General features: G+C 70.8%; 47 protein-coding genes (2 of these 47 running past the window's edge). 18 read left to right on the top strand and 29 right to left on the bottom strand.

Annotation, left to right across the window (positions count from 1 at the left end):
* Nucleotides 1-1045: the 5' portion of a sugar ABC transporter substrate-binding protein gene (locus ABZT93_RS08450; protein ID WP_356100840.1), read on the bottom strand. It extends 29 nt beyond the left edge of the window; 1045 of the gene's 1074 nt are visible here — the first part of the coding sequence; its start codon is at nt 1043-1045; the stop codon falls past the left edge of the window.
* Between the two features lie 203 nt (nt 1046-1248).
* Here ABZT93_RS08450 and ABZT93_RS08455 point away from each other — a divergent pair, with 203 nt between their 5' ends.
* On the top strand, nt 1249-1950 hold the full coding sequence (locus tag ABZT93_RS08455; RefSeq protein ID WP_356100842.1) for a FadR/GntR family transcriptional regulator: 702 nt from the start codon (nt 1249-1251) through the stop codon (nt 1948-1950).
* 128 nt (nt 1951-2078) lie between these two features.
* Here ABZT93_RS08455 and ABZT93_RS08460 read toward each other — a convergent pair whose 3' ends face one another.
* Complete coding sequence (locus ABZT93_RS08460; RefSeq protein WP_356100844.1) at nt 2079-3614, bottom strand: alpha-L-fucosidase; 1536 nt, start codon at nt 3612-3614, stop codon at nt 2079-2081.
* A gap of 10 nt (nt 3615-3624) precedes the next feature.
* Complete coding sequence (locus tag ABZT93_RS08465; protein ID WP_356100846.1) at nt 3625-5445, bottom strand: family 20 glycosylhydrolase; 1821 nt, start codon at nt 5443-5445, stop codon at nt 3625-3627.
* 249 nt (nt 5446-5694) lie between these two features.
* Between ABZT93_RS08465 and ABZT93_RS08470 the strand changes: the two genes are divergently transcribed.
* Complete coding sequence (locus ABZT93_RS08470; RefSeq protein ID WP_356100848.1) at nt 5695-7038, top strand: amidase family protein; 1344 nt, start codon at nt 5695-5697, stop codon at nt 7036-7038.
* 4 nt (nt 7039-7042) lie between these two features.
* Here the strand turns inward: ABZT93_RS08470 and ABZT93_RS08475 are convergent, their stop codons facing one another.
* Nucleotides 7043-7531, bottom strand: coding sequence for a GNAT family N-acetyltransferase (locus ABZT93_RS08475; protein WP_356100851.1), 489 nt, complete (start codon nt 7529-7531; stop codon nt 7043-7045).
* A gap of 51 nt (nt 7532-7582) precedes the next feature.
* Entirely contained in the window at nt 7583-7756 is a 174-nt protein-coding gene (locus tag ABZT93_RS08480) for a hypothetical protein (protein WP_356100854.1), read from the bottom strand.
* Nucleotides 7757-8223: 467 nt separating this feature from the next.
* On the opposite strand from ABZT93_RS08480, the gene ABZT93_RS08485 reads away from it, so the two are divergent.
* A complete protein-coding gene (locus ABZT93_RS08485; RefSeq protein WP_356100857.1) occupies nt 8224-8574 on the top strand; it encodes a hypothetical protein in 351 nt (116 codons plus the stop codon).
* A 25-nt stretch (nt 8575-8599) separates the two neighbouring features.
* On the top strand, nt 8600-9391 hold the full coding sequence (locus ABZT93_RS08490) for an SDR family oxidoreductase (protein ID WP_356100860.1): 792 nt from the start codon (nt 8600-8602) through the stop codon (nt 9389-9391).
* A 5-nt stretch (nt 9392-9396) separates the two neighbouring features.
* Here ABZT93_RS08490 and ABZT93_RS08495 read toward each other — a convergent pair whose 3' ends face one another.
* The 4 genes from ABZT93_RS08495 to ABZT93_RS08510 all read right to left on the bottom strand — a co-directional run bounded on the left by ABZT93_RS08495 (nt 9397) and on the right by ABZT93_RS08510 (nt 15439).
* Nucleotides 9397-9627 carry a hypothetical protein gene (locus ABZT93_RS08495; protein WP_356100862.1) on the bottom strand — a complete coding sequence of 77 codons (231 nt, stop codon included), beginning with the start codon at nt 9625-9627 and terminating at the stop codon, nt 9397-9399.
* A gap of 97 nt (nt 9628-9724) precedes the next feature.
* Nucleotides 9725-11245 (bottom strand): SDR family NAD(P)-dependent oxidoreductase, encoded by a 1521-nt coding sequence (locus ABZT93_RS08500; RefSeq protein WP_356100865.1) that lies wholly within the window; start codon nt 11243-11245, stop codon nt 9725-9727.
* Nucleotides 11246-11348: 103 nt separating this feature from the next.
* Entirely contained in the window at nt 11349-12677 is a 1329-nt protein-coding gene (locus tag ABZT93_RS08505) for a wax ester/triacylglycerol synthase family O-acyltransferase (RefSeq protein WP_356100868.1), read from the bottom strand.
* Nucleotides 12678-12835: 158 nt separating this feature from the next.
* The gene (locus ABZT93_RS08510; protein WP_356100870.1) at nt 12836-15439 is read right to left on the bottom strand and encodes a PA14 domain-containing protein; all 2604 of its coding nucleotides are present in this window, start codon (nt 15437-15439) and stop codon (nt 12836-12838) included.
* Between the two features lie 74 nt (nt 15440-15513).
* On the opposite strand from ABZT93_RS08510, the gene ABZT93_RS08515 reads away from it, so the two are divergent.
* Nucleotides 15514-16026 carry a hypothetical protein gene (locus ABZT93_RS08515; RefSeq protein ID WP_356100872.1) on the top strand — a complete coding sequence of 171 codons (513 nt, stop codon included), beginning with the start codon at nt 15514-15516 and terminating at the stop codon, nt 16024-16026.
* Between the two features lie 24 nt (nt 16027-16050).
* On the opposite strand, the gene glgC is transcribed toward ABZT93_RS08515, so the two are convergent.
* The 3 genes from glgC to ABZT93_RS08530 are packed head-to-tail and all read right to left on the bottom strand — an operon-like array spanning nt 16051 to nt 19264.
* Nucleotides 16051-17271 (bottom strand): glucose-1-phosphate adenylyltransferase, encoded by a 1221-nt coding sequence (gene glgC, locus ABZT93_RS08520; RefSeq protein WP_356018750.1) that lies wholly within the window; start codon nt 17269-17271, stop codon nt 16051-16053.
* A gap of 50 nt (nt 17272-17321) precedes the next feature.
* Nucleotides 17322-18476: a glycogen synthase gene (gene glgA, locus ABZT93_RS08525; RefSeq protein ID WP_356100875.1), complete on the bottom strand. Its 1155-nt coding sequence runs from the start codon at nt 18474-18476 to the stop codon at nt 17322-17324.
* Nucleotides 18477-18520: 44 nt separating this feature from the next.
* Nucleotides 18521-19264 carry a (2Fe-2S)-binding protein gene (locus ABZT93_RS08530; RefSeq protein ID WP_356100878.1) on the bottom strand — a complete coding sequence of 248 codons (744 nt, stop codon included), beginning with the start codon at nt 19262-19264 and terminating at the stop codon, nt 18521-18523.
* 209 nt (nt 19265-19473) lie between these two features.
* On the opposite strand from ABZT93_RS08530, the gene ABZT93_RS08535 reads away from it, so the two are divergent.
* Entirely contained in the window at nt 19474-20604 is a 1131-nt protein-coding gene (locus ABZT93_RS08535; protein WP_356100881.1) for a DMT family transporter, read from the top strand.
* Here the strand turns inward: ABZT93_RS08535 and ABZT93_RS08540 are convergent.
* On the bottom strand, nt 20594-21781 hold the full coding sequence (locus ABZT93_RS08540) for a transglycosylase family protein (protein WP_356100884.1): 1188 nt from the start codon (nt 21779-21781) through the stop codon (nt 20594-20596). The genes ABZT93_RS08535 and ABZT93_RS08540 overlap by 11 nt on opposite strands.
* Nucleotides 21782-22046: 265 nt before the next feature.
* On the opposite strand from ABZT93_RS08540, the gene gndA reads away from it, so the two are divergent.
* Nucleotides 22047-23486: an NADP-dependent phosphogluconate dehydrogenase gene (gene gndA / locus ABZT93_RS08545; RefSeq protein WP_356100886.1), complete on the top strand. Its 1440-nt coding sequence runs from the start codon at nt 22047-22049 to the stop codon at nt 23484-23486.
* Between the two features lie 498 nt (nt 23487-23984).
* Here gndA and ABZT93_RS08550 read toward each other — a convergent pair whose 3' ends face one another.
* The 10 genes from ABZT93_RS08550 to dnaK all read right to left on the bottom strand — a co-directional run bounded on the left by ABZT93_RS08550 (nt 23985) and on the right by dnaK (nt 33993).
* The gene (locus tag ABZT93_RS08550) at nt 23985-24335 is read right to left on the bottom strand and encodes a GNAT family N-acetyltransferase (protein ID WP_356100888.1); all 351 of its coding nucleotides are present in this window, start codon (nt 24333-24335) and stop codon (nt 23985-23987) included.
* A gap of 38 nt (nt 24336-24373) precedes the next feature.
* The gene (panD, locus tag ABZT93_RS08555) at nt 24374-24793 is read right to left on the bottom strand and encodes an aspartate 1-decarboxylase (protein ID WP_266951894.1); all 420 of its coding nucleotides are present in this window, start codon (nt 24791-24793) and stop codon (nt 24374-24376) included.
* 149 nt (nt 24794-24942) lie between these two features.
* Nucleotides 24943-26757, bottom strand: a complete 1815-nt coding sequence (locus ABZT93_RS08560) for an FAD-dependent oxidoreductase (RefSeq protein WP_356100891.1) — start codon at nt 26755-26757, stop codon at nt 24943-24945.
* Nucleotides 26757-27020, bottom strand: a complete 264-nt coding sequence (locus ABZT93_RS08565) for a UBP-type zinc finger domain-containing protein (RefSeq protein WP_356100894.1) — start codon at nt 27018-27020, stop codon at nt 26757-26759. Before ABZT93_RS08565 ends, ABZT93_RS08560 begins: the two co-directional genes overlap by 1 nt.
* Before the next feature lie 5 nt (nt 27021-27025).
* Complete coding sequence (trxA, locus tag ABZT93_RS08570) at nt 27026-27472, bottom strand: thioredoxin (protein ID WP_356100897.1); 447 nt, start codon at nt 27470-27472, stop codon at nt 27026-27028.
* Nucleotides 27469-30108, bottom strand: a complete 2640-nt coding sequence (gene clpB, locus ABZT93_RS08575) for an ATP-dependent chaperone ClpB (RefSeq protein ID WP_356100899.1) — start codon at nt 30106-30108, stop codon at nt 27469-27471. The genes trxA and clpB overlap by 4 nt, the downstream gene beginning before the upstream one ends.
* The gene (locus ABZT93_RS08580; protein WP_356100902.1) at nt 30099-30506 is read right to left on the bottom strand and encodes a chaperone modulator CbpM; all 408 of its coding nucleotides are present in this window, start codon (nt 30504-30506) and stop codon (nt 30099-30101) included. The genes clpB and ABZT93_RS08580 overlap by 10 nt, the downstream gene beginning before the upstream one ends.
* The gene (locus tag ABZT93_RS08585) at nt 30506-31468 is read right to left on the bottom strand and encodes a J domain-containing protein (RefSeq protein WP_356100904.1); all 963 of its coding nucleotides are present in this window, start codon (nt 31466-31468) and stop codon (nt 30506-30508) included. Before ABZT93_RS08585 ends, ABZT93_RS08580 begins: the two co-directional genes overlap by 1 nt.
* Before the next feature lie 6 nt (nt 31469-31474).
* A complete protein-coding gene (locus ABZT93_RS08590; RefSeq protein ID WP_356100907.1) occupies nt 31475-32083 on the bottom strand; it encodes a nucleotide exchange factor GrpE in 609 nt (202 codons plus the stop codon).
* An 8-nt stretch (nt 32084-32091) separates the two neighbouring features.
* Entirely contained in the window at nt 32092-33993 is a 1902-nt protein-coding gene (gene dnaK, locus ABZT93_RS08595; protein ID WP_356100910.1) for a molecular chaperone DnaK, read from the bottom strand.
* A gap of 277 nt (nt 33994-34270) precedes the next feature.
* Between dnaK and ABZT93_RS08600 the strand changes: the two genes are divergently transcribed.
* Nucleotides 34271-36058 carry a helix-turn-helix domain-containing protein gene (locus tag ABZT93_RS08600; RefSeq protein ID WP_356100913.1) on the top strand — a complete coding sequence of 596 codons (1788 nt, stop codon included), beginning with the start codon at nt 34271-34273 and terminating at the stop codon, nt 36056-36058.
* Nucleotides 36059-36166: 108 nt separating this feature from the next.
* Here ABZT93_RS08600 and uvrA read toward each other — a convergent pair whose 3' ends face one another.
* Nucleotides 36167-38635, bottom strand: a complete 2469-nt coding sequence (gene uvrA / locus ABZT93_RS08605; protein ID WP_356100916.1) for an excinuclease ABC subunit UvrA — start codon at nt 38633-38635, stop codon at nt 36167-36169.
* 193 nt (nt 38636-38828) lie between these two features.
* Between uvrA and ABZT93_RS08610 the strand changes: the two genes are divergently transcribed.
* From ABZT93_RS08610 to ABZT93_RS08635, 6 genes are all read left to right on the top strand, one after another.
* Nucleotides 38829-39950 carry a hypothetical protein gene (locus tag ABZT93_RS08610; protein WP_356101449.1) on the top strand — a complete coding sequence of 374 codons (1122 nt, stop codon included), beginning with the start codon at nt 38829-38831 and terminating at the stop codon, nt 39948-39950.
* A gap of 102 nt (nt 39951-40052) precedes the next feature.
* Entirely contained in the window at nt 40053-42227 is a 2175-nt protein-coding gene (locus ABZT93_RS08615; protein WP_356100918.1) for an FUSC family protein, read from the top strand.
* Between the two features lie 362 nt (nt 42228-42589).
* Nucleotides 42590-43162: a hypothetical protein gene (locus tag ABZT93_RS08620; RefSeq protein ID WP_356100921.1), complete on the top strand. Its 573-nt coding sequence runs from the start codon at nt 42590-42592 to the stop codon at nt 43160-43162.
* A gap of 163 nt (nt 43163-43325) precedes the next feature.
* On the top strand, nt 43326-44528 hold the full coding sequence (locus ABZT93_RS08625) for a hypothetical protein (RefSeq protein WP_356100924.1): 1203 nt from the start codon (nt 43326-43328) through the stop codon (nt 44526-44528).
* A gap of 1 nt (nt 44529) precedes the next feature.
* Nucleotides 44530-45096 (top strand): hemerythrin domain-containing protein, encoded by a 567-nt coding sequence (locus tag ABZT93_RS08630; protein WP_356100927.1) that lies wholly within the window; start codon nt 44530-44532, stop codon nt 45094-45096.
* A gap of 130 nt (nt 45097-45226) precedes the next feature.
* Nucleotides 45227-46447 carry a PP2C family protein-serine/threonine phosphatase gene (locus ABZT93_RS08635; RefSeq protein WP_356100930.1) on the top strand — a complete coding sequence of 407 codons (1221 nt, stop codon included), beginning with the start codon at nt 45227-45229 and terminating at the stop codon, nt 46445-46447.
* 33 nt (nt 46448-46480) lie between these two features.
* Here the strand turns inward: ABZT93_RS08635 and ABZT93_RS08640 are convergent, their stop codons facing one another.
* The gene (locus tag ABZT93_RS08640) at nt 46481-48388 is read right to left on the bottom strand and encodes an ABC transporter ATP-binding protein (protein ID WP_356101451.1); all 1908 of its coding nucleotides are present in this window, start codon (nt 48386-48388) and stop codon (nt 46481-46483) included.
* Nucleotides 48389-48538: 150 nt separating this feature from the next.
* On the opposite strand from ABZT93_RS08640, the gene ABZT93_RS08645 reads away from it, so the two are divergent.
* Together ABZT93_RS08645 and ABZT93_RS08650 are read left to right on the top strand one after the other, a co-directional pair.
* Nucleotides 48539-49513, top strand: a complete 975-nt coding sequence (locus ABZT93_RS08645; RefSeq protein ID WP_356100933.1) for a lysylphosphatidylglycerol synthase transmembrane domain-containing protein — start codon at nt 48539-48541, stop codon at nt 49511-49513.
* Between the two features lie 341 nt (nt 49514-49854).
* On the top strand, nt 49855-50940 hold the full coding sequence (locus tag ABZT93_RS08650; protein WP_356101454.1) for a mechanosensitive ion channel family protein: 1086 nt from the start codon (nt 49855-49857) through the stop codon (nt 50938-50940).
* Nucleotides 50941-50945: 5 nt separating this feature from the next.
* Here the strand turns inward: ABZT93_RS08650 and ABZT93_RS08655 are convergent, their stop codons facing one another.
* A complete protein-coding gene (locus ABZT93_RS08655; protein WP_356100936.1) occupies nt 50946-52481 on the bottom strand; it encodes a M1 family metallopeptidase in 1536 nt (511 codons plus the stop codon).
* A gap of 206 nt (nt 52482-52687) precedes the next feature.
* Here ABZT93_RS08655 and ABZT93_RS08660 point away from each other — a divergent pair, with 206 nt between their 5' ends.
* A complete protein-coding gene (locus tag ABZT93_RS08660; RefSeq protein WP_356100938.1) occupies nt 52688-54907 on the top strand; it encodes an NADP-dependent isocitrate dehydrogenase in 2220 nt (739 codons plus the stop codon).
* A 208-nt stretch (nt 54908-55115) separates the two neighbouring features.
* Nucleotides 55116-55913, top strand: coding sequence for an N-formylglutamate amidohydrolase (locus ABZT93_RS08665; protein WP_356100941.1), 798 nt, complete (start codon nt 55116-55118; stop codon nt 55911-55913).
* Between the two features lie 18 nt (nt 55914-55931).
* Here ABZT93_RS08665 and ABZT93_RS08670 read toward each other — a convergent pair whose 3' ends face one another.
* The 3 genes in view from ABZT93_RS08670 to ABZT93_RS08680 are tightly spaced (at most 59 nt apart) and all read right to left on the bottom strand, a layout consistent with a single transcriptional unit that may run on beyond the window.
* On the bottom strand, nt 55932-56426 hold the full coding sequence (locus ABZT93_RS08670) for a hypothetical protein (RefSeq protein ID WP_356101456.1): 495 nt from the start codon (nt 56424-56426) through the stop codon (nt 55932-55934).
* A gap of 5 nt (nt 56427-56431) precedes the next feature.
* Nucleotides 56432-57007 (bottom strand): sigma-70 family RNA polymerase sigma factor, encoded by a 576-nt coding sequence (locus tag ABZT93_RS08675; protein WP_330324192.1) that lies wholly within the window; start codon nt 57005-57007, stop codon nt 56432-56434.
* 59 nt (nt 57008-57066) lie between these two features.
* A protein-coding gene (locus tag ABZT93_RS08680; protein WP_356100945.1) for a S8/S53 family peptidase crosses the window boundary here: on the bottom strand, nt 57067-57145 show its final stretch. The gene runs 1349 nt beyond the window's last position; the window shows 79 of its 1428 coding nt (coding positions 1350-1428); its start codon lies off the right edge, out of view — the gene reads right to left on this strand; it ends in the stop codon at nt 57067-57069.

The raw sequence follows: 57145 nt of genomic DNA on the forward strand, positions 1-57145 counted from the left end.
GGTCGTCGACGTTGTCCTTGGTGACCAGGGGCGCGGGCAGCTGGTCCTCCAGGATGCCGCTCGACAGCTTGACGATCGTGGAGTCGTGGTCGGTCGGGCCGGGCTTGAAGGTCTTCCCCTCCATCGCCGCCTTGATGTAGTACATGCCGTACTTGGCGTACAGGTCGGCGGGCTGGGAGACGGTGGCGTCGATCTCGCCCTTGCGGATGGCGTCGAACTCCTGCGGGATGCCGTCGTTGGAGACGATGCGGATGTGGCCCGCCTGCCCGGCCTTCTTCAGCATGCCCTTGGACTTCAGGGTCTGCAGGGTCGGCGCGAGGTAGACGCCGCCGGCCTGCATGTAGATGCCCTTGATGTCGGGGTTGGCGTTCAGGAGGGTGCTCAGCTGGGAGGCGGCCGTGTCGGACTCCCACTTGGCGGGGATCTCCAGCACCTTGAGCTTCGGGAAGTTCTTCTTCACACAGGCCCGGAAGGCCTCGGAGCGGTCGCGGCCGTTGACGGAGGCCAGGTCGCCCATGATCTGCACCACCTTGCCCGAGGGGATCTGCTCCCCGAGGTACTGGCAGGCCTTCTCGCCGTACGACACGTTGTTCGCCCGTACGACCATGGCGACCTTGCCCTTGTCGGGGGCCACGTCGACGGCGACGACCGGGACGCCCTTGCGTTCGGCCTGGTCGAGGCCGGCCTCGATGGCCGCGCTGTCCAGCGGGGCGACGACCAGGCCCTTGACGCCCTGGTTGAGCTCGTTGTTGATGTCGGTGATCTGCTGGGAGGGGTCGCTGTTGGAGTTGACCGTCTTCAGCGTGTCCACCCCCTCGGACTTGGCCATCTTGGGCACGTAGTCGTTGTACGACTGCCAGAACGGCGAGGTCAGCAGCGGCAGGATCACGCCTACCTTGCCGCTCCCGTCGCCTCCCGCACTTCCGGCGCTGCCGGTGTCCTTGGTACTGCCGCACGCGGCGAGCACGAGCGAGGCGCTCGCGGCCGCGGCCACCGCACCGATGATCCGGATCCTGTTCCGCTTCCCCACTGTTCTACCGGGCATCTGGCGGCTCCTCGTTGAGCGTGATTCGCGTGGTCGAGCATGGGCGTGTTCGAGCAGATGACGGCATACTTATCAGACCACTCACCCTTGGCAATACCCTCTGGCGGCATATTTTCCCGTCTTCCGGCCATAGTGGTCGGACCACATCGACGGTTAGACTGCGGCGCACCCGGTGAGTGGCATCCGGTGAGTGGAGGAGTGGCGTGGACGAGACAGCCCCGCAGAAGGGCACCGTGACGCAGCGCGCCATCGAGCAGATCAAGGCGATGATCGGCGAGGGCCGCCTGGAGCCGGGCCAGCGGCTGCCGACCGAGCGTGATCTGGCGGTGCAGCTGGGCATCTCCCGCAGTTCGATGCGGGAGGCGATCCGCGCGCTGACGGTGCTGGGCGTCCTGGAGGCCCGGCACGGTTCGGGCATCTACGTCACCCAGCTGGAGGCCGGCGACCTGCTGGAGACCTTCGGTGTGGTCGCCGATCTGTCCCGGGGCCCGCAGTTGGTGGAGCTCCTGGAGGTGCGCCGCATCCTGGAGTCGACGGCGAGCGCGCTGGCCGCCGCCCGCATCACGCCCGATCAGCTGGCCGAGGTGGAGAAACACCTCACGGCGATGAACGCCACCGACGACCCGGAGGAGATCCTCGCCCACGACCTGGCCTTCCACCGGGAGATCGCGGTGGCGGCCGGGAACGACACGATGGCGGCGATCCTTGAGGGCCTGTCGTCCCGCACCTTCCGGGCCCGGGTCTGGCGCGGCTACCAGGAGGAGGGCGCGTTCGAACGCACCCGGCGCGAGCATGCCGCGATCCACCGCGCCCTGGTCGCGCACGACCCGGAGGCGGCCCGGGCCGCGGCGGCCGCGCATGTGGGCGAGGTGGAGGAGTGGCTGCGGGCACAGCTCGGGGCGTGACCCGGGGCAAGCCGACCGGCTGATGGCGGGCCGGCCAGGAAGAGGCGCTCGCCCTGTTCGGGCGCGGGCCGACGATCCACGCGTCGGTGGCCACCGGGTCGCCGACAACCCGGTGGCCGTCCGCTCCCTCAGACCTGAGACCTGTACAACCCGAACTCCGCCAGGTGTACGGCGCTTCGGGACCGTGTCACCCGCAGTCGCCACCTCCGGGCCCGCACCGGATCCGGCAGCAGCAGGATGCGGCTGGCGCCGATGGTGCCGGCGCCCGTGATCTGCGTCCAGGCGCCGTCGCGGAACGCCTCGACGACGAAGCCCTCCACCTGCTGACCGTGCCGGATGTCCTCCGCGAGGCGGATGCGGTCGACCTCCGTCTCGCGGCCCAGGTCCAGCGTCACGCGGTCCGGTGCCGTGGTCCTGCGGGCGCCCTGTGCCAGATCCCGGGGCAGCTCGCGGTCGACGCGCTCACGGAACTCACGCAGCCGGACGACGTCCGTGGCGTGCAGCAGGCCGTCGGTGTCCGGCGGGACGTTCAGCAGCAGCACCGCGTTGCGGCCCACCGATCCGAAGAAGATCTCCGTCAGGTAGTCGACGGACTTGGGCTGTTGGTCGGCGTGGTAGAACCAGCCGTCGCGGATGGAGACATCGCACTCGGCGGGCCACCACTGGAGGTAGTCCGTCGCGGGTTGCGCCTTCACCAGGGCGGTGCGACTGCCCTCGTCGGGGGTGTCGTACGACAGCGCCCAGTCGGTGCGGCCGTACTGGTTCTCCTTGACCGGGACGACGCTCCATTCGTCCTCGCGCGCGGTGCCGCTCTCGTTGCCGACCCAGCGCAGGTCGGGACCGGTGACGGCGATCGCCGCGTCCGGGGCGAGGGCCCGCACCAGGGTGTACCAGCTGTCCCAGTCGTAACTCTCCACCTTGTCGGGCGGGATGTGCCCCTGAGCGCCGTCGAACCACACCTCGTCGACGGGCCCGTACTCGGTGAGCACCTCGTACAGGGTGTTGAGCATGTGGGCGCCGTAGTCGGTCGCGGGGAGGGTGAAGAAGCGGTCCGGGTCGCGGTCGTCGCCCTCGACCAGGGTGGGGACGGTGCGCTCGGAGCGGGCGCTGCCGTTGGCGTAGACGCCGTGCAGGTACTGGTTCTCGTCGGCGGGCGAGAGGTAGACGCCGACCCCCAGGCCGTGCCGCCGCATGGAGTCGGCGAAGGAACGCAGCACGTCGCCCCGGCCTCCCCGCCAACTGCTCGATGCCACCGAGTGGTCGGTGTATCGGGAGGGGTAGAGGACGAAGCCGTCGTGGTGCTTGACGGTGAGGATGGCCAGCTTGAAGCCGCCGTCCTTCAGGGCCGCGGCCCACTGGTCGGTGTCGAGCCCGGTCGGCTGGAAGACGTCCGGGTCCTCGTCGCCGGTGCCCCACTCCAGGCCGGTGAAGGTGTTCACGCCGAAGTGCAGGAAGGCGGTCCGCTCCAGGCTCTGCCAGGCGATCTGCCGTGCGGTGGGCCGGACCTGGGAGGCCTTGCGGACGAGGTCGGCCTCGCTGTCGTCCGGCGAGACGGGGATGCGGTAGCGGTGGTCATCGTCCGAGGCCAGGGCCGAAGGACCCGGAATGCCGGTCACGGCAAGACCCGCGGCGGCGGTGACGAAGAGGCGTCTGGAGACGGTCATGGGGTGCTCCTCAACTCAAGTGCCAGACTGCGGGCATGCGTTGGTCGACCGGGTACTGCACGATCCGGTTGTCGTCCGTGACGGTGAGCGCCATCCGGGTGATCGCGTTGACGAGCCGGTAGCCGCCCGCCACGGGTTCCAGCACCCAGCGCTGCAAGGTGCCGGCCGCGTCGCAGGGGTCCCAGGTCGCCTCGACTCCGGGCTGCAGCGGCACGTTCAGGGTGAGCCTGCCTGCGCTGATCGCGAGGCACCCGGCCGTCGAGCGGAGGGTCACATAGCCGTCCGTCGTGCGCTGCACCGAGGCCGTGAAGGACCGTCCGAAGGTGTACGTCCCGTCCGGCACCGGCACCCGGGTCAGATCCCGCCGACCGGGCGCGTGCCCCACCGCCGTACCGCGTGCCACGAACTCGGCGTAGGTCGCGTCGGGATGCGGATCGCCCCAGGTGGCCTGGGCGATGTGCCGCAGTGCGGGCCAGAGCCGTACCGCGACCTCGTTTTCGGTCTCACCGCGACCGTTGTCCGGCCACAGGCTGATCTTCGCGCCCGTGACGCCCTGCGAGGAGGGCAGCTTCTCGCCCTCGAAGCTGCGCGGGTCCCAACTCTGGTCGTACAGCGACTCGGTGTCGCTGTGGAAGCCGCCGCGGATGAGGTAGAGCGAGTAGGCGGAGTTCATCACCGAGTACCCCTGCGCGATGAGCACGCTCGGCTTCACCGCCACGTTCAGCCAGTGCTCGACCGTGGTGTCGGTCTTCACGGGCACGGTGTTGGCGCCGGTCAGCCCGTCGTTCCAGATGCGCAGCCGCACGCCCTTGCGCGCCGCGTAGTCGTGGACGCGGTTGACGAAGTCGACGAAGGCGTCCTGCGGGGTGGCGTCCGAACCGTACTTCTCCTGGGCGTACTTGAGGATCTGCGGGTACTTGGCGAAGTCGGAGCCGAGCATGTACTCGTCGGCGCCCATGTGCCAGGACCTCGACGTGAAGACCTGGGCGTACTCGTCCATCAGGCTCGTGTAGTAGTCGAAGGCGGCCTGCTGGGTGATGTCGAGGCGTGCGGGCTGCTTGACTCCGTCGGAGTCGGTCAGCTGGAGGTCCGGACGGTTCTCGATCCACGGGTCCATGTGGCCGGGCGAGTTGATCTCGGGGATGATCTCGACGTGGTACTTGTCGCCGAGTGCGACGAGCTGCCGTATCTCGTCCTTGGTGTAGTAGCCCCAGGTGTCGGCCTCGGGGTGGGTGTCGCTCTTGACCTTCAGTTCCACGAGCAGCTGGTTGAGCTTGTGGTAGGCCATCTCGCGGACGAGGTTCTCCAGCCAGGGCAGGGAGATGTGGATGTAGCAGGCGCACACGCCGGCGCCCCGCTCCTTGTAGCGCGGCACGTCGACCGTGCGTCCGGCGGGGACGCGGTCGCCCTGGGCGAGGAGCTGGAGCAGGGTCCGGGTGCCGTAGAAGGCTCCGGTTTCGGTCGCCCCGGTGATCGACAGGCTTCTGCCGGCGTGGAGCTCGTAGCCCTCGGCGCCTAGGGAACTCCGGGTCGACTGAACGTCGACAACGATGTCACCAGTGCGGGCTCCGCCCCGTACGACGGGGACCGAGCCGTGTCCTGCCGCCCGCAGATCACCGGCCAGCGTGTCGGCGACCCGGCGTTCGGCGGGGTCGTCCGCGACCAGTCGCGCCCCGGGCCGATAGACGTACGCCCCCGCCTCCGGAGTCCACCGGGTCAGGGCAGGCACCGTGACCGGCGTCCCCTCCGCCGAGCGGGCGAGGGCCGGGACGGGTGCCAGGAGCAACGTCAGCAGCGCCACGACGGCGGCGAATCTCAGCCGTTTCCTCATGAGCGACTCCCTATTCATCGGATGGCTGATAATTGAGGTCACCAGAGGGGCTGTCAACGGGGCTGAACCGGACGAGAGTTGAGCCAGAGATCGGATGACCTGCTGGTCGGCGACCCTCACCCGGTCTCTCCCGTCGCGAAAAGTCCAAGAACACCGGTCCGAATGTCCAAGCGTGAGCGCTCTCGACGTGACGTCCGCCGCCGGGCAGAGTTCTCCCTACGTACTCGCGAGTAGCCCCGAGGAGCGCACGTGACCAGCTGGGTCGGCCGTACCGCCGCCGAGATCGCCGCCGCCGTCCGCGAGAAGCGGGCCACGCCCCGGGAGGTGGTGGCCGAGCACCTCGCCCGGATCGAGAAGCTCGACGGGCGGGTCGGAGCGTTCCGGCTGGTGCGGGCCGAGGCGGCGCTGGCGGAGGCCGACGAGGTGGGCTCCCGGGGCGACCTCGGTGAACTGCCCCTGGCCGGTGTGCCCGTGGCCGTCAAGGACAACCTCGCCGTGCGCGGCGAGACCAACCGTGTCGGCTCCACCGCGACCCCGGACACGCCCGCCGAGGCCGACCACGAGGTCGTGGCCCGGCTGCGGGCCGCGGGCGCGGTGGTCGTGGGGCTGACGAACGTGCCGGAGCTGTGCGTCTTCGGCACCACGGAGGGCGTGCACGGCACCTCCCGCAACCCATGGGACACCTCGCGCACGGCGGGCGGCTCGTCCGGGGGCAGCGCGGCCGCGGTCGCCGCGGGCCTGGTCCCTATCGCCCTCGGCAACGACGGTATGGGCTCCCTGCGCATCCCCGCCGCCAACTGCGGCCTCGTCACACTGAAGCCCGGGCCGGGGGTGGTGCCGGCCGGCATCAGCGACGGCGACTGGTTCGGCATGTCCGAGAACGGCCCTCTCGCGACCACGGTCGAGGACACCCGCCTGCTGCTTTCGGTCATCGCCGGCACCGGGTTCGCACGACGGGACGCGCCCGCCACACTCGACGTCGCGGTGTCCCTGCGCAGCCCTCTCGCCGGGGTCACGATCAGCGCGCCGTATACGAAAGCGGTCCGCGAGGCGGCCGGACTGCTGATCAAGGCGGGGCATCAGGTGCGGCGCGCCGACCCGCCGTACCCGCTGTCGTTGAGCGTCACTTCGCTGGCCACCTGGACGGCGGGCACCTCGGTCGACGCACAGGGGCTGGACCCGCGGCTGCTGGCCCGGCGCACCCGGGTGCACGCGGCGATCGGCCGACGCTTCGTCAAGGGGGTGCGGAAGGGGAAGGCCCGGCAGGAACTGCGCGAGCGCCTGGAGCCGTTCTTCGCCGAGCACGACGTCCTGTTGCTTCCGGCACTGGCCCGCCGCTCCCCCAAGGCCGAGGCCTGGCACGAGCGAGGCTGGCTGCGCAACGTCCTCGTCAACACCAACTACTCGCCCCTTACTCCGCCGTGGAACCTCACCGGCTGGCCGGCCATGTCGGTCCCGCTCGGCACCCTGCCCTCGGGCGCCCCCACCGCCGTACAACTGGTGGCCCGGCCGGGGTCGGAGACGGTGCTGCTGGAGGTCGCGGAGGAGCTGGAGCGGCGGCAGCCGTGGCGGCGGACGGCACCGCTCGACTGAGCTCCTAACCCTGGAGTGCCTTGTACATGATGTGCAGGCCGACCGGCCCGTGCCGGGGGTGTTCGAAGGCGTCCGGCACGGTGCCGAGGATGGTGAAGCCGAGCGAGGTCCACAGCCGCACGGCCGGGTTGGTCTCCACGACGGCGTTGAACACCATGCCCCGGTAGCCGTCCGCCGCGGCGGTGGCCAGGATGCGCTCGGCCAGGGCACGGCCGTAACCGCGGCCGCCCTGGTCGGGGTCGACCATGAAGCCGGCGTTGGCGATCCGGGCGGCCGGGCCGCCGTAGTTGGGGGTGACATAGGCCGAGGCGACGAGGGCGCCGGTCTCGTCCTCGACGACGTGGACGCGCTTGGCCGGGTGCATCCACAGGGCGCGCGCTGCTTCTTCGGAGGTGTCGGGGTCCCAGGCGTAGGTCTCGCCCGCGGCCACGATCCGGTGCCAGAACGGCCAGATCCGTGGCCAGTCGTCGGCCACGGCTTCTCTGATCAGCATGGGCGTGAGTCTCGCACGCCCATGCCGTCGGCGATCGCGAAGGTCCTGCGGTCAGTCCACGCTGGGCAGGATGTGGGGCTCGGCGAGGTCGTCCTCGTAGCCGGCGAGACGGATGGGGGCGGAGCGCGCCCACACGTCGAGGCTGCCGATGTCTCCGGGCCGTCGGCCCCCGCGCTCCGGGCGTTCCTTGGGGCGCTGTTCGCGATTCGTCTTCTCCGGTGTCACCGCGCACTCCTTATGTGTCGGGCTCACCCTCGGGACGTACCTGTCCAACCTACGGTCGGTGCCTGGACGTCCGCTCGGGTCTGGGTCGAGATCGGTTCGGACGCGGTGGCGCCGTGCAACTCAGGTGAGAGCAGGCCGTGGTGACCGGCTTGTCCCGGGACGGACCATGGGTGTGGGTGGGACCCCGTACTGCCGTCCGTCGGCTACAGATTAACCAGATGAGCAGGGGTCCGCTCGATAGGGGCTGAAAACAAGGTGTAACCATTGCAATTCACCTTGGCTTTTCTGGCTTCATTTCACCTGATTTGTCAGTTTATGCGCCTTTTCGAAGTCACTCGTTCGGCCTACGGCTCGCCCGGCCCTCCGAGCCGTCGAGGTCGCGCAGTTCAAGTCCCGTTGGCCGATTCGCAAGGCACCCATGATGTGCTGACCCACGACAACGGCCGGCCCGGCGGGAGGTCTGACGTATGGAACTGCGCAGTGTCGACGAGCTGATGGATCTGCTGCACGCCTGCGGCAGCGAACACGCCCTGCGGACCGCCGCACTGCTGCGCCGCAGCCGGCCCGCCGACAAGGAACTCCAGGTGGCGGGCCTGATGCTGGGTACCGGACAGGCGCCCGAGGTCTTCCGCACCCTGCTCGGCGAACGGGTCTACCGACTGGTGCGCCACCACGGCCCCGCCACCGACGGCGATCTGTTGCTCCTGGCGGGCGAGGAGAGTCTTTCGGCCCGGTTCGACGCCGGTGTCCTGGAGGACTGGCGTGCCGTCCTGGAACTGGTGGCGGCGCGCAACTCTCGCCTGGAGACTGTTGACTGACGGTCCGTCATGAGACGGTACGGCGATGACGTCGTCGTACGGACTGCACGGCAGGGCCGCCCTCGTGACCGGCGGCACCCGTGGGATCGGGCGCGAGGTCGCCCGGCAACTGGCCGACGCCGGCGCACTGGTGTGCGTCACGGCCAGGGACCGGGAGGACGTCAGGCGGGCCGCCGCCGAGCTCGGCGGCATCGGAATCGCGGGCAGCGTCGCCGACCCCGCCCATCCACCCGCCCTCGTGGAGCTCGCCCTGCGTGAGTTCGGCCGCCTCGACGTCGTGGTCAACAACGCGGCGACGAATCAGCCGTACGGCCCCCTCATGGAGGTCGATCCCGACGCGTGGCGCGAGGCCTTCACCGTCAATGTCGAGGCGCCGCTGCGACTCGTCCAGGCGGCATGGCGCGGGTGGATGCGGGAGCACGGCGGGTCGGTGATCAACGTCTGCACGGAGGGCGCCGGGCACGTGGGGCCGAACGTCGGCGCGTACGGCACCAGCAAGGCGGCGCTGCTTCACCTCACCCGGCAGCTGGCGGGCGAGCTGGCGCCCCGGGTGCGGGTGAACTCCGTCTCTCCCGGGCTCGTACGGACGGAGATGGCGCGGTTCGTGTGGGAGAAGGGGCCCGTCGAGCTGCCGTTGGGCCGGATCGGCGAGCCCGGGGACATCGCGCGGGCGGTGGTGTGGCTCGCGTCCGACGCGGCCGAGTGGATCACCGGGGCGGATCTGCTGGTGGACGGGGGCACGCGGGTGCGGGCGGCGCACCCGGGCGGGTACGCCGTGCACGACCGGCTGCGGTCGTACGCTCCGCCGCCCTCATGACGACGTCACGGGAACAGGGCGATGCCCATGAGGACGATCAGGCAGGCGAAGACGACGAGCGCGAGCATGCCCCAGCTCCAGGGGTGCCTGATCGGGTCGGATGCACCGCCCCGGGGCCGGTCCTCGGCGAGCTCGCGGACGACCGGCCGGTCGCTGGCGTAGAACTCCTCGTCGGTCGGGTAGTGGTTGCGCGGATCGTTGAAGGCGCGCGGATCGATGCTGTGTGGACGTGCCATGACAACTCCTCGCGGGGAACTCGCCCGGACCCCGGGTTCCCCGTCGGCGGCGGCCCACACGCCGGGCCGCCGGCCGGAGGTCAGGTCGTCCGCGGGCTCACCACTTGCCGGGCGCGTAGTCCTTCAGGAAGACCCCGTAGACGTCCTCGCCGTCCTCGCCCCGCACGATCGGGTCGTAGACGCGGGCCGCGCCGTCCACCAGGTCGAGCGGGGCGTGGAAGCCCTCCTCGGCGAGGCGGAGCTTGTCGAAGTGGGGGCGCTCGTCGGTGATCCAGCCGGTGTCGACGGAGGTCATGAGGATGCCGTCGGTCTGGAACATCTCCTGGGCGCTGGTCCGCGTGACCATGTTCATGGCGGCCTTGGCGGCGTTGGTGTTGGGGTGACCGGCGCCCTTGTAACCGCGGCCGAAGACACCCTCCATCGCCGAGACGTTCACCACGTAGGAGCGGCCGCTCCTGGCCTTCTTCGCGGCGTCGGCCATGGCCGGGCGCAGCGCGCTGATGAGGATGAAGGGTGCCGTGTAGTTGCACAGCTGGGTCTCGAGGAGCTCCACCGGGGAGATCTGCTCGATGGTCTGGACCCAGGTGTTGCTGTCGACGACGTCGGGGACGAGGCCGCCCGCGTCGATGGCGGTGCCGTCGAGGTGCCGGGCCACGCTGGCGTTGCCCGCGACCAGGGCGAGGTCGGCGACCTGCTGCGCGTCGAGGCCGGAGATCCCGGCCGGCAGGGAGGCGAGTCCGTCGACCGCGCCGGAGCCGAAGGCACCGATGACGTGGTGGGCGGGGAGCTCACCGGCGGGCAGCGGGGCGCTCTCGCCGTCGACCAGGGCGGCGTAGGCGGAGGGCAGCCGTCGTACGGTCTGCGTCGCGTTGTTGACGAGGATGTCGAGCGGGCCCGCCTCGGTGACCTGCTCGGCGAGGGCCACGGCCTGCGCCGGGTCCCGCAGGTCGATGCCGACGACCTCCAGGCGGTGGATCCAGTCCGCCGAGTCGTCCATGGCCTTGAAACGGCGGATGGCGTCCTTCGGGAAGCGCGTGGTGATCGTGGTGTGGGCGCCGTCGCGCAGCAGCCTCAGCGCGATGTACATGCCGATCTTGGCGCGGCCGCCGGTGAGCAGGGCGCGCTTGCCGCTGAGGTCGGCGCGGACGTCGCGCTTGGCGCGGTTCAGGGCGGCGCAGTCCGGACAGAGCTGGTGGTAGAAGTAGTCGACCTCGACGTACCGGGTCTTGCAGGTGTAGCAGGAGCGCGGGCGCTGGAGTATCCCCGCGACCCTGCCCTCCTCGGTGACCGACGACGGCAGGATGCCCTCGGTCTCGTCGTCGATGCGCTGGGCGGAGCCGGTCGCCGTGGCCTCCGTGACCGCCTTGTCGTGGGCGGTCTTGGCGGCCCGGCGCTCCTGCCTGCGGCGCTGCTTCACGGTGCGGTAGATCCCGGCGGTGGCCCGGCGCACGGCGATCGCGTCGGGGTGGTCGACGTCCAGCTTGTCGAGCTCGTCGAGCACGCTGAGGCAGACGGCCAGCCGCTCCGGGTCGATGCCGGGGCCGTGCACGACCTCGTCACCGGGCGCGCGCACGACCTCGTCCATGGTCGTCGCCGAGCCGTCCTCTGTCACCGTCATCGCGCTGCCGTTTCCCTGGTCACCCGTGCGGCCCTGGCCGCGTCCGCTGGTCGAACGCGGAATTTTACTTCAGTGCCGGGCCCGGCCCGCAATCCGGAAACGATCAAGAGCCGCAGGCGGTCAGCAGCTCCTTCACCTCCTCGGTCAGCGCCCGGGCGAACCTGTCCAGGTCAGGCACCGCTTCCGCGTCGGCGACGAGGCCGTAGTGGACCTGCCCCCGGTATGTCGAGATGGCGACCGCGAGGGACTGGCCGCGGGCCAGCGGGGCGAAGGGGTACACCTCGGTCACCGGGTTGCCGCCGAGCTTCAGGCCGATGCTGGGCAGCGGCACGCTGGTGACGAGGATGTCGAACCAGAACCGGGCGCCCTGACCGGCCAGGGGCCCGCCGAGACGGTGGCCCAGGGCCGGGACGTGGTCGGCGAGCAGGGCGACGGCGCCCGCGCCGCGGTGGGGACCGGCGTCCTTCTTGCGGTCCATGGCCGACCGGACCGTGTCCAGGCGGCCCAGCGGGTCGGGATCGTCGACCGGGAGCCGCACCAGGTATCCGGAGAGCCGGTTGCCCTGAGGGTGCGCGGTGCGCGGACGGCGCCTGGAGACCGGGATCAGGGCGCGGGGCGCCACGCCCTCGCTGCCGTCGCCGCGCTCGTCCAGCCAGCGGCGCAGGGCGCCCGCGACGACCGCGATCAGGACGTCGTTGACGGTGCCGCCCCGGCTCTTGCGGACCCGGTGCACATCGTCGAGGTCGACGACGACTCCGGCGGTGCGCCGGGTACCGCTCGGCTCGGAGGTCAGGGCGGCGGAGGAGCGCACGCCCACGGAGGACAGCGCGACGGAGGCACCGATGTCGAGGGCGCGGCCCAGGTCGGAGACGGCACCCCGCAGCAGATCGGGCAGTCTGCGCACATCGGGGAGCAGGCTCTTCGCGGGCTCCTCGGGGCGTGGCTTACGGGTGGGCAGGTCCATCGGGTCCAGTACGGCGGCGGCGAGCGTCAGGGCCCGCAGTCCGTCGGCCAGGGCGTGGTGGAACTTGAAGAGCACGGCGAAGGAGACGCCGTCCTCCCCCGGCAGCACATGCGCCTCCCACGGCGGCCGCTCACGGTCCAGCGGCCGCTGCATGAGCCGGCCGGCCTCGGTGTGGAAGTCCGCGGTCGGGGCGTGCAGCAGGACGTGCCGCAGCGGGTCGAAGTCGGGGTCCGGGACGCGGGCGGCGCCTCCGAAGGCGTACGGGAAGCCGAGCGGCCACACGTCCCGGATCCGCATCCGCAGCCCGGGTACGGCGGCGGCGCGGCCCGCGAGCAGGTCGGCCGCGTGGGCACCGGCGGTGGGTGAGTGCGCCGTGAAGACGCCGAGCGCTCCCAGATGCATCGGGTGCTCGGCGGATTCCATGTTCCAGAACGCCAGGTCGAGAGGGGCCAGCAGGTCAGAAGTCAATGGCTTGCCTCGCGTCGACAACGGGTGGGCCAGCAGTCAATCGCTACTCAGCGATTACGGTCAAGTACGATCAAGCTACGCTCAGTTAACAGCAGATTAAGTCCCGCCCCCGGAGAAAGGGGCGGGACACATGGTGCGGATGGGGCATCCGTGGGTGATCAACACCCTGCCGGGGTCGCCCGGGACGCATCCCGGACGATGGCCTGGTGTGCGGCCCTGACCCGCTCGACGTCCGGTTTCAGGACCCGCCGGTCATAGGTGAGCAGCCCGTTCAGCTCACCCTCGACGTCCGAGATCTGGGTGTAGACGGCCGCGTTGCCGCCCCGGCAGGCAAGGGCCCGCACCTCGTCGAGCTTGACCAGATAGTCGTCGGTGTAGGTCGCCGGGTCGACGTCGACGTAGGACTGCTGTACCGACCAGGCGTGTCCGGGGACCGCCAGGCCGAGGCCGCCGTACTCCCCGCTGACCAGGGCACGTCTGCCGTCCGGGTGGGGCGGCAGGGCGGGGCTGGGATAGCCGTGCTCGTCCATGATGTCGCCGGCGTCGCCGTCGGCGCCGAGGTTGAGGCCCGACTGGTTGTTCACCAGGCGGGTCGGGTCCCAGGCCTTGGCCTGCTCGGCGATCCGGCCGACGTCGTACTGTCCCCAGCCCTCGTTGAAGGTCACCCACATGACGACCGACGGACTGCTGATGTGTTCGTCGATCATCTGTTTCATCTCGCGCTCGTACTCCGCGCGGGCGGCGGGGCTCGGATTCACCCCCGCGGTCATCGCGGGCATGTCCTGCCACACCATCAGCCCCAGCCGGTCGGCCCAGTAGAACCAGCGGTCGGGCTCGACCTTGATGTGCTTGCGTACGGCGTTGAAGCCGAGCTGCTTGTGCACCTTCAGGTCGTACGCGAGGGCCTCGTCGGTCGGTGCGGTGTGCAGGCCGTCGGGCCAGAAGCCCTGGTCGAGGGTGGCCATCATGAAGACGGGCTCACCGTTGAGGACCGTGCGCGGGGTGCCGTTCACGTTCTCGACGGCGATGGAGCGCATCCCGAAGTAGCTGCCCACATGGTCGGCTCCCACGGTCACCTTCAGGCCGTACAGGTACGGGTCGTCCGGCGACCACAGGCGCGGCTCGTCGATGGTCAGGGTGAGCGGCCCACCGGTCCGGCCGTGGGCCGTGGCGACCTTACGCTTTCCGGCGTACGCCGTCGCCGTGACCGGTAGGCCGTCGCGGACGCCCTGTGCCTCGACCGTCAGCCGGCCTGCGGAGACGTCGGGGGTCAGCTTGAGGGAGTCGACGTGGTCACGGGCGACCGGCTCCATCCAGACGGTCTGCCAGATGCCGGAGGACGGGGTGTACCAGATGCCGCTCGGGTCGAGGCGCTGCTTGCCGAGGGGCGGGTTCTCCCCGTCGGCCGCGTCGGTGGGGTCGTACACGCCGACGATCAGTTCCTGGGTGCGGCCGGGTTTCAGGGCGTCGGTGATGTCGGCGCTGAACTTGTCGTAGCCGCCGGTGTGTTCGGCCACCCTGGTCCCGTTGACGTACACCTCGGACCGCCAGTCGACCGCCCCGAAGTTGAGCCGCAGGCGCTTGCCGGAGCCGATGTGCCAGTCGGCCGGGACGGTGAAGGTGCGGCGGTACCACATGCGGTCCTCGTGCCGTTCCAGGCCGGAGAGCTGGGACTCCACGGGGTAGGGGACGAGGATGCGCTCGGCCAGGTTCCTGCCGACCGGCGGCTGTTCGCCCGGCCCGGCGGCGGCGAACTGCCAGCGCCCGTTGAGGTTCTGCCACGCGTCACGGGTCAACTGCGGGCGCGGGTACTCGGGATGGGCGTTGCCGGGGCCCACCTCGTCGGCCCATTTGGTGCGCAGCTCGTACGTCGAGTGGTTGGGGCCGCTGCTCCAGAAGGCGTTGACAACGTTGCCGTCCGCGCTGGTGAGCCCGCCTTCGCCGTCGTAGCGGAGGTCGGCGGTGCCGCGCGCGGTGCCGGTCCTCTTGCCCACGACGGGTTCCGCGAGGGCGACGAGAAGCGCTCGGGGGTCCCGCGGGTCCTGTTTCGCCGCGCCCAGGGGCCACTTGGCGCCGCCGATCACCGCCTGGAGGTGGCCGGTGAGGCCGGCCGGGGGTGCGGCGAGCGGCTGGGCGAAGTCGAGCCTCAGGGTGCGGCCGGTGCCGAGGACGGTGGTCGCGATCGGTCCGTCGTAGTCGTAGCCCTCGGGGAGCCGGAACGCCGTCTGCGGGACCGCTTCCTTGCCGCCACCGGGCCGGACCCAGCGCAGGTGGAGGTTGGAGCCGCCGTAGTGCTCGAAGTACTCGACCTTGATGTCATAGGACTGTCCGGCGGTCAACTCGACGGGCTGCGCGCTCTGTTCACGGTCCCAGTCGTCGACCCAGTGGTCGATGAGGAGCTGCCCGCCGATCCACAGGCGGAAGCCGTTGTCTCCGGTGACGGAGAAGGTGTGGGGGCCGGACGCCGTCGGGACGAGCCTGCCGGTCCAGCGGACGCTGACGTCGTCCGAGCGGCCGGTCGCGGCGGCGAGCCGGGGTTCCAGGTTGTCGAAGTCGAGGTTCGGGTCGAAGGTGGTGGCCTTGAGCTCGTGGAAGTCGAAGGCGCCGGGGGCGGACTGGGTCCAGTACTCGCCCTTGAGTCCGCGGGCCTCGACGGGGTCGTCGGCCAGGGCGGGTGTCGCGGTCAGACCGGCGAGCCCGAGCAGGGCGGCGAACAGTAACGCCAGTCGGCCTCTGAGGCGGGTGAGGTGCCTGCTGTGCATGGAAGCCTCCATAACAACGTTGTCATGGGCAGGAGTTGGCATGACAACACGGATTCCGGCTTCCGTCCAGGGACATGACAACCCGGTCGGCGGTTGCCGTCGACGCGCCGCACGCGGACGTCGACGTGCCGCACGCGGACAAGGGGCAGCCGCGGGCGGACAATGGGAACAAGACCCTCCCCTGCCGGAAGAAGGCGACGGAGATGCCGAAGGTTTCCCGCGACACGACCACCCAGGGCGGCGACTACGGGGCCGTCGTCGACCGCTCCGAGGAGTTCGGCGACTACACGGTCGACTTCCTGACCTTCCGCGAGGACGTCGACCACCGGCCCCTGCTCAAGGGGCTGCCTGACGACCGCTGCCAGTGCCCGCACTGGGGCTACGTCTTCAGGGGCGAACTCACCTTCCACTACGCGGACCACGACGAGGTGTACCACCAGGGCGACGCGTTCTACGCCCCCGCGGGACATGTACCGGTCCACACCGAGCCGGGCAGCGAATACCTCCAGATCAGCCCCTCCGACGAGCTGCGCCGGACCAGCGAGGTGATCATGAAGAACTACCAGTCCCTGCGCGAACAGGGCTGAACCGACCCCAGGTCAAGGATCGGGCTAGGACACCAGCTGCCCCTTCCCGAGCGCGATCACTCCGCCCTTGGACACGGTGTAGAGCTCCGCGTCCCGCTCCGGGTTCACGCCGATCGTGGCGCCCGGCGGGACCTCGACGTTCTTGTCGAGGACGGCGCCGCGGACCACCGCGCCCCGCCCGATCTTGACGTTGTCGTGCAGCACCGAGCCCTGGACCACGGCCCCCGGGTCGACCAGGACACCGGGTGAGAGCACGGACCGGGTGACCTGGCCCCGGATCAGGCAGCCCGCGCTGATGATGGACTCGCTGGCGATGCCGCCCGCGTTGAAACGGGCCGGCGAGAGCTGGCCGGAGTGGGTGTAGATGGGCCACTGCCGGTTGTACAGGTTGAAGGCGGGGCGCTCGGCGATCAGGTCCATGTGGGCGTCGTAATAGGCGTCCAGGGTGCCCACGTCCCGCCAGTAGCCGCGGTCGCGGGTGGTCTCGCCGGGGACGTGGTTGGCGCTGAAGTCGTACAGCTGGGCCTCGCCGCGGTCGGTGAGCTGCGGAAGGATCGAACCGCCCATGTCGTGCACGGAGTGCTCGTCCTCGGAGTCCCGCTGGAGTGCCTCGATCAGCGCCTTGGTGGTGAAGATGTAGTTGCCCATCGAGGCGAACACGCACTCCGGGTCGTCCGCGAGCCCGGGGGGGTCGGCGGGCTTCTCCAGGAAGCGCTCCACCGTGAGGCCGTCCGAGCCCGGGGAGATCACCCCGAACGACGGGGACTCCGAGCGCGGCACGCGGATGCCGGCCACCGTGACACCCGCGCCGGACTCGATGTGCTGCGCGAGCATCTGGCGCGGGTCCATGCGGTACACGTGGTCGGCGCCGAACACCGCGACGTACTCGGGGCGCTCGTCGTACAGCAGGTTCAGGGACTGCAGGATCGCGTCCGCGCTGCCCAGGTACCAGCGCGGCCCGAGGCGCTGCTGGGCGGGCACCGGCGTGACGTAGTTGCCGAGCAGGCTCGACATCCGCCAGGTCGTCGTGATGTGCCGGTCCAGCGAGTGCGACTTGTACTGCGTGAGCACACAGATGCGCAGGATGTCGGCGTTGACGAGGTTGGACAGGACGAAGTCGACCAGTCGGTACGTCCCTCCGAAGGTGACCGCTGGTTTGGCGCGGTCCGCGGTCAGGGGCATCAGGCGTTTGCCTTCCCCGCCCGCGAGTACGATGCCGAGCACCGAAGGTCCGCCACGACGCATGGCCGCTCCCCTCACCCTGGTTTCACCCATTCACTGCCCTTGCGAGGGGCTTAGTACGCCTGTTTGACGATCTCCTCGTAGAGCCGGACCGTGCGCCGTGCGACCGCGTCCCAGCCGAACTCGCTCACCGCGCGCTCCCGTCCTGCCTCGCCCATCCGACGTGCCGTCGCCGGATCGCCGATCACGGAGTCGAGTGCCCCCGCGAGGGCCGTCTCGAACGCGTCGTCCACGGTCACCAGCAGTCCGGTCCGCCCGTCGTCCACGACCTCCGGGATACCGCCGACCCGCGAGGCCACCACGGGAGTGCCGCAGGCCATCGCCTCCAGGTTGACGATGCCGAGGGGTTCGTACACCGAGGGGCAGACGAACACGGCCGCGTGGGTCAGCAGCTGGATCACCTCGGGGCGCGGCAGCATCTGCGGGATCCAGTGCACGCCCTCGCGGACCCGGCTCAGCTCCTCGAAGAGCTCGCGGAACTCTTGGTCGATCTCGGGCGTGTCCGGCGCGCCCGCGCACAGCACGACCTGTGCGGCCGGGTCGATGTCCCGCACCGCGCGCATCAGATGGGGCACGCCCTTCTGACGGGTGATGCGGCCGACGAACAGCACGAAAGGGCGATCGCGGTCCAGGCCGATGCGGTCCAGTACGTCGGTGCCGTGGTCGGGCCGGTACAGGGCGGTGTCGATGCCGTTGTGCACGATGTGGACCTTGGCCGGATCGAGCGCCGGGTAGCAGCCGAGGATGTCCTCGCGCATGGCTCCCGACACGGCGATCACCGCGTCCGCGGTCTCGATCGCGGTGCGCTCGGCCCAGCTGGACAGGGCGTATCCGCCGCCGAGCTGCTCGGCCTTCCAGGGGCGCAGGGGCTCCAGGGAGTGTGCGGTCATCACGTGCGGGATGCCGTGCAGCAGCTTGCCGAGGTGGCCGGCGAGATTGGCGTACCAGGTGTGGGAGTGGACCAGTTCCCTGCCTTCGAGGCCCGCGGCCATGGACAGGTCCACGGAGAACGTGCGCAGCGCGTCGTTGGCGGTGTCCAGCGCGGACCAGGGCCGGTGCCGGACCACGCCGTCCGCGCGGCCCTCGCCCCAGCAGTGCACATCCAGGTCGACCAGGGACCTCAGCTCCCGGGCGAGGAATTCGACATGGACTCCCGCGCCGCCGTACACGTCCGGCGGGTACTCCCGGGTCAACAGGCCCACACGCACCCAGAACCCCCTGTCTCAGCGGCTGATCGGTATCACTTTCATGGTCACCCAGATGTGCCGCGCGGGGAAGAGCGCGGGGCTCGTGTGAAGCAACAGTCACCGCACACGCCACCTTCCGGCAACCGGTAGTACAGACAGCAGCTGCGGCGGCGGAGCGTGGTGCTCTCCAGGGTGCCTGCGAGCAACGGATGGGCGAGGAGCTCGGCCGAGAGGGCGCGGGCGCGGGCCGAGAGCTCGGGGCGGTGACCCAGCTGACGGGCGGCGCCCGCGAGGGCCGAGGCGGCGTTGCCCCACAGCAGTCCGGTGGCGAGCCGGTACTCGGCGTGCAGCGCCGCGGTGAGCGGTTCGAGGTGGCCGTGCAGGACGATGTCGGCGATCGTCCCGGCGTCTCCCGGCAGCGGCTCCACGACGTCCAGCCACAGGTCGTCGGGGGCGCTCGCGTCGGGGTCCCAGCGCAGCCGCCGCGGCGAGAGGTCCGGGATGCGGCCGCCAAGGACCGCACAGCCGAGCGCGACCGACCACAGCCGGGCCGCGAGGCCCTGGTGGGCGATGGAGGCCGCGATCCGGGCCTCGGGGGCACGCAGGGCGTCGGCGACTTTCCGGACCCGGAAAGTCAGGGTATTTCCATAAACATCCGACGCATGGTTCTCGTAGACTTGTGCGAGGGTCGGCAGCGCCGGGCGTGCTGTCCCGGGAGTGCCGCCGATCGTCCGCAGTACGAAGAAGGCGCCGAGCGGTCGCAGCGCCGCGAGATCAGGGTCGAGGTCCACGACCAGCAGTAGTACCAAGGCCCGTAGGGGTACCCCGCAGGGGGCCTCCACCCGTGTCACCCGCCTTGGGGAGGACACGGACTCTTCTGTACTCCATCGGCAGTAGGACCCATTGCCTGCTCAGGGACGACGACGGGAAGAACTTTTCCGGGCATCGTGTTGGTCATGGAAGACGACCGTTCGTCGCGCCGGGCAGCCAGCCCCCGCCTCACGCAGAGGAGCAGCTCATGAGTGCCCTCGCGTTGTCCGTGCTCCTCTCGCTCGTCTCCGCCGTCGCCTACGCGGGCGGGGCGATCGTGCAGGAGCAGGTCGCCGTGTCGCACCCCGACGAGCACTACGCACCCCTGCGCCGGCCGAGCTGGTGGGCGGCGGTCGCGCTGAACGGTCTGGGCGGACTGCTGCACGTGGTGGCGCTCGCCTACGGTCCCCTCAGCCTGGTCCAGCCGCTGGGCGCCCTGACGATCGTGTTCGCGCTGCCGATGGCCGCGCTGTTCGTCGGCCGCAGGGCCGGGGCCACCGCCTGGCGGGGCGCGATCATGGCGACCGTGGGTCTGGCCGGTCTGCTCTCCCTGGTGGGAGCCTCCGACGCGCACTCGCTGAGCGCGACCCAGCGGGTGTTCGCCGGGCTGGTGACGGCCGCAGCGGTGGTCGCGCTGATGATCGCGGGCAGGGCCGCGCACCGGCACCCGGTGGTGCGCAGCGTGCTGCTCGCGACCGCGTCCGGCATAGCGTTCGGCATGTCCTCGGTGTTCACCAAGACGGTCGCCGTCGACTGGAGCGGCGGCGTGTCGGCGGCGGACCTGCCCTCGCTGGCCGCGATCGGAGTCCTCGCCACCGCCGGACTGATGCTGTCGCAGGCCTCTTACCGAGGCGCCGGTCTCGCGGCCCCGCTGGCCACTCTGACGGTCGTCAACCCGGTGGTGGCGGCAGCGGTCGGCATCACGATGTTCGGCGAAACCTTCCGCTACGGCACCACGGGCACCGCGCTCGCCCTGAGCTGCGGTGTGGTGGCGGCGGGCGGCCTGATCCTGCTGACGACGGAACGGATCCAGCGCACCCACGCCGAGCCGTCGGCGGCCGCGGTCCCCGAGGGCGGGGAGGTGTTCGTCCCGGCGCCCGCCGAGGAACCGGCCGATGCTCTCGTGCGCGAGGGCGTGCTCGTCGACCAGGTCGCGGCCCTGCGCGAGGAGCTGCTCCTGCCCACGTCCGCCTCGCCCGAGGCGGCGGCGGACGACGACCCGTCCGACCTGCTCCCGAGCCCGGGAGACGAACCCCCGGCGTACTACGGCCCCTTCTACGGCGCCGCGTACATCCCGATGCCGGTCCTGGACCGGCATCGGACGCGCGTCAAATCCTGATGCCGCCGGCCCGGAGATACGCCAACGGGTCGATGTCGGAACCGAACCCGGGCCCCGTCCGCACCTCGAAGTGCAGATGCGGGCCCGAGCTGTTGCCGGTGGAGCCGGAGCGGCCGATGCGCTGCCCGGCGCCCACCGACTGCCCTGCCTTCACGGAGATCGCGGACAGGTGGGCGTACTGCGTGTAGCGGCCGTCGGCGTGCCGGATCACCACCTGGTAGCCGAAGGAGCCGCCCCACCCCGAGGTGACGACCTTCCCGGCCGCGACCGCCTTCACGGACGTCCCGGTGGGCACCGGGAAGTCGACGCCGGTGTGGTAGCCCTTCGACCAGGCGGAGCCCGCCTTGCGGTACGGGGTGCCGAGGGAGGCGTTGACGGGCGCGACCAGACCCGTGTCCGCGGCTTTCTCGGGCCTTTCGCTCTTCTTGGTCTTCCTGGCCCTCTCCTGGGTGCCGGAAGAGGTCTTCTTCGCCGGGGTGTGGTCGGTGGTGGTGCTCGCGCCGACGGTTCCGCGCAGCTTCAGCCGCTGTCCGGGCAGGATCAGGTCGGGATCGGCTCCGACGGTCTTCCGGTTGGCGGCGTACAGCCCCCGCCAGCCGCCCCGGACCCGCTGCGCGTCGGCGATCCCGGAGAGCGAGTCGCCCCGTACCACCGTGTACATCTCGGCGGACCCGGCCCGCGACTGCGGGGTGGTCTGCGGCTGCACGTCCCGCACGGAGGTCGTCTTCTTCGTGTGCTGCCGGGAGTCCCGCGGCGGGGCCGTGCTCTCCGTGAGCGGCTGAATGCCGGGGTCCGAGCCCCCGCGGGTCAGCCCGGCCCGCACCGAGCACGCCGGCCAGGCGCCCGGTCCCTGTCCGTCCAGCACCTTCTCGGCCACGGCGATCTGCTGGTCCCGGGTGGCCAGATCCGCGCGCGCCGCGTACCGGGTGCCGCCGTACGCCTCCCAGGTGGACCGGGTGAACTGGAGTCCGCCGTAATAGCCGTTGCCGGAGTTGATGCTCCAGTTGCTGCTGGACTCGCACGCGGCGACCTTGTTCCAGATGTCCACGTCGGCGGCGTGGGCGGTACCGGTGCCGATGAGCGGGACCGCGATGCCGACGCCGCCCGCCGTGACGGTGAGTGAGGCGCGGTTGATCCTGTTCGGCTGATACCGGCGGTGCCGGCCCCGTACGGCCATGGTGGCCTCCCCCTAGACATGCGTCATGCGCCAGGAGGGGCAAAAGTAAGCGCCGCGAACAGGCCATGACAAGACGGCAACCAGCCGCGTGGGGGCGCGTATCGGACCGGCGTCCCGGCTGAACGCAACGAGGCGCCCGAACCGTATCCCTGGTGTGCGGCCGGTCCTCCGACAAGCCAGGATGGCCGGTGGACGATACTGACAAGCACGTCCGGCAGCGACAGACGACCTACGCGATCCACAGGATCTTTTGGGAGCAGGCGGTATGAGCACAACAGCGCAGATCGGCGTCACGGGCCTCGCGGTCATGGGCCGCAACCTGGCCCGCAACTTCGCCCGCAACGGCTACACGGTCGCCCTGCACAACCGGACGGCGTCACGCACGCACGCCCTGGTCGAGGAGTTCGGCTCCGAGGGCGACTTCATCGCGGCCGAGACCGCCAAGGAGTTCGTGGCGGCCCTGGAGCGCCCGCGCCGGCTGGTCATCATGGTGAAGGCCGGTGAGCCGACCGACGCGGTGATCCAGGAGTTCGCGCCGCTGCTGGAGCCCGGCGACATGATCATCGACGGCGGAAACGCGCACTTCGCGGACACCCGGCGCCGGGAGCGCGAACTGCGCGAGCAGGGCATCCACTTCGTCGGCATGGGCGTCTCCGGCGGCGAGGAGGGCGCGCTCAACGGCCCGAGCATCATGCCGGGCGGCCCGAAGGAGTCGTACGACTCGCTCGGCCCGATGCTGGAGAAGATCTCCGCGAAGGCGGCGGACGGGGCGCCCTGTGTCACGCACGTCGGTCCCGACGGGGCCGGGCACTTCGTGAAGATGGTCCACAACGGCATCGAGTACGCCGACATGCAACTGATCGGCGAGGCGTACCAGTTGCTGCGCGATGTGGCCGGTTACTCCCCTGCCCAGATCGCCGACATCTTCCGCACCTGGAACACCGGCCGGCTGGACTCGTACCTGATCGAGATCACGGCCGAGGTGCTCTCCCACGTGGACGCGGCGACGGGCAAGCCGTTCGTGGACGTCGTGGTGGACCAGGCCGAGCAGAAGGGCACCGGCCGCTGGACCGTGCAGATCGCCCTCGACCTGGGCGTGCCGGTGTCGGGCATCGCGGAGGCCGTCTTCGCGCGGTCGCTGTCGGGCCACGCGGAGCTGCGGGAGGCGTCGCGCGGTCTCGCCGGGCCGAAGGCGTCCCCGTTGTCGGAGTCGGAGGCCGGGGCCTTCGCGGACCGGGTCGAGCAGGCGCTGTACGCCTCGAAGATCGTGTCGTACACGCAGGGCTTCCACGAGATCGCGGCCGCCCGTGAGGAGTACGACTGGGACATCGACCTGGGTGCCGTCTCGGCGATCTGGCGCGGCGGCTGCATCATCCGCGCGGCCTTCCTGGACCGCATCCGCTCCGCCTACGACACCCGAGCGGACCTGCCCAGCCTGCTCTCCGACGCCACCTTCGCCCAGGAGATCGCCGACGCCCAGGACGACTGGCGTGACGTGATCATCGCGGCGACGCGGCAGGGGGTGCCGGTGCCCGGGTTCTCGGCGGCGCTGGCGTACTACGACGCACTGCGCGCCGAGCGTCTGCCGGCCGCGCTCACGCAGGGGCAGCGGGACTTCTTCGGTGCGCACACGTACCGGCGCACGGACCGCGACGGCTCGTTCCACACGCTGTGGGGCGGTGACCGGTCCGAGGTGACGAGCTGAGCGTCGCCCGGTGACATGGAGGAGGGCCACCGTTCGGTGGCCCTCCTCCACTGTGTTCACGGGGTCGTCGTCAGCTGAGCGGTGGCCCCGGCTCCGGGTTCGGTACCGGCTCGGGACCCGGCGGTACCGGCGACGGGTCGGGGGTCGGCACGGGGCCCGGGGCCGGGGGTGACGGGGGCTCCGGGGCCGGGTCCGGGGGTGACGGAGGCACCGGGGTCGGACCCGGCGTGGGTACCGGCCCGGGGCCGGGAGTGGGGCTCGGCGGGACGGGGTCGGGGTACGGGTTGGTCATCAGGTCCTCCAGCCAGTCGGTGGACGTCGGCTCTGGACTACTCCCCCGCGTACCCGTGAGCCCTGCGGCCAGTCACCCCCGCGCGTGACGAGCGGGGCCCGCGTGGGTGCGTTCGGGGTGCGGGCGGCGGCTTGACGTGGCTCACCGGGGCTGGTGGTGCGCGGCTCGCCAGGTCCACCTGACCGCAGGCTCACGGACCTGCCCGCTCAGAAACCCTCGGGGTTCGCCGCCAGCCACTGCTTCGCCGCGCGGAGCAGTTCCGGGTTCGCCGCAGGGGCCTCGTCGGGGTGGCGTTCGGCCCACTTGACGACGTACGGGCAGAGCGGGGCGACGGGGACGCCCTCGCGAGCCGCGATGGTGTAGAGCTCGCGGGCCAGGGAGCCCGCGATGCCCTGGCCCTCGTGGGCCGGTTCCACGATGGTGTGGACCGGGACCAGGGCGCGCTCGGGCGAATCGAGGACGAAGTACTGGATGTGGCCGACGACTTCGCCTCCCCCGGGACCGAAGGCCTCCAGGCGGCCGGCCTGTCGGTCGTCGCGGATCTCTATGTCGCTCATGGGCACGCTCCTGGTCCGAAGGTCGTCGGGCGGCAGCGTCAGGCCGGTACCGCCTGCGGGCTGCGCTCCTGGTCGGAACCCGGCACCGGCTCGGACGGGTCGGCCCCCAGGGCGACGATGCGGTTGTCGCGGTCCACGTGCACGACCCGGGGTTCGAGCGCCCGCGCCTCGGCGTCGGTCACCTGAGCGTAACTGATGATGATCACCAGATCTCCGGGGTGGACGAGATGGGCGGCGGCACCGTTGATACCGATCACCCCCGAACCGCGCTCGCCCTCGATGACGTACGTCTCCAGCCGGGCGCCGTTGGTGATGTCGACGATGTGCACGAGCTCACCGGGCAGCAGGTCGGCGGCGTCGAGGAGATCCGCGTCGATGGTCACCGATCCCACGTAGTGCAGGTCGGCCTGGGTGACGGTGGCCCGGTGGATCTTGGACTTGAACATGGTACGGAACATGGGGAATCTCCCGGTTTGTCGGCTCCCTGCCCGCTCTTGCAGGTCAAGGGCGATTCCGGAGATTACATCGTTCCGCGTGTTCGGTCAGCTGTCGCCGGACGTTCGAGGAGTCACACCGACCCGTCGATGACCTCGTCGGCCGCCGTTCGTCATGCGAGCCACGCGGACTCCTTGTGGCGTGGGCGTGGGGAGACGTCCGAGCCACCCGCGGCAGCGGACGTGCCCGCAGTGCCGGGCACGGCCGAGTGCTCCAGGTGCCGGTGCACGAAGTGGATGGCCATCGCGCCCTCACCGGCCGCCGAGGCCACCCGCTTCACCGAGCCGCTACGGACGTCCCCTACCGCGAAGACCCCGGGCAGGCTGGTCTCCAGGGTCATGCACGAGCGCCCGCGGCCGTGCCACCCCTCGGGGTGGGAGCAGGCTTCCTGGGCTTCCGGCCCGGTGAGGACGAAGCCGCGGGAGTCGAGGGCGACGGTGCCGGCGAGCCACTCGGTGTGGGGGTCGGCGCCGGTGAAGACGAACAGGCTTCGTACCGCGAGTCGGCGGTGCCCGCCCGTGCGGTTGTCGACCACGTCGAGCTCCTCCAGCACCTCCTGGCCGATGACCTCGGTGACCTCGGTGTGCAGCATGACCTCCACTCGCGGATGGCGCTCGACCTGTTCGATCAGGTAGCGGGACATGTGGGCCTGGAGGCTGGGTCCCCGGACCAGCAGTCGCACCTTCGGCGCGTACCCGGCGAGGAACAGCACCGCCTGGCCCGCCGAGTTGCCTCCGCCGACGACTGCCACCGGGTCGGTGCGGCACTGCTGGGCCTCGTAGACGGTCGCCGAGTAGTGCACGCTCGTTCCCTCCAGGCGTTCGATGCCGGGCACCTGGAGCCGGCGGTAGCGGGCACCCATGGCCAGGACGACGGCGCGGGCTGCGATCTCGCTGCCGTCGGCGAACGCCACCACGTAGTGGTCCTCGTCCTTGGGATGGAGGCCGGTCGCCTCCAGCGGAAGGCTGATCCCGGCGCCGAACTTGTCGGCCTGGAGCACGGCGCGTTCGGTGAGTTCGGCGCCGGAGATGCCGGAGGGGAAGCCGAGCAGGTTCTCGATGCGGGACGACGTGCCGGCCTGGCCGCCGGTGGCCATCGCCTCCGCCACCGTGGTGCTCAGGCCCTCGGAGGCGGCGTACACGGCGGCGGCGAGACCGGCGGGTCCGGAGCCTACGATGAGGACGTCGCCGTGGCGGTGTCCGGCGGGCAGTGACGGCAGGCCGATGAGCCGGGCCAGTTCCGCGTTGCTGGGGTTGCGCAACAGGGTGGTGTCCCGCCAGATGACGAGTGGTGTCTCCGCCGGGCCGACGCCGAAGCGGCGCAGCAGCTCCTCCGCCTCCTCGTCGGTCTCCAGGTCGATCCAGCGGTGCGGCAGCCGGTTGCGGACGGCGAACTCGCGCAGCCGTCTGGTGTCGGGCGAGTAGCGCGAGCCGATGATGCGGAAGCCGGCGCCCTGTCCGACGAGCAGCGCACGACGGCCCAGACAGGCGCGCAGCACGACGTCCCCGATGGTGGAGTCCTGGGACACCAGGTGGCGCAACTCGTCCAGGGAGACGACGAGGACCTCGCCCGGCTCCCTGGTGACCGCGGTGTAGAAGGCCACCTGTCCGTGCAGCAGGCCGAGTTCGCCGATGAAGCGACCGGGGCCGTGCACGCGCAGCACGTGCTCCTCGGGAGTGCCGTAGTCCTCGACGACGGCGACGCTGCCGCTGAGGACGACGAAGAACGTCTCGCAGCGCTCCCCCTCCCGGATCAGCACCTCGTTCGCAGCCGTGCTCCGGCGTTGACCGTGCTCCGCCAGACGTGCTGTCTGGTCCTCCGTGAGGCGCGGATACGCGCCGTAGATGTCCGGGGTCTCCCAGAAGACGGCCTCGTCCGCTTCCTGTGGCACCGGTTCTCCGCCCGGCAGCGACTGGTCGCCGGACATCAGACGAACGCCTCGTGGACGTAGCACCAGCACCAGTCCTCGCCGGGCTGGAACGACCGCACGATCGGATGGGCGTCGGCAGCCGCGTGCTTACGCGCGTGCTTGTTCGGCGAGGAGTCGCAGCAGCCGACGTGCCCACAGGTCAGACAGAGCCTCAGATGGACCCACGGGGAGCCGAGCTGGAGACACTCCTGACACCCTTGTGGGGTCAGCGGCTGGACCGGCCGGACGAGCGCGAGGTGGGGGTCTGCGTGCAGGGTCATCCGGATCACCCTTCCCGGGCTTTGATCGACTGTTCCACCCACCGGCGCAGAGCGGGGGCGGGCGCCGCCCCCGCCTGCCGGGCGACCGGCTCGCCCTGGTCGAGGACGAGCAGGGTCGGTACCGCCTGAACCTCGAAACGCTGTGCCAGCCGCGGGTTCTCGTCGACGTCGACCTTGACGAGTTTGATACGGCCGGCGAGATCGGTGGCGACCTTCTCCAGCGCGGGGCTGACCATGCGGCAGGGACCGCACCAGGTGGCCCACAGGTCGACCACGACGGGGACGTCGGCCCGCTCGGCGACCTCGGTGAAGTCGTCGTCGCCCGCGTCCACCATCCACGGCAGGGGCTGCTTGCAGTGGCCGCACCTGGGGCGGCCCTCCGCGGCCACGGGCACCCGGTTGGTACGCCCGCAGTTCGGACAACTGACGGTCGTCGCCTGCATCGTGCTCATGCCGCCCGCTCTCCCCTCACGTCCTCGGGCCGGTCGTAGGTGACCACCAGCTCTCCGTGTTCGGCGTCGACGCGGACCGTCGCGCCGTCCTGGACGTCGCCGCGCAGCAGGGCGCGTCCGACCAGTGTCTCGACCTCGTGGGAGATGTAGCGGCGCAGCGGCCGGGCCCCGTACACCGGGTCGTAGCCCTGGTGGGCAATCAACTCCCGGGCCGCTTCGGTGAGTTCCACCGTGATGCGGCGTTCGGCGAGGCGGCGGCGCAGTTCGTCGAACTGCAGCTCCACGATCCGCTCGATCTGCCGCTCGCCGAGCGGTTTGAACAGCACGATGTCGTCGACGCGGTTGAGGAACTCCGGCCGGAAGTGCCCGCGCAGCTCGCCCATCACCAGGGCGCGGGCGTCGGGCTTGATCTCACCTTCGGCGGTGGCGCCGTCGAGGAGGTGCTCGGAGCCGATGTTGGACGTCATGATGATCACGGTGTTGCGGAAGTCGACGGTGCGGCCCTGCGCATCGGTGATGCGGCCGTCGTCGAGGATCTGCAGCAGGGTGTTGAAGACGTCGGTGTGCGCCTTCTCGACCTCGTCGAACAGCACAACCGAGTACGGCTTGCGGCGTACGGCCTCGGTGAGCTGGCCGCCTTCCTCGTAGCCGACGTATCCGGGCGGTGCGCCCATGAGCCGGCTGACGGTGTGCCGTTCCTGGTACTCACTCATGTCGAGGCGGACGATGCTCTCCTCGGAGTCGAACAGGGCCCGCGCGAGAGTCTTGGCCAGCTCGGTCTTCCCGACGCCGGTGGGGCCGAGGAAGATGAACGAGCCGATGGGGCGGCGAGGGTCGCGGATGCCCGAGCGGGCACGGATGACGGCGTCGGCGACGAGCTTGACGGCCTCGTCCTGGCCGATGACGCGCTCGCGCAGGATCTCGTCGAGGCGCAGCAGTTTCTCGCGTTCGCCCTCCTGGAGGCGGGCGACCGGGACGCCGGTCCAGGCGGCGACGATCTCGGCGATCTCCTCCTCGGTGACGACCTCACGCAGCAGCCGGTTCTGTCCCTGTTTGGCGGCCAGTTGCTCCTCCTCCGCGGCGAGTCGGCGCTCCAGGTCCTGGAGGCGGCCGTAGCGGAGTTCGGCGGCGCGGTTGAGGTCGTAGGCGCGTTCTGCCTCCTCCGCCTCGTGGCGGACCTGCTCCAGTTCCTGCCGCAGTTCCTGCACGCGGCGGATGGCCTGCCGTTCGGCCTCCCACTGGGCGTGTTTGGCGTCGGCCTCGCCGCGCAGATCGGCCAGTTCCTTGCGCAGTTCCTCCAGGCGGGTCCTGCTGGCGGCGTCGGTCTCCTTGGACAGGGCCGCCTCCTCGATCTCCAGGCGGGTGACGCGGCGGGTGATCTCGTCGAGTTCGGCGGGCATCGAGTCGATCTCGGTACGCAGCCGGGCGCACGCCTCGTCGACGAGGTCGATGGCCTTGTCGGGCAGGAACCGGTCGGTGATGTAGCGGTGGCTGAGGGTGGCCGCGGAGACCAGCGCGGTGTCCTGGATCTTCACGCCGTGGAAGACCTCCAGGCGTTCGCGCAGTCCGCGCAGGATGGAGATGGTGTCCTCCACGCTCGGCTCGTCGACCAGGACCTGCTGGAAGCGGCGTTCGAGGGCGGCGTCCTTCTCGATGTGCTTGCGGTACTCGTCGAGGGTGGTGGCGCCGATCATGTGAAGTTCGCCGCGGGCGAGCATCGGCTTGAGCATGTTGCCCGCGTCCATGGCCCCTTCGGCGGCGCCCGCGCCGACGACGGTGTGGAGTTCGTCGACGAAGAGCAGGATGCGCCCCTGGGCGGCCTTCACCTCGGACAGCACGGCCTTGAGGCGTTCCTCGAACTCGCCGCGGTACTTGGCGCCGGCCACCAGGGAGCCCATGTCGAGAGCGAACACCGTCTTGTCGCGCAGGCCCTCGGGGACGTCACCGCGAACGATGCGCTGGGCCAGGCCCTCGACGATGGCGGTCTTGCCGACGCCGGGATCGCCGATGAGGACGGGGTTGTTCTTGGTCTTGCGGCTGAGGATCTGGGTGACGCGGCGGATCTCCGCGTCACGGCCGATGACCGGGTCGAGCCGCCCGGACCGAGCCTCCAGAACCAGGTCGCGGCCGTACTTCTCCAGAGCCTCGTAGGCCACTTCGGGGTTCGCGGAGGTGACACGCTGGTTGCCTCGGACCTGAGTGAGCGCGCTCAGGAACGAGTCCCTGGTGATGCCCGCCTGGTTGAGCAGTCGCCCGGCGGCGGTCGAAGAGCCCTCCTCGGCCAGGGCGAGCAGGAGGTGCTCCACGGACACGTACTCGTCCTTGAGGCGTTTGGCCTCCCGCTCGGCGGCATCGAGCAGTCGGGCGAGGCGCTGAGTGACGAAGACCTGGCCGGGTGCCGCGCCGGGGCCGGTGACCTTCGGACGGCGGGAGAGTTCCTCGCGCACGGCCGCGCGCAGTTCCTTCGGCTCGGTGCCGGCCTGTTGCAGCAACCGTGGGATCAGACCGTCCTCCTGGTCGAGAAGTGAGAGCAGCAGGTGTTCCCCGTCGACCTCGGTGTGCCCCATGCCGACGGCCGCGGTCTGGGCCTCCTGGAGGGCTTCCTGGGACTTCTGGGTGAGACGGTTCATGTCCATGGGGGTGTTTCACTCCTCGTGCCGCGGCCGCGCAGGGCGGCCTCGAGCAGGCTGATGCGGTCGAGCAGGTCGAGCACCAGGCCGATGGATGCGTAGTTGAGGCAGAGTCCGGTGCGCAGCCGCTGGATGCGGGCGAGAACCGCCGGGGCCGTGGGGTCGAACATCAGGCGCCCCGCGGCGTCACGTTCGGCGTCGACGAGGCCGAGGGCGACGAACCGGCGGATCAGATCGGGGTGGAGGCCCGAACGGCGGGCCACGGTGGCCAGGGAGAGCCTGGGGACGGGCACGAGCGCGTACCGGACAGCCGTCGAGGCGGTGATGTCGGCGCCCGTTCGTACCGGACGGGCGCCGACGCCGGCCCGGCCGATGCCTCCCGCTCCCGCGGATCGGTCGTTCATCACGTCCTCCTGGGGTCGAACGAGGAAGTGGCGGCGAGCTCCTCGAACAGTTCGCGCTCCCGGTCGCCGAGGTCCGGAGGCACCATGACGCGGAGTTCGGCGTACAGGTCGCCGTTGGCGCCGCGCGGGTTCGGCATGCCCTCGCCGCGCAGCCGCAGCCGCCGGCCGCTGGACGAGCCCGCGGGCACCGTGACCTTGGCCGTGCCGCCGCCGGGGGTGGGCACCGGCACGGTCGCACCCAGGGCCGCCTCCCAGGGGGTGACCGGGACCTGGACGTGCACGTCGCGGCCGTCCAGCCGGAACCGGGGGTGGGGCTGGATACGCACCCGCAGGTAGAGGTCGCCCGCGGCGGCGTCACCCCTGCCCTGGCCGCCCTCGCCCGCCAGCCGGATGCGCTGCCCGTCGGTGACGCCCGGCGGCACGTCGACCTCGTACCGCCGCGGCTGCCCGGTGGGACCGGCGAGCGTGACGGTGCGACGGCCGCCTCGGTACGCCTCCTCGACGGTGAGCGGCAGTTCGGCCTCCTGGTCCGCTCCGGGGACGCCGCCTCGGGCGGTGCCGGCTCCGAACATGGAGCCGAACAGGTCCTCGATGTCGATGCCCTCCGCGCCGAAGTCGTCGCCGAAGCCGTCGCCGAAGCCGGTGGCGTACCGGACCCGAGGACCGCCCCCGCCTGCGGTCGACCGCCCGCGGAAGCCGCCACCCGCTCCCGCCGCGACCCGTTCGTCGAAGTCCTCCGGGATCTTGCGGAAATCCTCGCCGAAGCGGTCGTAGCGGGCTCGGGTCTTGGGATCGGACAGGACGCTGTACGCCTCGTTGAGGTCCTTGAACCGCTCCTCCGCCCCGGGGTCCTTGTTGACGTCGGGGTGGTGCCTGCGGGCGAGTTTGCGATACGCCTGCTGGATCTCGTCCTGGCTCGCGGTCCGTGACACGCCGAGCACCTCGTAGAAGTCCCGCGCCATGACCGGTCACTCCCGCTTCGCGACAGTCACGGCGGCAGGCCTGAGCTGCCGCTCGCCGTCCCCGTATCCGGGGCGCAGCACGTCGACGACCGTGCCCGGTGGGGCGTCGGGGTCCTGGACCACGCCGACCACCTCGTGCCGGGCCGGGTCGAAGGCGACGCCGGTCTCCGCGTGCCGCGGGTAGCCGAGCAGTTCGAGGACGTTCACCGCCTGGTCGCGTACGGCCCGGATGCCCTCCACGATCGCGCCCGGATCGGCGCCGGCGTGGGTCAGGGCGAGTTCGAGGTTGTCGAGGACGGGTAGGAAGGCGGCCGCCGTGCGGGACCGCTCGAGGGCCCGTTCGCGCTCCAGTTCCCTGGCGTGCCGCTTGCGAAGGTTGTCGAGGTCGGCGAGTGCGCGCCGCCAGCGGTCCTCCAGTTCCTGGATCGCGGTCGTGTACTCGTTCTCGGCGGACGCGGGGCCGGCGGCATCGGGTCCCGGTTCGCTGTTCGCGGCTTGGGGCGGGGGCGGGCCCGGTTGCGGCAGATCGCCGCGCGGAGGGCGTCCGGCGCCTTCCGGGACCGGTACGACCGGATCCGACGCGGCCCGCTCGGGTTCCTGGGGGTGGGTGGGCATGGCGCGCCTCAGCCCTTGTCGAACTCGGCGTCGATGACATCATCGTCACCGCCACCGCCACTCGTGGGACCGCCGGTGGCGGCGTCCTGGCCGGGACCGCCGCCCGTGGCGGCGGCGCCCGGATGGGCCGCCAGCCCGGCGAACACCTGCTGGAGTTCGGAGGTCAGAGGCCGCACGCGCTCCACGCCCGCCTCTTCCTTGACCGCCGCCCGGGCATCCGACACGAGCATCTCGGCGCGTGCCTTCTCGTGCGCGGGCGCCGCGTCGCCCAGTTCGGCGAGACGCTTCTCGACCTGGTACGCGACGGCGTCGAGTTCGTTGCGGGCGTCGACGGCCTCGCGCAGGGCATGGTCCTGGCCCTGGTTGCGCTCGGCCTCCTGGACCATGCGTTCGACCTCACTGCGGTCCAGGTTGGAGCTCTCGCTGATGGTGATGCCCTGTTCCTTGCCGGTGTCCCGGTCGCGGGCCTTGACGTTGAGGATGCCGTTGGCGTCGATGTCGAAGGTGACCTCGATCTGTGGTTCGCCCCGCGGCGCCGGCCGGATGTCGGTGAGCTGGAAGCGGCCCAGCACCCGGTTGTCGGCGGCCCGCTCGCGCTCACCCTGGAGGACCACCACATCGACGGCCGGCTGGTTGTCCTCGGCGGTGGAGAAGGTCTCGCTGCGGCGCACCGGGATGGTGGTGTTCCGCTCGATGATCTTCGTCATCACTCCGCCGCGCGTCTCCAGACCCAGCGACAAGGGTGTGACGTCGAGCAGCAGGACATCCTTGACCTCGCCCTTGAGCACCCCGGCCTGGATCGCGGCGCCCAGGGCCACTACCTCGTCCGGGTTGACGCTCATGTTGGGGTCCTTGCCGCCGGTCAGCCGTCGGACCAGGGACTGGACAGCGGGGATACGGGTGGAGCCGCCGACGAGGATGACCTCGTCGATGTCGCTCTCGCCGACCTTGGCGTCGGCCATCGCCTGCTGGACCGGACCCAGGCAGCGTTCCACCAGGTCACCGGTGATCTGATCGAAAGTGGACCGCATGACGGAGTCGGTGAGGTGCTTGGGGCCCGAGGCGTCGGCGGTGATGAACGGCAGACTGACCTGCGTCTGCGTCACCGAACTGAGCTCGGTCTTGGCCTTCTCCGCCGCCTCGAACAGTCGTTGCAGCGCCTGCGGGTCCTTGCGCAGGTCGATGCCGTTCTCCTTCTGGAAGTCGTCCGCGAGGTGGTCCACCAGACGCCGGTCGAAGTCGTCGCCGCCCAGGTGACTGTCACCGGCGGTGGAGCGCACCTCCACCACGCCGTCGCCGACGTCGAGGATGCTCACGTCGAAGGTGCCGCCGCCCAGGTCGAAGACGAGGACGGTCTCGTGCTCCTTCTTGTCCATGCCGTACGCGAGGGCGGCCGCGGTCGGCTCGTTGATGATCCGCAGCACCTCCAGTCCGGCGATCCGTCCGGCGTCCTTGGTGGCGGTGCGCTGAGCGTCGTTGAAGTAGGCGGGCACCGTGATGACCGCCTCCGTGACCCGCTCCCCCAGCTGCTTGGACGCGTCGTCGGCGAGTTTGCGCAGTACCTGTGCGCTGATCTCCTCAGGCGCGTACAGCTTGTCGCGCACCTTGAAGCGGGCCGCCCCGCCGTCCCCCTCGACGACGTCGTACGCCACGGCCCTGGCCTCGTCGGAGATCTCGTCGAAGTGCCGGCCGATGAACCTCTTGGCCGAGTAGATGGTGCCCTTGGGGTTGAGGATCGCCTGGCGCCGGGCCAGCTGGCCCACCAGACGTTCCCCGGTGTCGGTGAAGGCCACCACGGACGGTGTCGTGCGGTTGCCCTCGCTGTTGGGCACGACGGACGGCTCGCCGCCCTCCCACACAGCGATCACCGAATTGGTGGTGCCCAGGTCGATGCCCACTGCCTTGGCCATGAGGAACTCCTCCCGGTACGGCGCCTGCGTCGCCCCTCCGGATCACGTTCGTTCAGGTAGCGGTGGGACTCCACCGGTTTCCCACCGGTGTGCACGGAGGGTCTCGAGCACTCCCCAGGGTGACGAAACGGGTGGCTCCACGCCTGCGCCTGGCAAGTCAGGAACGCACGGGTCCGGTCGCCCCGGGAGTACGAGAGAAGGACCCCACATGTCCCGGGTAGCCGGCCCGGGAGCGGGTACGCGAAAGCCGCTCGCCTCCGAGGAACGGAGTGATCCCATGGTCGGCAGTCGGGCGTACAGCCGGTACCACCGCTACTCCGACCGGAAGAGCAGCCTTCCGCGGGGCAGCGCCGGGCGGCATCCCACGGCAGCGCGCAGAGCGCGCCGCCTGTCCGCCCGCACCCCAGCCGAAGCCGACCATGCCCTGCGGGAACTGGCCGCACTCTCCCGCACCCTGTTCGACACTCCGGACGAAGGCGAGATCCTGCGCCTGGCCATGGAGCACATAGTCGCCGCGGGGCCGTACTGCGCGGCGGCCGGATACCTCAAGGTGGGCGGCGACCTGGTCCCCAGCCCGAGGAACGGGCGGACGCATGCCCTGGCCGTGGGCCGGAGGGTTCGGGAGCTGGCCGGGCGGGACGGCAACGTGACCCTGGCCGGCAGGCCCTGGGGCTGGGCCCTCGGGCTACGCGGACCTGGGGGGCTCCACGGCTACCTCGTGGTGATGTCCCGCTCCCGGCCCACCAAGGCCGAGCGATCCCTGCTCGCCATGCTCGTCCGGCACACCGCTGCCGCACTGTCGGTCGCCTTCGCACACCGCCGCCGACGCGAGGACGCGGTGGAGCTGCACCGGTTGAGGGACGAACGCACAGCCCTCCAGCGGCAGCTGATCTCCGTCGTGGCCGAGCTGGGCTACCAGCGAGCCGTTCACGCGCTCATGGCGGAGGTCGCCGCCTCGAGCGGCGGCGAGGAAGCCGTCACTCGCGCACTGCACAGGCTCACCGGACTTCCCGCGCTGGTCGAGGACCGCTTCGGTCGGCTGAGGTCCTGGACCGGCCCCGGCCGCCCCGACCCCTATCCCGAACCGGATCCCGTGCGCCAGGACGAAATGCTGCACGCCCTCGCCAAAGAGGTCGGGCCGGTGCGGATGAAGGACCGGCTGATCACCCTGGTCCGCCCGCACGGCGAGATCCTGGGCGTGCTGGCCCTGGTCGATGCCCGGGACAAGGCCGACGAGCACACCGTACTCGCGCTTGGACACGCCACCACGTCGCTCGCGCTGGAGCTGGCGCACTCGCGCAGTCTGGCCGAAGTGGAGGTGAGGCTGCACCGCGAGTTGGCCGACGACCTCCTGGCAGGGACGGACGAGGCGAGCGCCTACGCCCGGTCCGAGGCAGTCGGACACGACCTGCACCGCAGCCACTACATCGTCGCGGTGCAGTGGTCGAACCGGACTGCGGACGATTCCTTCGCGCAGACCGTGGGCCGGGCGTCCTCTGCCGTGGGCATGCGCTCGCTGCTGACCCGCCGCTCCGACCACGTCGTCCTCATCGCCGACGACCGGCCGCACGCCCGCGCGTTGTACGAGGCGCTCGCCCGGGAGACCGGGACACGGTCCGGGACGATCGGGGTGAGCGCCCCTTGCGACTCCCTGAACGAGATCCCCCACCACTACCAGGAGGCCCGGCGCGCCCTGGATGTGCGCCGCCACTCCCGCGAGAGCTACGGCACGACCTTCTTCGACGAGCTCGGCCTCTACCGCATCCTGGGGCCCGGCAGCGATCACCGGGAACTGGAGACGTTCGTCCACGAGTGGCTCGGGCAGCTCATCGACTACGACTCCCGGCACCGCACGGCCATGGTGGAGACCCTGTCCCGGTACTTCGACTGCGGCGGCAACTACGACGAGACCGCAGAATCCCTCGCGATCCACCGCAGCACGCTGCGCTATCGGCTCCAGCGCATCCGCGACATCAGCGGCAACGACCTCGCGAACGTCGAGGACCGGCTGAACCTCCAGGTGGCGACCCGAGTGTGGAAGATCGTGCTGGGTGGACCCGGTTGATCCTTCGCCAGGACTTTTCCAGCGCCACGAGCCGGAACGCAGCATGGCGACGTGCGCGGCCCTGCGCCCCGAACCCGGCTGACCGGTGCTCAGCCCCTCTCGCCGCCGTCAGGAGCGCGCGAGCCGGGCCGCGAGATAGCGTGCGGTGGCGCTACGGCGGGCCTTTGCCACCTTGGCCGGCGGGCCCGTCGCGACCACCCGTCCGCCCGCGTCGCCGCCGCCCGGGCCGAGGTCGATGACCCAGTCGGCGGTGGCGATCGTGTCCAGGTCGTGCTCGACCAGGACGACCGTGTTGCCGGCGTCGACGAGCCGGTGCAGCTGTCGCAGCAGCAGCGCGATGTCCGAGGGGTGCAGCCCCGCCGTCGGCTCGTCGAGGAGGTAGAGCGCGTGCCCGCGGCGGGCTCGCTGGAGTTCGGTGGCGAGTTTGATGCGCTGCGCCTCACCGCCGCTGAGTTCCGTCGCGGGCTGGCCCAGCCGCAGATACCCCAGTCCCACCTCGCGCAACGTCTCCAGACTGCGGGAGGCTGTCGGGACGGCGGACAGGAACTCGGCGGCGGCGTCGACGGACAGCGCCAGCACGTCGGCGATGTTCTTGCCGCGGTAGGTGACTTCCAGCGTTTCGGCGTTGTACCGGGCCCCCTCGCAGGTCGGGCACGGCGCGTAGGTGCCGGGGAGGAACAGCAGTTCCACCGCGACGAATCCTTCGCCCTGGCAGGTCTCGCAGCGTCCTTCGGGCACGTTGAAGGAGAACCGCCCGGCCGAGTAGCCGCGCGCCCTGGCCTCGTCCGTCGCCGCGTACAGCTTGCGCACCGCGTCGAACATCCCCGTGTACGTGGCCAGGTTGGACCGGGGAGTTCGGCCGATGGGCCGTTGGTCGACCCGGACCAGCCGGTCGAACGACTCGACCCCCGACGCGTCCTGGACGTCGACCTTCAGCTGCGCCTCGTCGGGTTCCTCGGGTACGAGTCCGAGGTGGCCGCGGACGACCTCGGCGAGCACCTGCGTCACCAGCGTCGACTTTCCGGAACCGGACACGCCCGTCACCGCCGTCAGTACGCAGAGCGGTACGTCGACGGACACGTCGCGCAGATTGTGGCGGGAGACGCCGCTCAGGTGCAGCCGGCCGTGCGGTGTGCGCGGGCGGTGATCGAGCGGCTGGGCGCGCCCGAACAGGTACTGGCTCGTGGCCGACTCCCCGACCCGCTCGAGACCGGCGACCGGGCCGCTGTACAGCACACGTCCGCCGCCCTCGCCCGCGCCGGGGCCGATGTCGACCACCCAGTCCGCCCGCCGTACGACGTCCATGTCGTGCTCCACGACGAACAGCGAGTTGCCCGCCGCCTTGAGGCGGTCCAGCACCTCCAGCAGCGGTTCCGCGTCAGCCGGGTGCAGGCCCGCGGAGGGTTCGTCGAGGACGTAGACGACGCCGAACAGCCCCGAGCGCAGCTGGGTGGCGATCCGCAGGCGCTGCGCCTCGCCGGGCGACAGGGTCGTCGAGCGCCGGCCGGGGCTGAGATATCCGAGGCCCAGGTCGAGCAGTACGTCGACCCGCGCGACCAGATCGCCGCAGATCCGGACCGCGACCTCGGTCGTCTCCCCGGATCGGGCGGTCGACGTGGTGGCGTCGGCCTCGGACCGCCCCGCGACGGGCCGCAGCAGCGCCACGACCTCGCTGAGCGGCATCGCGTTGACCTCGGCGATGGAACGTCCGGCGAAGGTCACGGCGAGCGCCTCGGGCCGCAGCCCGCTGCCGTGGCACTCGGGGCAGGGCACACTCCTGACGAACCTCAGCGCCCGTTCGCGCATCTTCTCGCTCTTGGAGTCGGCGAGGACGTGCATGACGTGCTTGCGGGCGCTCCAGAACTTGCCCTGGTAGCCGTAGTCGACGCGGTCCTCCTCCGGCTCGATGTACACGGAGGGCTGCTCGTCCGTGTACAACAGCCAGTCCCGGTCCTTCTTCCTGAGCCTTCGCCACGGTCGGTCGATGTCGATCCCCAGGCCGCTCACGACACTGCGCAGGTTGGCGCCCTGCCAGGCGCCCGGCCAGGCGGCGATCGCCCCCTCGCGGATACTCAGCGCGGGGTCCGGGACGAGCAGGTCCTCGGCGACGTCGTGCACGACTCCCAGTCCGTGGCACTCCGGGCAGGCGCCCGCCGCGGTGTTGGGGGAGAACGACTCGGCTTCCAGCCGTGCGGCCCCGGGCGGATAGGTGCCGGCGCGGGAGTACAGCATGCGCAGCAGATTGGACAGCGTCGTGATGGTGCCGACCGTCGAGCGCGAGCTGGGCGACCCGCGTCGCTGCTGCAGGGCCACGGCGGGTGGCAGTCCGGTGATTTCCTGCACGTGCGGTGCGCCGACCTGTTGCAACAGCCTTCGGGCGTACGGTGCCACGGACTCGAAGTAGCGTCGCTGGGCCTCCGCGTAGAGCGTGCCGAACGCGAGCGAGGACTTGCCCGAACCGGAGACCCCGGTGAAGGCGACCATCGCGTCCCGCGGAACGTCGACATCGATGTTCCGCAGGTTGTTCTCGCCGGCGCCCCGGACATGCACGAAGGGGTCCGTCGCGTCCTTGTTCACCGTTCCTGGTTACCTGATCACGCCGGGAACCGCGCGGCAGGCGCCGTCACCGGGCCGGACGGAGGGAGGACGAGGAGATCCGACCGTACCGCCTGCACCTGCCGACAGGCGTAGCGTGTCACGCGGCGTCTCGTTGCCTCGGGGGCATCCTGTGGGAACGTGCGACCGCGAGGGCAGCCGACGAGAAGGAGTCATGCGGGTGTCGTCCCAGGACGTTACGGTCGTGGTTCTTCTGGCGGATCCGGATACGCCGACGGAGATCGCGCAGCGCATGGCCCGGATACTTCCTGAGCGGCTCGCCGGCAAGTCGGGCCAGGGACGACGGTTCGACGTCGAGGTGGTCAGTGAGCCGTTCACCGCAGGGACCGAGGACCCGTCCACCTTGATGCACCGGATCATGGACCGCGGAAGTGAGGGGAATTGGGACATCGTCGTGGCCCTCACCGACCTTCCGCTGCACTCACACGGGCGCAAGCTCGTGGTGGACCTGAGTCACGGACACGGCTTGGCGCTGCTGTCCCTTCCCCCGCTGGGAGGCTTCCGGCTGCAGACAAGGGCCCGGCAGGCCGTGGAAGAAGCCGTGCTCAGTTTGATGGGCCCGCAGGCCACTGAGGCTGAGGGGACTCCCGGGAGCCGGACGCTGCGAGGGCCCTTCACCGGTCGCCTCGCGCCTGTCCATCCGGGCCAGGTGGGTGAGGAGGAGATCGCCGATCTTCGGTACATCGTCAGCGGGCCGCACGGTTACCTGAGGGTGCTCCTCGGTATGGTCCGCGCCAACCAGCCGTGGCGCTTGGTGCCGGGCTTGTCGAAAGCCCTGGCGGCCGCACTCGCCACGGGGGCGGTCGCCACGGTGAACTCCACCATCTGGAGCCTGGCCGTGTCCCTGAGCACGCCGCGCCTGGTGATCGCCACGGTCGGGTCTGTCGCTCTCATGATCGGCTGGTTGATCGTGGACGCGAACCTGTGGCATCGAAGGGATGAGGCTTCGCCGGAGGCGAGGAAGAGGGCGGCTCTCTACAACGCCTCGACGGTCGTGACCGTGGGTATCGGGGTGCTCGTCTGCTACGTGGGTCTGGTGGTGATCAACCTGGTGTGGGCGCTGTTCATCCTCAACGACCAAGTGTTCGCTGCCATGACACGGACCCCGCTCCACGGGACGGAGTACTGGACGTTGTCCTGGTTCGTCGCTTCGGTCGCCACGGTGGGCGGCGCGCTGGGATCGGGCTTGGAGAGCGACGAGGCCATCCGGGCAGCCGCCTACTCCAAGCGCGAACAGGAGCGTCGCAGCGTGCTGCTGGACGACCGCGGGGACTAGCTGTACGGTCCTGCATCCCGACGGACATGGAAACGGCGACGGCTGCCGCACCTCGACCGGGCCGACGCGACCCGGCAGGGTGTTCCGGCTAGGCTCACGTCCGTGACGTGGCTGCGGGCCTTCGGGGAGGTCGTGCGATCCGGGCTCGCGATCGAGGAGACGCGGCTGGAGCCCCTGCTCGCGCTGCGCACGGCCGCCGGGGTGGCGCTCGTCATCGGACCGGCGCTGTGGCTGGTCTCCCCTGCGTATGCCGCGTCGGCCGCCCTCGGTGCCTACTCCGCGGGTGGGGCCACCTTCCAGCGCACCTGGCGACCACGCAAGGTGATCGCGCTCGGCGCCGGCGCGGGTCTGGCGCTCAGCACCTTCGTGGGCTACCTGGCGGCCGGGCGACTCCTGACGTTTCTCCCCCTGCTGGCCGTATGGGCCTTTGTCGCGGGAATGGCGTGGGCCGTCGGATCGACCGCCGGGATCGTCGCAGCGACGACCGTGGGCAGCATGCTGGTGACCATCACCCTGCCCACGAGCCTCCGGGGAGGCTTTGAGCACGCCGGGGTCATCGCACTCGGGGGCGTGACGCAAGCCGTGCTGATCCTGCTGTTCCCGATCCGGCGTTGGGGAGCTCATCGTGACGCGCTCGCCGACGCCCTGGCCGCCGTGGCGGACTACGCCCGCCGACTGCGGCACGACCCGACCGCCCCGTTCGACACGGAGCCGTTGATGACAGCCCGGGACGCAGCTGCCGTGACGCCCTCACAGGCCCGCACCCGGCCCTCCGTCCTCCACGGCCCCCGGGGACTCGCCGAGCGCATTCGGCCGGTCGTCGCCGCGCTCGCCGACCCGGACGTCGGCGCCCCGGCGGAGGGACCCGGGCGGGACCGCGCGCGCGAGTTGCTCAACGCGGCCGCCGAGGTCCTGGACGCGGCCGCCCGTTCGGTTCGACTCGGCGCTCCCGTCGGCGTGCCCCCCGGGAGCGCGGACGTCCTGCGCGTGGACGAGGAGCACGAGGTGTTGGAGGGGCCCGCCCGGCAGGCCGCCGAGCGGCTCGTGGAACTGCTCGGCGAGGCGTTGGAGATCGCCGGGAGCGGCAGCGTCTCAGCGAGGACACCCCCGCCGCCCGGCCCCGCGAGCGCCCAGTTCCTGATGCGCCCGACAATGGTCCGGCTGCTCCCGGTCGTCGTCCGGGCGGTGCGCCGTGAGCTCCGCCGGGACTCGCCCGTGTTCCGGCACGCCGTCCGCCTGGCGGCGGTGGCCACGGTCGGCTATCTGATCGCCGCCCGGCTCCCGCTGGGCCACGGCTACTGGGCGCCCATCGCCTCGGTGATGGTGATGCGGCCGGACTTCCACCGGACGTACGCGCGTGCGGTGGCCCGCTTCGCCGGCACCCTGGCGGGGGTCGCGCTCGCCACCGGGATGGTGCGGGCCCTGGGCCCGGACGCCCAGGTGTCCGGCGCGCTGGCGGTGGTCTCGGCGGGCCTGTCGTACACGCTGATCCGTACCGGCTACGCCTACTCCCAGTGCTTCACTGCCGCGTACGTCGTCTTCCTGCTCGGCATGGGCGGTCAGGCGTGGCAGCAGACGGTCCCGGAGCGGGTGGTGCTCACCCTGCTCGGCGGAGGCCTGGCGATGTTGGCCTACGTGGTGTTCCCCGCGTGGGAGACTCCCAGGCTGTCGGGCCGGCTTGCGGACTGGCTCGCCGCCAACGGCCGCTACGCGGCCGCGGTGCTCCGCGGCTACGCGGAACCGTCCCGGGAGCGTAGCGCCGACATGCGCAGGGCCCTGCTGGCGAGCAGGGAGGCACGTGCCGCCTGGCAGGAGGCCTACGACCGTGCCAGGCAGGAACCGGTCCGCCCCAGAGGTCTGACCTCGCGCGAGGCCCAGGACGCCCAGGAGGCGCTGAAGCGGTTCGGCCGGGCGGCGATGCTCATGGAGAGCCACGTCCCGCAGGCCGACAGCCGTTTCGTCCCCGAGGCGGAGCGGTTCGCCGAGGCCTTGGAAACGGCCACCGAGAAGGCAGCAGTCGACGTGCGCGAACACCGGAATCCGGACTGGGAACGCGTGGAGGAGGCACTCCACGCATGGGAGGACGCCGCCGGCAACCGGAGCCCGGTCGTGCGGCGCGAGGCGGAACTGCAGAAGCGGGCCCTGGAAGACCTCGCGACGGCCGTGAGCCGCACACCCCTGGAACGGGACGTCGGCTCCGCTCGCGAGGAGCAGCGGGTTCGGGCCGCCGTGGCGGCGGAAGGCGACGGATCAGGCAACGCGCACCGGGGTGGGTGACGAAGTCGGCCACGAGGAGCGCCGCGCGCCGGAGAGGCACGTACTCTCCGGCCGCGTCGGGCGCCGCCGCACCTGGCCGCTGCCGCCATCACGAGTATCCAGCTCAACCGGGTCCTGCGGCGGTCATGCCGTTTCAGCGGTGGGGCGAGCGGTTGTCGGCGGCGGTTCCTCCCCCGCCGAGCGGACGAGGCACCGCAGTCCGGCCGTCGTGACTGCCCCGCACGACCGCCTCGCAGGCGGATGGCCAGGACACGGAGGACGAGGGCGGTCCGTCGGTGCCGGGGTTTTCCGGACAAAGCGGTGGACCGGCCCAGCCGGGGCACTCGGAGGCCATCACAGGACTCCGGCAGCCGGAGGGGACCATGAACACGACGGCACGGACCTCGCTCGACGGTCCGACCCGGCGGAAACGGCTGGCGATCTATCTCAACGATCACCTGGCCGGCGCGACGGCGGGGGTCGAACTAGCCCGCCGAATGGCGCAGGAGCACCACGGCTCGCCCTATGGCGAGACCCTGGAGAGCCTGCGCAAGGAGATCTCCCAGGACCGGCAGGCCCTGGTCCGTCTCCTCGCCGACCTCGACGTCCCCGCCAGGCGCTACAAGATGTACGGAGCGTGGCTCGGCGAGAAAGCCGCGCGGATGAAGCCCAACGGCCGTCTGCTGCGCCGCTCCGGGCTCGCCCTGCTGGTCGAGATCGAGGCGCTGCGGCTGGGAGCGCAGGGCAAGGCCTCGCTGTGGCGCGGGCTGCTCGCCGCATCGGCGCAGGACTCGCGACTGGACGCCGACCGGCTGGAGGAACTGCTGCGCAGGGCGGTGCGGCAGATCAAGACCTTGGACACCCTGCACGCCAGGGTCGCCACGGCATTGCTGTTTCCCGCGGCGCTGCCGGAACCGGCGTCGGCGCCCACGACCGGGACGAACTCCTCGGCCTGACCGCGTCGGTCTCCGCCGGTACGGACGGGGTGCGACAGGCGGTGAAGGCGGTCCTCGTCCGTCTGGCCGATTCCGTCCCACCACATTCTTCACCATTCGGTTACACCCCGCAGGCAGGGGTACCCGCGCGGCTCCGCTCCGGCCCACTGCCGAGGAGAACCCCATGGGCTTCAACCCACTGGACCATCAAGGCATCCCCTTGGACCGCCAGTTGCGCAACTGGCGTGAGCTCGACGTCGAGCCCGTCGACCCCGACCACGGCGACCCGTACACCAAGTGCCGCATCATCGCGATGAACGGCATCGAGGTCGAGGCGATCCTCTTCAGCCACCAGTTCGCCCGCCACTGTCCCGACCCGGACGTCAAGCGGCAGCTGGCGGAAGTCCGTTACATCGAGCAACAGCAGCAGAAGGTGGTCAACTGGCTGCTGCCCGGCCTCGCCTCGGTCCTGGAGACGACCATCTCCTACGAGCAGGTCGCGGTCGACCTCACCGGGTGGATCGCCCGGCACGAACCCGACCCGTATCTGAGGCAGGCGTACGAGTTCGGCGTCCTGGAGGACTTCGACCATCTGTACCGCTACGCCAACCTCTACGAGATGATCGAGCACCGCAAGGCGGAGTCGATCGTCGAGGGGCTCACGGAGGTGATGCCGGGGCGGCCGACCAAGTTCCACCACCGGCACCCGGCCGACAACGTGCGCGAGCCCTACGACCGTATGACGGTCGACCCGCTCTCCCGGCTGCACGCGCTGACGATCATGTCGGCGGAGCAGCAGACCATGAACTTCTACATGAACGTCGGCCCCCAGTACATGGAGCCGATCGCCCGTCAGCTCTATCAGGAGATCGGGCTGATCGAGGAGGAGCATGTCACCCACTACGAGTCCCTGGTCGACCCGGGTGAGACGTGGTGGGAGCAGCTCGTCACCCACGAGTACAACGAGTGCTACCTCTACCACTCCTTCATGGAGCAGGAGCCCGACCCCAAGGTGAAGGCGGTCTGGGAGCTCCACCTGAACATGGAGCTGGAACACCTGCGGATCGCCTGCGATCTGATGCGCCGTCACGACGGCCGTGAGCCGCAGGAGATCCTCGCCCCGGAGCTCCCGAACGTGCTGACCTTCGAGGAGAACAAGCAGTTCGTACGCGGTCTGCTCGACACCCAGATGGACCTGACCACCCTGGGCACCGGCTACGTCCGGGACGCCCACGAGCGGTTCGAGAGGATGCAGGACCAGATCCACGGTGGCGAGGAGCCGCCCAGCGAGCGGGTGATGGCCCAGCACCGGGAGATGTTCGGCCGCGAGTACCGCATCGAGTCGGAGGGCGAGCACCCCGACGTCGCCTCACGGGAGAGGAGCTGACATGGCCGGGATCGCGAGCGACGCCGATGTCGTGGCCCTGCTGATGCGTCAGCACGGTGACATCCGCAACCTCTTCGACGAGGTGGAGCGGACCGCCGGGGACGAACGCCGGGCGGCGTTCCGGAACCTGGTGCGACTTCTCGCCGTGCACGAGACGGCCGAGGAGGAGGTCGTCCGTCCGTTCACCCGCACCTCCATGCCGGACGGCGCGAAGGTGGCGGACGAGCGGTTGGCCGAGGAGCGGGAGGCGAAGGAGCTCCTGTCGCGGCTCGACGGGATGGACACCGACGACCCCAAGTTCCTGTCCGAGCTCCGGACGCTGCGCCTGGACGTGATGAAGCACGCCCGCGCCGAGGAGCGGTACGAGTTCAACCACATCCGCCGCCACGCGGACCGGGCACGGCTGTCCTCCATGGCCACCGCCCTGCAGGCGGCCGAGGCCGTGGCCCCGACCCACCCCCACCCCGGGACGGAGTCGGCGGCCAAGAACATGGTCCTGGGTCCGGTCGCCGCCCTGGTCGACCGCACCCGGGACGCCGTACGCAAGGCCATGGGCAAGGACGGCTGACCGGCCGCGCCTCCTTGTCCGGCACGAACGTCCTGGGCTGTGGCTTCGGCAGTGACGGCCGCGGCTCAGGAGTCAGGTGCCCGGTCCCGGGTACGCGGGGGGTGTCCGATCCTGTGACCAGGGTGGTGGCATGGTGAACACCAGTGACACCGGGTGGATGCTGCGGCGGCTGCTACAGGCCGCGCACATGGTGACGCTGGAGCAGTTGCCCGGTCTCCTCGCCGATCATGCGGGCGCCGCCGGGCTGTACGACGTGGCCGTCTATGCCGTCGACCTCCGCGAGACGCTGCTGCGGCAGATCACCGGCCGCGGTCTCGACGCGGCGGCGGGCGGGGAGGAGCTGCGGATCGACGGCACCCTGCCCGGGCGCGCCTACCAGCGGGTCGCGCTCCTCGCCGAGACACCGCACGACGCACGGTCTCGGCGGCGGTGGTGGGTGCCGGTGACGGACGGCGTCGAGCGCATCGGGATGCTGCGCGCGGACACGGAGGACGGCGACGATCAGGCCGTACGACAGGATCTGCGCGACCTCGCCTCACTGGTGGCCCTGGTCCTGCTCAGCAAGAGGTCCCTCAGTGACTCCTTCGCCCGGTTGGTGCGCACGGAACCGATGAACGTGGCGGCGGAGATGCAGTGGAAGCTGATGCCGCCGCCTGCCTTCGCCGCCCACGACGTGACCGTGGGTGCCGCGAGCGAGCCCGCCTACGAGATGGGCGGCGACGCCTTCGACTACGCCGTCAGCGGCAGCACCCTGCATCTGTCCGTGCTGGACGCCATGGGCCATGACACCACCGCGGGGATCACCGCGAACGTGGCGGTGGCCGCCTGCCGCAACGCCCGCCGTCAGGGGGCCACGCTCGCCGAGACGAGCCGGGCCGTCGAGGACGTGCTCGTGGCCCACTTCGGGACCAGCCGCTACGTCACCGGCGTCCTCGCCCAACTCGATCTCGACACGGGCCACCTGACCTGGATCAACCGCGGTCACCCGCTGCCGATCGTCGTCCGCGACAACCGCTGGACGCTCGAGCTGCCGTGTCCGCCGGGCGGGCCGATGGGTGCGGGCCTGGGGCTGCCGATCGTCGTCAGCCGTCATCAGCTGGAGCCCGGCGACCGGCTGCTGCTGTACACCGACGGCATCGTCGAAGCCCGGGACGCCGAGGGGCGGCGGTTCGGCCATGAGCGGTTCACCGACTTCATCGTCCGCCACCACTCCGGCCACCAGACGCTGCACGAGACCCTGCGCCGGCTGATGCACGCGGTCCTCGACCACCACTGCGGCCGTCTGGACGACGACGCCACCGTCCTGCTGACCGAATGGCGCGCCGGCCACCAGCACCGACTCACGCCCTGACCCGCCGTGACGGCCGTCTGCGCATGCCCCCGCCTATGCCTGTGCCACGGTCTCCCCCGCCGCCGCGATCGCCGACATCCCGCCGTCCGGTGCGGTGAACTGGGTCCGGTAGAGCTCCGCGTACCGGCCGTCGAGGGCGAGCAGTTCCTCGTGCGTACCCCGCTCCACGATCCGCCCGTCCTCGACCACCAGGATCTGATCGGCCGTGCGGATCGTCGAGAGGCGGTGGGCGATCACGATGGCCGTCCTGCCCTCCAGCGCCTCGCCGAGCGCCTCCTGGACGGCGGCCTCCGAGGTGTTGTCCAGGTGGGCGGTGGCCTCGTCGAGGATGACGACACGCTGGCGGGCCAGCAGCAGCCGGGCGATGGTCATGCGCTGGCGTTCACCGCCGGAGAGCCGGTAGCCGCGCTCGCCGACGACGGTGTCGAGGCCGTCGGGCAGGGACCGTACGAGAGTGTCGAGGCGGGACCGGCGCAGGGCGTCCCACAGCTCGGTCTCGCTCGCCTCGGGGCGGGCCAGCAGCAGGTTCGCGCGGACGGTGTCGTGGAAGAGGTGACCGTCCTGGGTGACCATGCCGAGGGTGGCCCGCAGGGAGCCGGCGCTCAGGTCACGGACATCGACGCCGCCGATCCGGACGGCGCCCTCGTCGACGTCGTAGAGCCGCGGCAGCAGTTGCGCGACGGTCGACTTGCCGGCGCCGGACGAGCCGACGAGGGCGATCGTCTGGCCGGGTTCGGCGCGGAAGGAGACGCCGTGCAGGACCTCGGCGCCACCGCGGGTGTCGAGGGAGGCGACCTCCTCCAGGGAGGCCAGGGACACCTTGTCGGCGGAGGGGTAGCCGAAGCGGACGTCCGAGAACTCGACGGCCACCGGTCCCTCGGGAACCTCACGGGCGTCCGGCTTGTCCTCGATCAGCGGCTTCAGGTCCAGTACCTCGAAGACCCGCTCGAAGCTGACCAGCGCGCTCATCACCTCGACGCGGGCACCGGCCAGGGCGGTGAGCGGGGCGTACATGCGGGTCAGGAGCAGGGCGAGGGAGACGACGGCGCCCGGTTCCAGGCTGCCGCGCAGGGCGAACCAGCCGCCGAGGCCGTAGACCAGGGCGAGTGCCAGGGCAGAGACCAGGGTCAGGGCGGTGATGAACACCGACTGGGCGGTGGCGGTCCGCACGCCGATGTCGGCCACGCGGCGGGCCCGGGCCGCGAACTCCACGGACTCCTGCTCGGGGCGGCCGAACAGCTTGACCAGGGTGGCACCGGGCGCGGAGAAGCGCTCGGTCATCCTGGTGCCCATGGCCGCGTTGAGGGTGGCCGCCTCCCGCTGCATCCGGGCCATCCTGCTGCCCATGCGCCGGGCCGGGATCACGAACACCGGGAGCAGCGCGAGCGCGAGCAGGGTGATCTGCCAGGACAGGGTGAGCATCACCACAAGGGTCAGCAGCAGGGTGACCAGATTGCTGACCACGCCTGACAGGGTGTTGCTGAAGGCGCGCTGCGCGCCGATGACGTCGTTGTTGAGACGGGAGACGAGCGCTCCCGTACGAGTGCGTGTGAAGAACGCGACCGGCATGCGCTGCACATGATCGAACACAGCCGTGCGCAGATCGAGGATGAGTCCCTCCCCGAGCGTGGCCGACAGGCGTCGGGCGAGGATGCCGAGCGCGGCCTCGGCGACCGCGATGAGGGCAATCAGCAGGGCCAGGCGTACGACCTTGCCCTCGTCGTCGCCCGACACGATCGCGTCGACGACGTTGCCGGCCAGCACGGGCGTGGCCACGGCGAGCAGCGCGCTTCCCACCCCGAGCACGACGAAGCGGGCGATACGGGTACGGTGCGGGCGGGCGAACGTGCCGATACGGCGCAGCGTGGCGCGGGCGAACGGGCGGCGCTCCTGCTCGGCGTTCATGACACTGTGCAGCTGTGTCCAGGCTGTGGTCTCCATGCTCATGGGAGAGAACTTAGAACCTCAAGCGTTATCGAGGTCAACGCCCGAACTCCGACCGCCCTTCCGAAGGACTCGATGACCGTACGTAAGACCCTGGCCCCGCTTCCGCAACCCGCCGTTGGCGCGGCGGGGAGAACCTCTCCCGGTGTGACAGCGGTAGAACTCCCCCAGGGACGCCCTTTCCAGCGCCTCCCCGTCCGCCGTATCCGCCAGATCCTGTGTCTGGTCCCGCTCCTGCTGGTCACCGTCGTGGCGGTGCGACACCGTTCCGTGCTGGCCGAGGGCTTCGGTCATCTGCGGCACGCCGAGTGGCCGTGGCTGGTGGCCGCGGCCGGCACCACCTGTCTGACCTGGGTGGCCGCCTCCTTCACCCGGCAGGGTGCCGTGGTGGAGCGGCTGCCCCGGCGGCGGCTGCTGGCCACGCAGTTCGCGGCGGGCGCGGCCAACCACCTGCTGCCGACGGGCCTCGGGGCGGGCGCGGTGAACCTGCGCTTCATGACCGTCTGCGGGGTCCCGCTCGCCCGCTCCTCGGCCGCGCTGGCCCTGTATCTGCTGGCGGAGTCGATCGGCCGGCTCACCCTGCTGGCCGTGCTGTTCGTCGCCTTCCCGGACGCGCTGCGGCTCGGCGCGCTGCTGCCCGACACGGCGTCCGGTCCGCTGCTGCTGGGCCTGGGGGCGGTGCTGGCGGTGGCGGTGGGCGTCCTCACCGGTGTCCGCCGGGTACGGACAGCGGTGGGCTCCTTTCTGCGGACCGCGCTGTGTGAGGCCCGCTCGGTGCACGCCCGCCCGTCCCGGGCACTGGCCCTGTGGGGCGGTTCGCTCGCCTTCCCGGCGCTCCAGGCGGCCGGTCTGGCCGCGGTGGGTCAGGCGCTGGGGCTGTCGGTGCCGCCCGTGCACATGGCCCTCGCGTATCTCGCCGCGACCTGCGCGGTGGCCCTGGTACCCACGCCGGGCGGGGTGGGCTCGGTGGAGGCGGCCCTGGTGGTGGCGCTGGTCGCGGCCGGCGGTCCGGCGGCCGTGGCCACGGCGGTGGTGCTGGCCTACCGGATCATCACGGTCTGGGTGCCGCTGGTGCCGGGCGCGCTGACACTGGGCGCGCTGGTGCGGCTGAAGGTGATCTGACCGGTCACGGACCGGGCCGGTCGCTCACCGGTCTCTGAGCCGTACCCGTACGGGGTCGCCGGGAGTCCTTTTCAGCCGGGTCCGTGGAGCCCGGGCAGGTGGGGCAGCCTTCGTAGCGAACGCCCAAGGCGGCCGCGTACTGGGCCGGGAGCAGGCCGAACCCGCCGACGGCATCGTCCGAAACCCTGCGATCCGGCGCCCCGCCCGGTACGAACTCCCGTGTCGGATACGGCAGGATGAGCGGTCGCGTCGGCCACGGAACCTTCACACGGCCGACGCGATCGCACTTCCCGCAATTTCGAACAGGTGGCAACGTGACGGCATTTCAACGGGATCTCACCATGGACGACATGGTCGGCGCCGGCATCGCCGTGGTCGCCGGTCTGGTGGCGGCCTTCCTGCTGCGCATGCTGCTCAAGTGGCTGGGCAAGCACGCCGACCGCACCAAGTGGGGCGGCGACGACGTCCTCGTGGCCGCGCTGCGGACCGTGGTGCCCTCGGCGGCGATCGCGGGCGGCATCGCCGCCGCCGCGGCGGCCCTGCCGCTGACCAAGGCGGTCCAGCACACGGTCAACCAGGTGCTGACCGTGCTGCTGATCTTCGTGGTCACGGTGGCGGCGGCCCGGCTGGTCGCGGGGCTGGTGCGGACGGTCACCACGTCCCGTTCCGGGGTCGCCGGTTCGGCCACGATCTTCGTCAACATCACGAGGGTGCTGGTCCTGGCGATCGGCTTCCTGGTCGTGCTCCAGACCCTCGGCATCTCCATAGCGCCCATGCTCACCGCCCTGGGCGTCGGTGGTCTCGCGGTCGCGCTGGCCCTCCAGGACACGCTCGCCAACCTCTTCGCGGGCATCCACATCCTCGCCTCCAAGACCGTCCAGCCCGGCGACTACATCCGGCTGGCCAGCGGCGAGGAGGGATACGTCGAGGACATCAACTGGCGTCAGACGACAGTGCGCGCGCTCTCCAACAACCTGATCGTCGTCCCCAACGGCGAGCTCGCCAAGACGAACATGACCAACTTCATGCGTCCCGAGCAGCAGTTGACGATCCTGGTCCAGGTCGGGGTGGCCTACGACAGCGATCTGGAGCACGTCGAGCGGGTCACCTGCGAGGTCGTCACCGAGGTCATGACGCGGGTCGAGGGCGCGGTCCCCGAGCACGAACCGCTGGTCCGCTTCCACACCTTCGGCGACTCGCGCATCGGCTTCACGGTCATCCTGGGCGTCGGCGAGTTCAGCGACCAGTTCCGTATCAAGCACGAGTTCATCAAGCAGCTGCACAGGCGCTACCGCGAGGAGGGCATCCGGATCCCGGCGCCCACGCGGACCGTGGCGCTTCAGCAGGGCTCGGTGTCGATTCCGCACCAGCGCGGCGCGCAGACCGTGATCGAGCCGGGCGAGGTGTCCTCCGCCCGGCTCGACTGAGTCCCCTACAGCGTCGCCGAGTTGTCGTGCCAGTGGCCGTCGGTCCGGTTCTGCGGCTGCCGCAGCGCGGAGCTGACCGGCGTCACCGTCCAGTCCGGATGGCCGGGCATCCTCGGGGTCCTGGTGCCGTACAGCCAGTCCCGCAGGAAACCGGACTGGTCGGCGCCGGAGACCTCCGAGGCGACGGCGATGTAGTCCTGCGTCGACGCCGAGGCGTTGCGGAAGCGCTCCAGGAACGTGGACTCGATCGCGCCGAAGACGCTCTCGCCGACCTGCTGGCGCAGCGCGTACAGGACGAGGACGCCGCCGAGGTAGCGCTGGCTGTCGAAGAGGTTGGCCTCGTTCGGGGCGGCGACCGGGCCCGAGGTCCTGCGCCACTGGTCGCCGCGCGCGTATGTGTCCTTCATGCGGGCTTCCATGGTGGTCAGGCCGAGGGAGTCGGCCCAGCCGCGCTCGTAGCGGTACAGCAGCCCGTAGAAGTCGGCGTGGCCCTCGTTGAGCCACAGGTCCGACCAGGTGGCCGGGCTCACGCTGTTGCCGAAGTAGGAGTGGACCAGCTCGTGCATCATGTGCGAGCCGATGCTCTTCTCCGCCTGGAGCAGGAAGTTCGGCTTGTACAGGGTGAGGGTCTGGGTCTCCAGGCCCGTGAAGTCGAAGGCGTCCGAGGCATCGCTGTTGCAGGGCAGCAGGCCGTACGTCTCGAAGGGGAAGGCCCCGAGCCGCTGCTCGATCCAGCTCACCAGGTTCGGGGTCAGGGCGAGGGCGGGCTCCAGGGCGGTGGCGCGGGCGGTCGGGACGACGTCCCTGAGCGGGAGTCCGTGCGGGCCCTGCCGGTCCTTGATCACGTAGTCGCCGACCGTGATCTGCACGAGCTCCGTGGCCATCGGCTCCCGGGACCGGTAGTCGTACGCGGTCCGGCCGTCGCCGAGGTCCTCGGTGCTGACCAGCCGGCCGCTCGCGACGCCCTTGAGACCCGCCGGGATCGTGATGCGGAACGTGAAGTCGGCCTTGTCCGAGGGGTGGTCGTTGCACGGGAAGACGGTGTGCGCCGCGTTGGGCTGGGGGCAGACCGCGAAGCCGTCCGGGGTGGGCACCCAGGCGGTGGGGGTGAGGCCCGCGCGCGGGTCCGCGGTGTAGGTCACGGTCACGGTCACCGAGGTCTGCGCGGGCAGGGTGGCGGCGGGGATGATCCGCAGCTTCTGGCCGACCTGCTCCCGGGTGGCCGGGACTCCGTCCAGCAGTACCTCGTGCACGTCGAGGCCCAGCGCGTCCAGGGAGAGGCGGCTCAGCTCCTGGGTGGTGGTGAGCGTCAGGGTCGCCGTCGCGTCGACGAGCCGGGTCGTGGCGTCGTACGCGAAGTCGAGGTGATAGGCGGAGACGCGGTAGCCGTCATTGCCGAGGCCCGGAAAGACGGGGTCCCCGAGGGTCTCCGGGCCAGGGGTGCCGGTCTCCGGGGCCGCGTGCGCCGGGGCGGCCACGGACAGGGCCGCCATGGTGCCCAGCAGAGCTGCCGGTGCCGTCACTCTGGTGCGATATCTCATGGTCTGCTTTCCCTCGGGCGGCCGGGTGGTCGGGACCGGCCGTCGGATGACTGCGATCAACGTGCATGACCACAAGATCAGGCACTTCGGTTGCCACGGGGGATGTGCGGGATCTTCGCAAGCAGTCGAGGACCGCTGTCGAGCCCGGCTCGATCACGAGATATCTTGATGTCGAGCAATGTTGCAGACGTGGAGCGGAGCACCCGGTGACTGACTCGACCATCATCTATACGCACACTGACGAGGCCCCGGCCCTGGCGACGTATTCCTTCCTGCCGGTGGTCCAGGCCTACGCCTCGCAGGCGGGTGTCTCCGTGGAGACGCGGGACATCTCGCTGGCCGGGCGGATCATCGCCGTGTTCCCGGAGTACCTGACCGAGGACCAGCGGATCCCGGACGCCCTGCACGAGCTGGGCGAGCTGGCGAAGACGCCCGAGGCCAACATCATCAAGCTGCCGAACATCTCGGCCTCGATCCCGCAGCTCAAGGCCGCCGTCGCCGAGCTGCAGGCCCAGGGCTACGCGCTGCCGGACTACCCGGACGACCCCAAGACCGACGAGGAGCGGGACATCCAGGCCCGCTACGACAAGGTCAAGGGCTCCGCCGTGAACCCGGTCCTGCGCGAGGGCAACTCCGACCGCCGCGCCCCCGCCTCGGTCAAGAACTACGCCAAGAACCACCCGCACCGCATGGGCGCCTGGTCCTCGGACTCCAAGACCAACGTGGCGACCATGGGCGTGGACGACTTCCGCTCCACCGAGAAGTCCGTCGTGATCTCCGAGGCCGGCTCGCTGCGGATCGAGCTGGTCGGCGACGACGGCTCCACCACCGTGCTGCGCGAGTCGGTACCGGTCCTCGCGGGCGAGGTCGTCGACGCCTCGGTGCTGCACGTGGCCCCGCTGCGCGAGTTCCTCACCGCGCAGATCGCCCGCGCCAAGGCCGAGGACGTGCTGTTCTCCGTGCACCTCAAGGCCACGATGATGAAGGTCTCCGACCCGATCATCTTCGGTCACGTGGTGCGCGCGTTCTTCCCGAAGACCTTCGCGCAGTACGGCCAGACGCTCGCCGCGGCCGGCCTGACCCCGAACGACGGTCTGGGCGGTATCTACAAGGGCCTGGAGTCCCTGCCCGAGGGCGCCGCGATCAAGGCGTCCTTCGACGCCGAGCTCGCCGAGGGCCCGGCTCTCGCCATGGTCGACTCCGACAAGGGCATCACCAACCTGCACGTGCCGTCCGACGTGATCGTCGACGCCTCGATGCCGGCCATGATCCGCACCTCGGGTCACATGTGGGGCCCGGACGGCCAGGAGGCCGACACCCTCGCGGTCCTGCCGGACTCGTCGTACGCCGGTGTCTACCAGGCCGTGATCGAGGACTGCCGTGCCAACGGCGCCTACGACCCGTCGACCATGGGCTCGGTGCCGAACGTCGGCCTGATGGCGCAGAAGGCCGAGGAGTACGGCTCCCACGACAAGACCTTCGAGATCCAGACCACCGGCACTGTCCGCCTGGTGGATCAGGACGGCAACGCCGTCATCGAGCAGACGGTCTCCGCCGGCGACATCTTCCGCGCCTGCCAGACCAAGGACGCCCCGATCCGCGACTGGGTGAAGCTGGCCGTCACGCGCGCTCGCGCCACCGGCAACCCGGCCGTGTTCTGGCTGGACGAGACCCGCGCGCACGACGCCAACCTGATCGCCAAGGTCAACACCTACCTCGCGGAGCACGACACCGAGGGCCTGGACATCCGGATCCTGAACCCGGTCGAGGCGACCAAGCTGTCGGTGGAGCGCATCCGCCGCGGCGAGGACACCATCTCGGTGACGGGCAACGTCCTGCGTGACTACCTCACCGACCTCTTCCCGATCCTGGAGCTGGGCACCAGCGCCAAGATGCTGTCGGTCGTCCCGCTGATGGCGGGCGGCGGCCTGTTCGAGACGGGCGCCGGCGGTTCCGCGCCGAAGCACGTCCAGCAGCTCGTCAAGGAGAACTACCTGCGCTGGGACTCCCTCGGTGAGTTCTTCGCGCTGGTCCCCTCCCTGGAGCAGTACGCCGACTTCACGGGCAACTCCCGCGCCAAGGTCCTCGCCGACACCCTCGACCGCGCCACGGCGACCTTCCTCAACGAGGACAAGTCCCCGACCCGTCGCGTCGGCGGTATCGACAACCGCGGCAGCCACTTCTACCTGTCCCTGTACTGGGCCCAGGAGCTGGCCGCGCAGACCGACGACGCGGACCTCGCGAAGGCGTTCGGCCCGCTCGCCGAGACGCTCGCCGCGAACGAGCAGAAGATCGTCGAGGAGCTCAACGCCGTCCAGGGCGAGTCGGCCGACATCGGCGGCTACTACCAGCCCGACCCGGCCAAGGCCGCGAAGATCATGCGCCCGTCCACGACGTGGAACCAGGTGCTCGCGTCCCTGAGCTGACGCCCACCCGCTGTGCTCCCCCGCCCCGGCCGGCTTCTGCCCGGCCGGGGCGGGGGTGTGTCCGGAGGGTCGGCCGTCCGCACGGCGGCTCACCGGTCCCGGGTGCCGATCAGTTCCTCGCCCCGGTCCACCTCGTGGTCGGGGTAGTTGCCGATGTTCATGCTGAGATGGTGCACCACGCCACTGACAACGCCCCGGGAGCAGCCGTATGCCCTCTTTCGAACTGTTGCCGGGTGCCGCGGAATCGCCGGTGATCCTCCATGTCCCGCACTCCGCACGGGAGATCCCGGCCGAGGTGCGGGCCGGGATCGTGCTGGACGACGCCGCGTTGGAGCGGGAGCTCGACCACATCGTCGACGCGCACACGGCGGAGCTCGCCGAGGAGGCGGCGCGGCTGGCCGGGGTGGCTCCCTGGCGGTTCGTCAACCGGCTCTCGCGGCTGGTCGTCGATCCCGAGCGGTTTCCCGACGGGCGGGAGGAGATGCTCGCCGTGGGCATGGGGGCCGTGTACACGAAGACCACGCATCGGGAGGACCTGCGGCCGGTCGACGCCGACCCCGGGCCGCTGGTCGCGCGCTACTTCCGGCCGTACGCCCAGTCGATGACCGAGGCCGTGGCCCAGCGGCTGGCCGTCACCGGGCGGGCCGTCGTCATCGACGTGCACTCCTATCCGAGCGCACCGCTGCCCTACGAACTGCACGGCGAGGGGCCGCGGCCGCCGGTGTGTCTCGGTACCGATTCCTTCCACACGCCTCCCGAACTGCTCGCCGCGGCCCGGGAGGCGTTCGGGGAGGTCGGGCTGGACAGTCCCTTCAGCGGGACGTACGTGCCGCTGGAGTTCTACGGCCGTGATCCCCGGGTGAGCGCCCTGATGGTGGAGATCCGGCGGGACACGTACATGAGGGAACCGGGCGGGCCTGCCGGGCCGGGGCTCCACCGGCTCGCGCAGTCACTCGCCACGCTCGTGAACGCCCTGCACCGACTCCTCGCCGAACACTCCTCGTGAGTGCCGGGGATCCGCGGTTCAGACCGTCAGCCAGTCGGTGACGATCACCTGCTCGCCGGTCCGCAGCCGTAGCGCGAAGGGGCCGGCCGGGGACGCGTCACAGGTGAAGCGGCCCATGTCGTCGGTGGTGAGCGGCGAGCCCGCCTGTGGGCCGCTGAGCACCTCGATCCGGGCCGACTGGGGCGGCAGCACCTGCCCCATGAGGCCCTGCGGGGTGAGTTCGACGTCGACCGTCACCTCGCCCGCGTGGAAGGTCAGCATCCGCGGCGCCCCCGTCGCGCCCCTCACCGGGAGGGCGTCCACCACCGAGTCGAAGGTGAGTTCGGCGATCTTGCTGTCCAGGTCGTGCAGGGCGAACGCCTCGACGGCGATCTGCCGCAGGGCGGGCGGTACGGGGTCCAGGATGCCCGTCGCCTGCCGGAGCTCCTCCTCCAGCAGGCCGAGGGCGAACTCCTCTTCCGGCAGCGCCTCTTCGCTTGAGCCGAAGGTGTCGTCGTCGAGATCGTCGTTCATGTCGCTCATACCGCCCCCCGGGCTTCGAGCCGCGCCCGCAGCCGCCTCAGGCAGCGCTGGCGCAGTGGTCCGATGCTGCCCACCGCGATCCCCAGGGCGGCGGACACCTCCTGATAGCCCGGCTTCGGCGAGGCCATCAGGATGCGCAGCAACTGTCGGCAGCGCTCGCCGAGTTCCTCGAACTCCTGCCACAGGAACCGGACCCGCTCGCTCTGGGCGGCGGCCTCCTCGGAGTCGATGAACGACTGCTCGGGTGTACGGTCCTCGCTGATCCGGTCCAGGAGCTGCGGATCGTCCGTGACGGTCAGCCGCCTCAAGCCCTTGAGGACCTTCAGGCATTCGTGACGCGCGGTGCTCGCCAGCCAGGACTTGGCCTTGTCGGGTTCACGGATGCGTCCGAGATGCTGGGCGAAGCGGAACCACACGGTCTGGTACACCTCGTGCGCGTCGGCGTCGGAGAGCCGGTGCGCACGCACCACGGCCCACACCAGTGGGCTCAGCCCCTCCACGAGCGCCTTCCAGGCCGCCGCGTCACCGTCGACGGCGGACTGGACCAGCGCACCGACATCTGCTCGGTCCACAGCCCCACCCCTCGTGTACGGCAAGTCATCGTACGCCGTGGAAGGGACCACTCCGGCTCTCATGCGCCGACCGGGCGCTGCACGACCGGCACCGGGCGCCAGCCGGCCGGCCTCAGCGCCGCCACATGCGCCCCGCGC

Source organism: Streptomyces sp. NPDC005303 (assembly GCF_040607335.1).
Lineage (GTDB): Bacteria > Actinomycetota > Actinomycetes > Streptomycetales > Streptomycetaceae > Streptomyces.

Excerpts from the sequence above, each read along its gene's own strand:
- ABZT93_RS08600 (WP_356100913.1), top strand. The coding sequence starts at position 34,271 with ATGGTCGGCAGTCGGGCGTACAGCCGGTACCACCGCTACTCCGACCGG.
- ABZT93_RS08650 (WP_356101454.1), top strand. The coding sequence starts at position 49,855 with ATGGACGACATGGTCGGCGCCGGCATCGCCGTGGTCGCCGGTCTGGTG.
- ABZT93_RS08500 (WP_356100865.1), bottom strand. The coding sequence starts at position 11,245 with ATGACGGTGACAGAGGACGGCTCGGCGACGACCATGGACGAGGTCGTG.
- ABZT93_RS08535 (WP_356100881.1), top strand. The coding sequence starts at position 19,474 with ATGAGTGCCCTCGCGTTGTCCGTGCTCCTCTCGCTCGTCTCCGCCGTC.
- ABZT93_RS08565 (WP_356100894.1), bottom strand. The coding sequence starts at position 27,020 with ATGACCCTGCACGCAGACCCCCACCTCGCGCTCGTCCGGCCGGTCCAG.
- ABZT93_RS08625 (WP_356100924.1), top strand. The coding sequence starts at position 43,326 with ATGGGCTTCAACCCACTGGACCATCAAGGCATCCCCTTGGACCGCCAG.
- ABZT93_RS08510 (WP_356100870.1), bottom strand. The coding sequence starts at position 15,439 with ATGCACAGCAGGCACCTCACCCGCCTCAGAGGCCGACTGGCGTTACTG.
- ABZT93_RS08630 (WP_356100927.1), top strand. The coding sequence starts at position 44,530 with ATGGCCGGGATCGCGAGCGACGCCGATGTCGTGGCCCTGCTGATGCGT.
- ABZT93_RS08495 (WP_356100862.1), bottom strand. The coding sequence starts at position 9,627 with ATGGCACGTCCACACAGCATCGATCCGCGCGCCTTCAACGATCCGCGC.
- ABZT93_RS08585 (WP_356100904.1), bottom strand. The coding sequence starts at position 31,468 with ATGGCGCGGGACTTCTACGAGGTGCTCGGCGTGTCACGGACCGCGAGC.
- ABZT93_RS08580 (WP_356100902.1), bottom strand. The coding sequence starts at position 30,506 with ATGAACGACCGATCCGCGGGAGCGGGAGGCATCGGCCGGGCCGGCGTC.
- trxA (WP_356100897.1), bottom strand. The coding sequence starts at position 27,472 with ATGAGCACGATGCAGGCGACGACCGTCAGTTGTCCGAACTGCGGGCGT.
- ABZT93_RS08460 (WP_356100844.1), bottom strand. The coding sequence starts at position 3,614 with ATGACCGTCTCCAGACGCCTCTTCGTCACCGCCGCCGCGGGTCTTGCC.
- panD (WP_266951894.1), bottom strand. The coding sequence starts at position 24,793 with ATGTTCCGTACCATGTTCAAGTCCAAGATCCACCGGGCCACCGTCACC.
- dnaK (WP_356100910.1), bottom strand. The coding sequence starts at position 33,993 with ATGGCCAAGGCAGTGGGCATCGACCTGGGCACCACCAATTCGGTGATC.
- ABZT93_RS08540 (WP_356100884.1), bottom strand. The coding sequence starts at position 21,781 with ATGGCCGTACGGGGCCGGCACCGCCGGTATCAGCCGAACAGGATCAAC.
- ABZT93_RS08490 (WP_356100860.1), top strand. The coding sequence starts at position 8,600 with ATGACGTCGTCGTACGGACTGCACGGCAGGGCCGCCCTCGTGACCGGC.
- ABZT93_RS08590 (WP_356100907.1), bottom strand. The coding sequence starts at position 32,083 with ATGCCCACCCACCCCCAGGAACCCGAGCGGGCCGCGTCGGATCCGGTC.
- ABZT93_RS08485 (WP_356100857.1), top strand. The coding sequence starts at position 8,224 with ATGGAACTGCGCAGTGTCGACGAGCTGATGGATCTGCTGCACGCCTGC.
- ABZT93_RS08610 (WP_356101449.1), top strand. The coding sequence starts at position 38,829 with ATGCGGGTGTCGTCCCAGGACGTTACGGTCGTGGTTCTTCTGGCGGAT.
- gndA (WP_356100886.1), top strand. The coding sequence starts at position 22,047 with ATGAGCACAACAGCGCAGATCGGCGTCACGGGCCTCGCGGTCATGGGC.
- ABZT93_RS08475 (WP_356100851.1), bottom strand. The coding sequence starts at position 7,531 with ATGCTGATCAGAGAAGCCGTGGCCGACGACTGGCCACGGATCTGGCCG.
- ABZT93_RS08560 (WP_356100891.1), bottom strand. The coding sequence starts at position 26,757 with ATGTCCGGCGACCAGTCGCTGCCGGGCGGAGAACCGGTGCCACAGGAA.
- ABZT93_RS08640 (WP_356101451.1), bottom strand. The coding sequence starts at position 48,388 with ATGGAGACCACAGCCTGGACACAGCTGCACAGTGTCATGAACGCCGAG.
- clpB (WP_356100899.1), bottom strand. The coding sequence starts at position 30,108 with ATGGACATGAACCGTCTCACCCAGAAGTCCCAGGAAGCCCTCCAGGAG.
- ABZT93_RS08670 (WP_356101456.1), bottom strand. The coding sequence starts at position 56,426 with ATGAACGACGATCTCGACGACGACACCTTCGGCTCAAGCGAAGAGGCG.
- ABZT93_RS08655 (WP_356100936.1), bottom strand. The coding sequence starts at position 52,481 with ATGAGATATCGCACCAGAGTGACGGCACCGGCAGCTCTGCTGGGCACC.
- ABZT93_RS08515 (WP_356100872.1), top strand. The coding sequence starts at position 15,514 with ATGACAACCCGGTCGGCGGTTGCCGTCGACGCGCCGCACGCGGACGTC.
- ABZT93_RS08620 (WP_356100921.1), top strand. The coding sequence starts at position 42,590 with ATGAACACGACGGCACGGACCTCGCTCGACGGTCCGACCCGGCGGAAA.
- ABZT93_RS08465 (WP_356100846.1), bottom strand. The coding sequence starts at position 5,445 with ATGAGGAAACGGCTGAGATTCGCCGCCGTCGTGGCGCTGCTGACGTTG.
- ABZT93_RS08665 (WP_356100941.1), top strand. The coding sequence starts at position 55,116 with ATGCCCTCTTTCGAACTGTTGCCGGGTGCCGCGGAATCGCCGGTGATC.
- ABZT93_RS08635 (WP_356100930.1), top strand. The coding sequence starts at position 45,227 with ATGGTGAACACCAGTGACACCGGGTGGATGCTGCGGCGGCTGCTACAG.
- glgC (WP_356018750.1), bottom strand. The coding sequence starts at position 17,271 with ATGCGTCGTGGCGGACCTTCGGTGCTCGGCATCGTACTCGCGGGCGGG.
- ABZT93_RS08550 (WP_356100888.1), bottom strand. The coding sequence starts at position 24,335 with ATGAGCGACATAGAGATCCGCGACGACCGACAGGCCGGCCGCCTGGAG.